Annotated in this window: 53 protein-coding genes (1 of these 53 only partly in view); 29 read left to right on the forward strand and 24 right to left on the reverse strand. The window is 53.8% G+C overall.

What is annotated here, in order from left to right:
* A protein-coding gene (locus tag Q8W22_RS01615; protein WP_303431321.1) for a TonB family protein crosses the window boundary here: on the forward strand, positions 1-822 show its 3' portion. The gene continues 117 nt to the left of window position 1, outside the view; only the last 822 of its 939 coding nucleotides appear in the window; the start codon falls outside the window, past its left edge; its stop codon occupies positions 820-822.
* 134 nt (positions 823-956) lie between these two features.
* On the opposite strand, the gene parE is transcribed toward Q8W22_RS01615, so the two are convergent.
* The 5 genes from parE to Q8W22_RS01640 form a co-directional block, all read right to left on the reverse strand.
* A complete protein-coding gene (gene parE, locus Q8W22_RS01620) occupies positions 957-2,891 on the reverse strand; it encodes a DNA topoisomerase IV subunit B (protein WP_303431319.1) in 1,935 nt (644 codons plus the stop codon).
* A 68-nt stretch (positions 2,892-2,959) separates the two neighbouring features.
* Positions 2,960-3,568 (reverse strand): YqiA/YcfP family alpha/beta fold hydrolase, encoded by a 609-nt coding sequence (locus tag Q8W22_RS01625; RefSeq protein ID WP_305451510.1) that lies wholly within the window; start codon positions 3,566-3,568, stop codon positions 2,960-2,962.
* A gap of 31 nt (positions 3,569-3,599) precedes the next feature.
* Entirely contained in the window at positions 3,600-4,406 is an 807-nt protein-coding gene (gene cpdA, locus Q8W22_RS01630; protein ID WP_305451420.1) for a 3',5'-cyclic-AMP phosphodiesterase, read from the reverse strand.
* A 45-nt stretch (positions 4,407-4,451) separates the two neighbouring features.
* A complete protein-coding gene (locus tag Q8W22_RS01635) occupies positions 4,452-4,937 on the reverse strand; it encodes a DUF1249 domain-containing protein (protein WP_303431317.1) in 486 nt (161 codons plus the stop codon).
* Positions 4,938-4,979: 42 nt separating this feature from the next.
* Positions 4,980-5,594, reverse strand: coding sequence for an NUDIX domain-containing protein (locus Q8W22_RS01640; protein WP_303431316.1), 615 nt, complete (start codon positions 5,592-5,594; stop codon positions 4,980-4,982).
* Between the two features lie 154 nt (positions 5,595-5,748).
* Here Q8W22_RS01640 and Q8W22_RS01645 point away from each other — a divergent pair, with 154 nt between their 5' ends.
* Positions 5,749-7,095, forward strand: coding sequence for a TolC family outer membrane protein (locus Q8W22_RS01645; protein WP_303431315.1), 1,347 nt, complete (start codon positions 5,749-5,751; stop codon positions 7,093-7,095).
* A 122-nt stretch (positions 7,096-7,217) separates the two neighbouring features.
* Here Q8W22_RS01645 and glmU read toward each other — a convergent pair whose 3' ends face one another.
* Positions 7,218-8,621, reverse strand: coding sequence for a bifunctional UDP-N-acetylglucosamine diphosphorylase/glucosamine-1-phosphate N-acetyltransferase GlmU (gene glmU / locus Q8W22_RS01650; protein WP_305451421.1), 1,404 nt, complete (start codon positions 8,619-8,621; stop codon positions 7,218-7,220).
* 187 nt (positions 8,622-8,808) lie between these two features.
* On the reverse strand, positions 8,809-9,783 hold the full coding sequence (locus tag Q8W22_RS01655) for a metal ABC transporter solute-binding protein, Zn/Mn family (protein ID WP_305451422.1): 975 nt from the start codon (positions 9,781-9,783) through the stop codon (positions 8,809-8,811).
* 57 nt (positions 9,784-9,840) lie between these two features.
* On the opposite strand from Q8W22_RS01655, the gene Q8W22_RS01660 reads away from it, so the two are divergent.
* The 3 genes from Q8W22_RS01660 to znuB are packed head-to-tail and all read left to right on the forward strand — an operon-like array spanning position 9,841 to position 11,898.
* Positions 9,841-10,344: a Fur family transcriptional regulator gene (locus Q8W22_RS01660; protein ID WP_303431312.1), complete on the forward strand. Its 504-nt coding sequence runs from the start codon at positions 9,841-9,843 to the stop codon at positions 10,342-10,344.
* The gene (locus Q8W22_RS01665) at positions 10,337-11,104 is read left to right on the forward strand and encodes an ATP-binding cassette domain-containing protein (RefSeq protein ID WP_305413650.1); all 768 of its coding nucleotides are present in this window, start codon (positions 10,337-10,339) and stop codon (positions 11,102-11,104) included. Before Q8W22_RS01660 ends, Q8W22_RS01665 begins: the two co-directional genes overlap by 8 nt.
* Positions 11,101-11,898 (forward strand): zinc ABC transporter permease subunit ZnuB, encoded by a 798-nt coding sequence (znuB, locus tag Q8W22_RS01670; protein ID WP_305451423.1) that lies wholly within the window; start codon positions 11,101-11,103, stop codon positions 11,896-11,898. The genes Q8W22_RS01665 and znuB overlap by 4 nt, the downstream gene beginning before the upstream one ends.
* Before the next feature lie 56 nt (positions 11,899-11,954).
* Here znuB and Q8W22_RS01675 read toward each other — a convergent pair whose 3' ends face one another.
* On the reverse strand, positions 11,955-12,593 hold the full coding sequence (locus tag Q8W22_RS01675) for an SCO family protein (RefSeq protein ID WP_303431309.1): 639 nt from the start codon (positions 12,591-12,593) through the stop codon (positions 11,955-11,957).
* A 38-nt stretch (positions 12,594-12,631) separates the two neighbouring features.
* Between Q8W22_RS01675 and Q8W22_RS01680 the strand changes: the two genes are divergently transcribed.
* Positions 12,632-14,050 (forward strand): MATE family efflux transporter, encoded by a 1,419-nt coding sequence (locus Q8W22_RS01680; protein WP_305451424.1) that lies wholly within the window; start codon positions 12,632-12,634, stop codon positions 14,048-14,050.
* Between the two features lie 97 nt (positions 14,051-14,147).
* Positions 14,148-14,738, forward strand: coding sequence for a hypothetical protein (locus Q8W22_RS01685; RefSeq protein WP_305451425.1), 591 nt, complete (start codon positions 14,148-14,150; stop codon positions 14,736-14,738).
* Here Q8W22_RS01685 and Q8W22_RS01690 read toward each other — a convergent pair.
* Positions 14,735-15,652: a LysR family transcriptional regulator gene (locus tag Q8W22_RS01690; protein ID WP_305451426.1), complete on the reverse strand. Its 918-nt coding sequence runs from the start codon at positions 15,650-15,652 to the stop codon at positions 14,735-14,737. The two genes, Q8W22_RS01685 and Q8W22_RS01690, sit on opposite strands and share 4 nt — an antisense overlap.
* Before the next feature lie 180 nt (positions 15,653-15,832).
* Here Q8W22_RS01690 and Q8W22_RS01695 point away from each other — a divergent pair, with 180 nt between their 5' ends.
* Complete coding sequence (locus Q8W22_RS01695) at positions 15,833-16,372, forward strand: cytochrome b (RefSeq protein WP_303431305.1); 540 nt, start codon at positions 15,833-15,835, stop codon at positions 16,370-16,372.
* Between the two features lie 77 nt (positions 16,373-16,449).
* Positions 16,450-17,019: a YceI family protein gene (locus tag Q8W22_RS01700; RefSeq protein ID WP_303431304.1), complete on the forward strand. Its 570-nt coding sequence runs from the start codon at positions 16,450-16,452 to the stop codon at positions 17,017-17,019.
* Between the two features lie 43 nt (positions 17,020-17,062).
* Here Q8W22_RS01700 and Q8W22_RS01705 read toward each other — a convergent pair whose 3' ends face one another.
* From Q8W22_RS01705 to Q8W22_RS01730, 6 genes are all read right to left on the reverse strand, one after another.
* A complete protein-coding gene (locus Q8W22_RS01705; protein ID WP_305451427.1) occupies positions 17,063-18,136 on the reverse strand; it encodes a hypothetical protein in 1,074 nt (357 codons plus the stop codon).
* A gap of 3 nt (positions 18,137-18,139) precedes the next feature.
* A complete protein-coding gene (locus tag Q8W22_RS01710) occupies positions 18,140-18,772 on the reverse strand; it encodes a penicillin-binding protein activator LpoB (protein WP_303431301.1) in 633 nt (210 codons plus the stop codon).
* Between the two features lie 79 nt (positions 18,773-18,851).
* Positions 18,852-20,537, reverse strand: a complete 1,686-nt coding sequence (locus Q8W22_RS01715) for a hypothetical protein (RefSeq protein ID WP_303431299.1) — start codon at positions 20,535-20,537, stop codon at positions 18,852-18,854.
* A 140-nt stretch (positions 20,538-20,677) separates the two neighbouring features.
* On the reverse strand, positions 20,678-20,959 hold the full coding sequence (locus Q8W22_RS01720; protein ID WP_303431298.1) for a YheV family putative zinc ribbon protein: 282 nt from the start codon (positions 20,957-20,959) through the stop codon (positions 20,678-20,680).
* A complete protein-coding gene (gene prlC / locus Q8W22_RS01725; RefSeq protein ID WP_305451428.1) occupies positions 20,959-23,034 on the reverse strand; it encodes an oligopeptidase A in 2,076 nt (691 codons plus the stop codon). The genes Q8W22_RS01720 and prlC overlap by 1 nt, the downstream gene beginning before the upstream one ends.
* Positions 23,035-23,185: 151 nt before the next feature.
* The gene (locus Q8W22_RS01730) at positions 23,186-24,259 is read right to left on the reverse strand and encodes an alkene reductase (RefSeq protein WP_305451429.1); all 1,074 of its coding nucleotides are present in this window, start codon (positions 24,257-24,259) and stop codon (positions 23,186-23,188) included.
* A 146-nt stretch (positions 24,260-24,405) separates the two neighbouring features.
* On the opposite strand from Q8W22_RS01730, the gene Q8W22_RS01735 reads away from it, so the two are divergent.
* From Q8W22_RS01735 to Q8W22_RS01775, 9 genes are all read left to right on the forward strand, one after another.
* Positions 24,406-24,993 carry a gamma carbonic anhydrase family protein gene (locus tag Q8W22_RS01735; RefSeq protein WP_305451430.1) on the forward strand — a complete coding sequence of 196 codons (588 nt, stop codon included), beginning with the start codon at positions 24,406-24,408 and terminating at the stop codon, positions 24,991-24,993.
* A gap of 127 nt (positions 24,994-25,120) precedes the next feature.
* Complete coding sequence (locus Q8W22_RS01740) at positions 25,121-25,762, forward strand: LON peptidase substrate-binding domain-containing protein (protein ID WP_305451431.1); 642 nt, start codon at positions 25,121-25,123, stop codon at positions 25,760-25,762.
* Between the two features lie 459 nt (positions 25,763-26,221).
* Entirely contained in the window at positions 26,222-27,175 is a 954-nt protein-coding gene (arsS, locus tag Q8W22_RS01745; protein WP_303431293.1) for an arsenosugar biosynthesis radical SAM (seleno)protein ArsS, read from the forward strand.
* Positions 27,176-27,193: 18 nt separating this feature from the next.
* Entirely contained in the window at positions 27,194-29,416 is a 2,223-nt protein-coding gene (locus tag Q8W22_RS01750; protein WP_305451432.1) for an FAD-dependent oxidoreductase, read from the forward strand.
* Positions 29,409-30,416, forward strand: coding sequence for a DUF547 domain-containing protein (locus Q8W22_RS01755; RefSeq protein WP_305451433.1), 1,008 nt, complete (start codon positions 29,409-29,411; stop codon positions 30,414-30,416). Before Q8W22_RS01750 ends, Q8W22_RS01755 begins: the two co-directional genes overlap by 8 nt.
* Positions 30,385-31,134 carry a TIGR04283 family arsenosugar biosynthesis glycosyltransferase gene (locus tag Q8W22_RS01760; RefSeq protein WP_305451434.1) on the forward strand — a complete coding sequence of 250 codons (750 nt, stop codon included), beginning with the start codon at positions 30,385-30,387 and terminating at the stop codon, positions 31,132-31,134. Before Q8W22_RS01755 ends, Q8W22_RS01760 begins: the two co-directional genes overlap by 32 nt.
* The gene (locus tag Q8W22_RS01765) at positions 31,131-31,775 is read left to right on the forward strand and encodes a TIGR04282 family arsenosugar biosynthesis glycosyltransferase (RefSeq protein ID WP_305451435.1); all 645 of its coding nucleotides are present in this window, start codon (positions 31,131-31,133) and stop codon (positions 31,773-31,775) included. The genes Q8W22_RS01760 and Q8W22_RS01765 overlap by 4 nt, the downstream gene beginning before the upstream one ends.
* A gap of 44 nt (positions 31,776-31,819) precedes the next feature.
* Complete coding sequence (locus tag Q8W22_RS01770) at positions 31,820-32,848, forward strand: methyltransferase domain-containing protein (protein WP_303431286.1); 1,029 nt, start codon at positions 31,820-31,822, stop codon at positions 32,846-32,848.
* A gap of 41 nt (positions 32,849-32,889) precedes the next feature.
* A complete protein-coding gene (locus Q8W22_RS01775) occupies positions 32,890-33,696 on the forward strand; it encodes a sterol desaturase family protein (protein ID WP_305451436.1) in 807 nt (268 codons plus the stop codon).
* Positions 33,697-33,875: 179 nt separating this feature from the next.
* Here the strand turns inward: Q8W22_RS01775 and Q8W22_RS01780 are convergent, their stop codons facing one another.
* Complete coding sequence (locus Q8W22_RS01780; RefSeq protein ID WP_305451437.1) at positions 33,876-37,046, reverse strand: DUF3427 domain-containing protein; 3,171 nt, start codon at positions 37,044-37,046, stop codon at positions 33,876-33,878.
* A 63-nt stretch (positions 37,047-37,109) separates the two neighbouring features.
* Positions 37,110-37,388, reverse strand: a complete 279-nt coding sequence (locus Q8W22_RS01785; protein ID WP_305451438.1) for a hypothetical protein — start codon at positions 37,386-37,388, stop codon at positions 37,110-37,112.
* Positions 37,389-37,788: 400 nt separating this feature from the next.
* On the opposite strand from Q8W22_RS01785, the gene Q8W22_RS01790 reads away from it, so the two are divergent.
* The 5 genes from Q8W22_RS01790 to Q8W22_RS01810 all read left to right on the forward strand — a co-directional run bounded on the left by Q8W22_RS01790 (position 37,789) and on the right by Q8W22_RS01810 (position 43,486).
* Positions 37,789-38,496: a tRNA-uridine aminocarboxypropyltransferase gene (locus Q8W22_RS01790; RefSeq protein WP_305451439.1), complete on the forward strand. Its 708-nt coding sequence runs from the start codon at positions 37,789-37,791 to the stop codon at positions 38,494-38,496.
* 202 nt (positions 38,497-38,698) lie between these two features.
* Positions 38,699-39,421: a YebC/PmpR family DNA-binding transcriptional regulator gene (locus Q8W22_RS01795; protein WP_303431273.1), complete on the forward strand. Its 723-nt coding sequence runs from the start codon at positions 38,699-38,701 to the stop codon at positions 39,419-39,421.
* Positions 39,422-39,732: 311 nt separating this feature from the next.
* Entirely contained in the window at positions 39,733-41,496 is a 1,764-nt protein-coding gene (locus Q8W22_RS01800) for a choice-of-anchor I family protein (RefSeq protein ID WP_305451440.1), read from the forward strand.
* 219 nt (positions 41,497-41,715) lie between these two features.
* Positions 41,716-42,708 (forward strand): hypothetical protein, encoded by a 993-nt coding sequence (locus Q8W22_RS01805; RefSeq protein WP_303431271.1) that lies wholly within the window; start codon positions 41,716-41,718, stop codon positions 42,706-42,708.
* Position 42,709: 1 nt separating this feature from the next.
* On the forward strand, positions 42,710-43,486 hold the full coding sequence (locus Q8W22_RS01810) for an HIRAN domain-containing protein (RefSeq protein ID WP_305451441.1): 777 nt from the start codon (positions 42,710-42,712) through the stop codon (positions 43,484-43,486).
* A gap of 73 nt (positions 43,487-43,559) precedes the next feature.
* Here the strand turns inward: Q8W22_RS01810 and aroE are convergent, their stop codons facing one another.
* The 6 genes from aroE to Q8W22_RS01840 form a co-directional block, all read right to left on the reverse strand.
* Complete coding sequence (aroE, locus tag Q8W22_RS01815) at positions 43,560-44,384, reverse strand: shikimate dehydrogenase (protein WP_305451442.1); 825 nt, start codon at positions 44,382-44,384, stop codon at positions 43,560-43,562.
* Positions 44,385-44,427: 43 nt separating this feature from the next.
* Complete coding sequence (gene hemF, locus Q8W22_RS01820) at positions 44,428-45,378, reverse strand: oxygen-dependent coproporphyrinogen oxidase (RefSeq protein WP_305451443.1); 951 nt, start codon at positions 45,376-45,378, stop codon at positions 44,428-44,430.
* Positions 45,379-45,407: 29 nt separating this feature from the next.
* Positions 45,408-45,965 (reverse strand): L-threonylcarbamoyladenylate synthase, encoded by a 558-nt coding sequence (locus Q8W22_RS01825; RefSeq protein WP_303431267.1) that lies wholly within the window; start codon positions 45,963-45,965, stop codon positions 45,408-45,410.
* Positions 45,966-46,513: 548 nt separating this feature from the next.
* The gene (locus Q8W22_RS01830; protein ID WP_305451444.1) at positions 46,514-46,924 is read right to left on the reverse strand and encodes a DUF2513 domain-containing protein; all 411 of its coding nucleotides are present in this window, start codon (positions 46,922-46,924) and stop codon (positions 46,514-46,516) included.
* Positions 46,925-47,403: 479 nt separating this feature from the next.
* Positions 47,404-48,513, reverse strand: a complete 1,110-nt coding sequence (dprA, locus tag Q8W22_RS01835; protein ID WP_305451445.1) for a DNA-processing protein DprA — start codon at positions 48,511-48,513, stop codon at positions 47,404-47,406.
* A gap of 65 nt (positions 48,514-48,578) precedes the next feature.
* Positions 48,579-49,637 carry a LysM peptidoglycan-binding domain-containing protein gene (locus Q8W22_RS01840; protein ID WP_303431260.1) on the reverse strand — a complete coding sequence of 353 codons (1,059 nt, stop codon included), beginning with the start codon at positions 49,635-49,637 and terminating at the stop codon, positions 48,579-48,581.
* 159 nt (positions 49,638-49,796) lie between these two features.
* Between Q8W22_RS01840 and def the strand changes: the two genes are divergently transcribed.
* Genes def through Q8W22_RS01865 form a run of 5 tightly spaced genes read left to right on the forward strand, consistent with a single transcriptional unit; the run spans position 49,797 to position 55,523 of the window.
* Positions 49,797-50,318 (forward strand): peptide deformylase, encoded by a 522-nt coding sequence (def, locus tag Q8W22_RS01845; protein WP_303431259.1) that lies wholly within the window; start codon positions 49,797-49,799, stop codon positions 50,316-50,318.
* On the forward strand, positions 50,318-51,295 hold the full coding sequence (gene fmt / locus Q8W22_RS01850) for a methionyl-tRNA formyltransferase (protein ID WP_305451446.1): 978 nt from the start codon (positions 50,318-50,320) through the stop codon (positions 51,293-51,295). The genes def and fmt overlap by 1 nt, the downstream gene beginning before the upstream one ends.
* Complete coding sequence (gene rsmB / locus Q8W22_RS01855; RefSeq protein ID WP_305451447.1) at positions 51,292-52,668, forward strand: 16S rRNA (cytosine(967)-C(5))-methyltransferase RsmB; 1,377 nt, start codon at positions 51,292-51,294, stop codon at positions 52,666-52,668. The genes fmt and rsmB overlap by 4 nt, the downstream gene beginning before the upstream one ends.
* Positions 52,669-52,670: 2 nt before the next feature.
* Positions 52,671-54,044, forward strand: a complete 1,374-nt coding sequence (trkA, locus tag Q8W22_RS01860) for a Trk system potassium transporter TrkA (protein ID WP_303431256.1) — start codon at positions 52,671-52,673, stop codon at positions 54,042-54,044.
* Positions 54,045-54,074: 30 nt separating this feature from the next.
* Positions 54,075-55,523 carry a TrkH family potassium uptake protein gene (locus Q8W22_RS01865; RefSeq protein WP_305451448.1) on the forward strand — a complete coding sequence of 483 codons (1,449 nt, stop codon included), beginning with the start codon at positions 54,075-54,077 and terminating at the stop codon, positions 55,521-55,523.
* 26 nt (positions 55,524-55,549) lie between these two features.
* Here the strand turns inward: Q8W22_RS01865 and Q8W22_RS01870 are convergent, their stop codons facing one another.
* Positions 55,550-56,431, reverse strand: a complete 882-nt coding sequence (locus Q8W22_RS01870) for a lysophospholipid acyltransferase family protein (RefSeq protein WP_305451449.1) — start codon at positions 56,429-56,431, stop codon at positions 55,550-55,552.
* Positions 56,432-56,858: 427 nt separating this feature from the next.
* Here Q8W22_RS01870 and Q8W22_RS01875 point away from each other — a divergent pair, with 427 nt between their 5' ends.
* Positions 56,859-57,512 carry a sensor histidine kinase KdpD gene (locus Q8W22_RS01875; RefSeq protein ID WP_303431253.1) on the forward strand — a complete coding sequence of 218 codons (654 nt, stop codon included), beginning with the start codon at positions 56,859-56,861 and terminating at the stop codon, positions 57,510-57,512.
* Positions 57,513-57,671: the final 159 nt, after the last annotated feature.

Genomic DNA, 57,671 nt, shown 5'->3' on the forward strand with positions numbered 1-57,671 from the left:
CTGATCCCGATGATGGATGTACCGGAACCGGATCGGAGTGAGTTGGAAAAGATCCCACCTGCACTGGCAAAATTGCTGGAACAGAGGAAACCAACGCCGCCACCGCCACCGCCGCCACCGCCGGAAGAGAAAGTAGAAGAACCAAAACCGGAGGTGCCTAAACCTGAAGTTGCCGACGTACCGAAGCCTAGGCCCAAGCCTGTACCCAAGGTAGAAGCCAAGCCAGAAGAACGTAAAAAAGCTCAGGAGAAGGTAAAAGAAGCACTGGGTAGTGATGCTCTGAACTCGTTGGCTGCTTTGGCAGCTGCCATTCCGAACGTCAAGCTGGATACCAGCAGTGCGGCTTTGAGCAACGTTGGTAGCACCGCAGTCAGTGCTGGTAGTGTTGTTGATCCGAATGCTGTCATTGCCTTAAGCGGTATTGATGAGTCAACCCTGACAGCAGCTACCAGTGGCGAGCAGCTTGGTGAACGTACGACAACGGCTGTTGCAGTTTCCAGCGAAGAAATTCGCAAGACAGAGGAAGCCGGCAGCAATCGGACTCAGGAAGAAATGCGTTTGGTGTTTGAAACCAGCAAACAAAGCTTCTTCAATGCCTATCGCCGAGCTCAGCAGAAAGACCCTACGCTGGCAGGTACCGTGGTATTGGCTCTGAAAATTACCCCTTCGGGTACAGTTCAGTCGTGTGAAATTGGTCGCAGCGAGCTGAACGATGAAGCTCTGCATAAACGTCTGCTGTCACAATGCCGTCGTATGCGATTCAAGGATCGTCCGGAAGTCGAGGTGACCAGTGTTGAGTTCCCCATCAACTTTGTCCCGTAATAACCGGATACTGTACGTTGCATAAGAATAAGGGCTGCATTTGCAGCCCTTATTTGTTTTTGTTGTTTGCCGTATTCAACCCGACCTATCCATACCCGGACTGCCATTACTCCTCTATGACAGCCTCAGGATTGTTATGCCAGCTCAGCCTCGTTACCACGGCGTTCAAGCCAGATCTTGCGATCACCGGCTCGTTTTTTGGCTAGCAGCATATCCATCAATTCCAGTGTCTCGGAGGTTTGCTGTACTTCTTCTTCTGGATCATCTTCTTCCAGCACCAATTGCACCAATCGACGGGTATCCGGATCCATGGTCGTTTCTCGCAGCTGCATCGGATTCATTTCACCCAATCCCTTGAATCGTTGCACGTTGATCTTGCCACGCTTTTTCTCTGCGCCGATACGCTCGAGAATGCCACTGCGCTCGGCTTCATCCAGCGCATAATAGACATCCTTGCCAATGTCGATCCGATACAGAGGAGGCATTGCCACATACACATGACCTTCGGATACCAGTGCCGGGAAATGGCGTAAAAATAGCGCACACAACAAGGTCGCAATATGCAAACCATCCGAGTCAGCATCAGCCAGAATGCAGACCTTGCCATATCGCAAGCCGGAAAGATCATTCGAGCCAGGGTCAATACCCAAAGCAATAGCAATATGATGGACTTCCTGTGAGGCCAGAATCTGATCCGAATCGACCTCCCAGGTATTAAGAATTTTGCCGCGTAGCGGCATGATCGCCTGAAATTCCCGATCCCGGGCCTGCTTGGCAGAACCACCGGCGGAGTCACCCTCGACCAGAAACAACTCCGTCCGCTCCCCATCCTGTCCGGTACAGTCCGCCAGCTTGCCAGGAAGTGCAGGGCCTTGGGTAATCTTTTTGCGAGCTACTTTTTTCGATTTGCGTAATCGGCTTTGAGCGCTACTGATCGCCAGCTCTGCCAACTGCTCCGCAGCAGGAATGTGGTCATTCAGCCATAAGGCAAACGCATCTTTCACCACACCAGAAATAAAGGCCGAGGCTTCCCGTGAAGACAGTCGCTCCTTGGTCTGTCCAGCAAACTGGGGATCGGTCAACTTGGCTGAGACAACATAGGAGCAGCGTTCCCACAAATCATCCGGCGTCAGTTTGATGCCTCTTGGCAGCAGATTGCGGTACTCACAAAACTCCCGCAAGGCATCCAACAATCCTGAACGGAAGCCGTTGACGTGTGTGCCACCCTGAGCTGTAGGAATCAGATTGACGTAGCTCTCTTGCAATAACTCACCTCCCTCCGGCAACCAGTGTACCGCCCAATCAACTCCTTCACTGGGGCCTGACATAACACCAGTAAAAGGGGTTGTGGGTAACACCTCATAACCACTGGCGGCACTTACCAGATAATCCTTGAGGCCATCTTCGTAATACCATTCCGCATTATCGGCACTGTCAGGAGCCACAAAGACAATACGCAAGCCCGGGCATAACACCGCTTTCGCCCGTAATACATGCTTCAGCCGTACAATAGAAAAGCGAGGGCTATCAAAATACGATTCATCCGGCATAAAGCGCACGCTGGTACCGGTTTTTTTCTTGCCGCAACGGTCAACCACCTGCAAGTCGGTTACCTTATAACCATCCTTGAAGCCGATGCGGTGCACCTGGCCATCTCGCCAGATTGTCACCTCCAATGCCTTGGACAAGGCATTGACAACCGAAACCCCAACACCGTGCAACCCACCAGAAAACTGGTAACTGTCGTTAGAGAACTTCCCTCCGGCATGCAGCTGGCCAAGGATTAACTCAACACCAGAAACGCCATGTTCCGGATGGATATCTGTTGGCATACCTCGGCCGTCATCCTGTACTGTCATGGAGCCATCAGCATGCAATGTGACATCAATACGCGAGGCATGGCCAGCCAGAGCCTCATCCACCGAATTATCAATCACTTCCTGAGCCAGATGATTAGGACGCGTGGTATCCGTATACATGCCCGGACGTTTGCGCACCGGATCCAGTCCACTCAGAACTTCAATGGATGCGGCGGTGTATTGACCAGATGTTTTGCGGGTGTCAGACATGTTGACCTCTGTTAACGGTACGGCAGGCACGGAGTATACCCAGCCATCGGGTATCATTCACCCGCCGCTCAACGCAACCGGAAACGGTGGCTGACAAATGCCATAATGCGTGGCAAGAACTGTTGATAACTATCAAATCCATGAGAACCACCGGCCTGGTTCCATCCCGGACAAGCCCGATACAAATCAGCCGCGTAGCGATAATCCAGCGTCTCATCGGCCGTTTGCAACAGCAGCAACATATCCTCAGGATAGGTAATCTCAGTTACTTCCAATGCAACCAGCTGCTGGAGATATGACTCTGTCACTTCAAACGTCTCACCACTATGGTAGTGCTGATGAGGGCCAAGATAATGTCGGAACAACTGATGAGGCCTAACCGCAGGGTTAACCAGAATGGCTGGAATTTGATAGTTCTGTGCCAACCAGGTCGCATAGAATCCACCCAGAGAACTGCCAATAACAAACACATGTTCATGGCGCTGCTGCAGTTGCTGCAGTTGATCGGCGGCCTGTGCGATGGCTTCTGCCGGGGCAAAGTGCAATTCAGGTAATCGTAATGATGCTTCCAGGCCTTGCTGCCGAAAATAGGCCAGAGTTTCTTGCGCCTTCAACGACTGTGGTGAACTAAGAAAACCATGTAAGTACAAGCATCCAATGCTATCGAGGGTAATCACGGTCAAGAACGTTCCTGAACAAGAAGGGGCGTCAGTATCCCTTAACCGAATAATCGACTTCAAACTCTATATGCTCAACCCGCTTGATATTGCTCTCGATACGGCCATCAGGCAACAGATCCAGCCAGCGAAACCCCGGACTCAATCGATCGATGGTAAATTCATCCGTCCCGGGGGCAAACTGGACACACGTCGAGGGTGTCGATAACAAGCGTAAATCACCCTCTATCTGATCACTTTCCTGATGCACATGCCCCCAGAGCAACCCCCGTACATTGGAGAAACGCGAGACAATCGCCATCAGATCCCCTGCGTTACGCAGACCGATGCTGTCAATCCAGCGACAATCCATAAAGACAGGGTGATGGTGAAAGCACACCAGCGTATGCAAATCAGGGGATTGCGTCAGGATCGCTTCCAACCGGGCCAACTCGCTGTCAGCCAGCTCACCGTACACCTGCCCGGATACGCTACTGTCGAGCATAATCACTTGCCAGTGCGGTGTGCGCAGTATGCGATCTTGCAGTGTTGTACCAACTGTGACAGTCGCCATTGCCGTGAGGTCGTCATGATTGCCGGGAATCCAGAAACTGGGTATTGCCAAAGGCGCGAGTTCAGCCTGTAAGCAGCGATAGGATTCAATGCTGCCATCCTGGGAAATATCCCCTGTGACTAGCATGGCATCAGCGTTCAGGTGTCCAGCACGAATAATGTCCAGAACACAGCGCAAGCTGTCCAGCGTATTCATGCCCAACAAGTGGCCGCTTCTCAGAGCACACAAATGGGTATCTGTAATCTGGATCAACCGGAAAGTTGATGCTCTATCAAAAAAGACCAAACGCCACTCCCATCAAATAACAGGCGATCCAACAACCGAGATTCCCTACACGCCGTCAGCTGGAGAATGACTTCCAGAACTTAAAGCCACTGACTGGTCAATATGTCCGAATTTCATACAATGTTCCAGCCAGTCAGCCAGAAAGCGGTTTAACTGCGTTTTTTCATCAGGCAGCCGCATCTGGTCATTCGGATAATCATATCGCCCTTCACCAACCCGCTCGTTCTGATAACCAATCACTTCCGCCATGCACACATCATGATACATACGAACCGTCATGACTGGCGGAGCAACCCAGCGCTTGGCCTCATCCATCTGAGACACTTTCAACATCGTGGTGTAGCGGTGATTTTCCTCGATTTTAACGGATATTCTGCTGGCAGGCTGCGAGCCATTACTCATGCTGTACGCATGTTCCACTCCTACAGTGTGATCTGTCACTAGTTTTTGCAGCCGGGCATAGTTCGCTTGCCCCAAAGAAGACAAGACCGTGAGGTCAGGAATATAACGCTGTCGTATACGGTTGTTCATAATCACAATCAAGGTGATACAGTCGATAAATCCAATACCCGGTTAGTACTGACTTAGCTCACTGTGATGAATTTTCATCCATTGCAGCGCGATAATAGTGGCCGCGTTGTCAATTTCTCCAGCTTCGAACGCCTGCCAGGCGTCCTCAAAACTCATGGGCCGCAGCCGGATATCTTCATGTTCTTCTGGCAGTCCATGAATCCCTTCAACACCCCGACTGTCCAGTAATCCGCAAAAGAGATGCACCCGCTCACTGGTACCACCAGGAGAAGACCAGTAGCTGCAGATAGGCAACAATCGCTCAAACCGACAGCCGGCCTCTTCCATCGTCTCACGGGCAGCGACATCTTCCACCGACTCACCGGCTTCTACCATGCCCGCCACCAATTCGGTCAGCCAGGGCGTATTATCTGCACCGATGGCCCCTACGCGAAACTGCTCCGTGAAAACCAACACATCCCGTTGCGGGTCATATAACAGCACGCACACCACTTCGCCGCGTTCAAACAACTCCCGACTGAAGGTGTCGGTCCAGCCACCGGCGAATGTTTTGTGCCGCAACCACAACCGCTCAATACGGAAAAAGCCCTGATACGCCACTTCTTTATGCGTTAATTCCCAGTCCTTATGGCCAGGAGTCGATTTGTTATTATCCATGCTTGACCTGACTATATTACTCAACAAGAATACTTAAGCTTCGCGGGAGGCACGCACTGTTCTGAACGCATGCACAATGCCAAGACAGCCCATCAGTTTTTTTCTGATAGACTCAATGGCAGTCTATTTTCCAGGATTCAGCAAAGGTTTTGTCATGAAAAAACTGCTTTCCATCTCAACCCTGGTACTTGTATCCAGTATCGCTACCGCGAGTGACCTTAGCACCATTTACCGCCAAGCGGCCAGCAACGACGCTGAAATCGCCGCTGCCAGAACAGAGCGGGAAGCAAATGGCTACAATGTGACGATTGCTCGTGGTGCCATTTTGCCACAAGCCCAGGCCAGCTATAGCTATACCCATTATGATGTCGAAGCTGAGAGTGCCAGCATCATCAGTATCATTAATAACAATGACTACTCGGTATCAACCAGCACCGCCGATTATGAACTGGGCGCGCTGCAGCTATCCGCCTCCCAAACCCTGTTCAATCTCAACAGCTGGTACACCTATCAAGCTGCCAAAACCATAGACAGTAGCTACGAATCCCAACTGCAACTGGCGGAACAACAGTTGCTGCTCCGTACGGCACAGGCCTATTTCAATATATTGCGGGCAGCAGATAATCTCGAAACAGCCAAAGCAGAAGAACGTGCCGTCAAACGCTCACTGGAACAAACCCAGCAACGCTTTGATGTTGGCCTGATTGCCATTACCGATGTCCATGAAGCACAGGCGATTTATGACCTCACCTATGTCAACTTGCTGAGCCTGCAAGCCGCCCTGGATATCAGTTATGAGGCATTGGAAGTCCTGACCGGCCAACGCTACGATCAGGTTGCCAGCCTGCAGGATGACATCAGCATGCAAATGCCAGCCCCGGCAGATGTTTCCAGCTGGGTTGAATCCGGCCTGGAAAAATACGCGGGCATCCGTATGGCGATTGCGCAAAAAGAAGGGGTTCGCCTGCAACGTAACGCAACCCGCTCCAACCGTTTGCCAACCGTCGACCTCAGTGCCAGTTACACCATCTCGGACGTGGCACCCACTTACACCACCGATCCAACCGACTCAACCGTTGGCACCATTGGCCTGACCGTATCCATGCCGCTGTTTACCGGTGGTTCTCTGTACGCACAAAGCAAACAGTCGGCCAGCAATCTGGCAACCGCTGATTATCAGCTCGAGCAGCAACGTCGCGGTGTAAAACAGAATATCCGCAGCCTGTTTCGTCAGCTGCAGACCAGCGTGCAAAATATCGATGCCCGCAAACAATCCATTACCTCGGCTGAAAGTGCTCTGAAAGCCACAGAAACTGGCTACCAGGTAGGAACCCGTAATATCGTTGAAGTGCTGGATGCCCAAAAGAACCTGTTCAGCGCCCAACGTGACTACGCCAATGCCCGCTACGACTACATTATCAACCTGCTTAACCTGAAATTTTATGCCGGTACTCTGAGCGAACAGGATATCGATGTATTAAACAGCTGGCTGGAAAGCTAGCTCTGACAGGGCAAACGGGTCATACCGGTTCCTGTCATCCATATCCATAGCAGACAGACAATAAAAAGCCGGAACAACTTTCCGGCTTTTTATTGTCTGTCTTTTTTATCATCGCACAGTAATCAGGACTTTTTCTGCGGCCGCTGCCAACCATCGATATTGCGCTGCTTGCCCCGTGCAATCGCCAATTGCTGATCAGTCACTTCCCTGACAATCACAGACCCGGCACCAATCGTGGTGTTGGCACCGATCTCGACCGGTGCCACCAGGGCTGAATTGGAACCGATAAAGGCATTATCCCCGATACGCGTCGTTGCCTTGTTCACCCCATCGTAATTACAGGTAATGGTACCAGCACCGATATTCACACCGACACCAACATCGGCATTACCGATATAACTGAGATGGTTGACCTTGGAGCCGGCTCCGATACGTGATTTTTTTACTTCGCAAAAATTGCCAACCTTGGCACCGTCGGCCAGCTCCGCCCCCGGCCGTAACCGGGCATAAGGACCAATGGCACATGTCTGCGCCACGGCCGCGTCATCGAGATGACAATAGGCCTCAACCTGGGTTGAGGCCGCCAACTGGCTGTTTCGTATCACACAATAAGGACCAATACTGACGCCGTCTCCCAGCACGACATCACCTTCAAAAATACACCCCACATCAATCGACACATCCTGGCCCACCGTCAGTGAACCCCGAATATCCAACCGTGCCGGGTCGGCCAGCGCCACCCCGAGCCGCATCAGCTCATCCGCTTGCTGTCGCTGAAACACCCGTTCGAGACCGGCCAGCTGCAAGCGATCATTCACCCCCTGCACCTCGTGCCCATACTGGGGATGAATCGCCCGTACCGCCGTACCTTCCGCCACCGCCAGCGCAACAATATCCGTTAGATAATACTCACCCTGCACATTGCTATCTGACAAGAGCGGCAACCAACGCTTCAGATGACTGGCTGCCACCGCCAGAATACCGGTATTCACTTCCCGGATAGTCCGTTGCTCTTGCGTCGCATCCTTGTGTTCGACAATCGCCTGAATATTGCCACTGTCATCCCGTACGATACGGCCATAACCCGTCGCATCCGCCAGCTCGATCGTCAGCAATGCCAACCCGCCGGTTTGTTCGGCCGATGCATGAGTCTCCGCCAACAGAGCAGACAAGGTTGATGTGCTAATCAGCGGCACATCGCCATACAGCACCAGTACGATAGCGTCATCCGGCACTTCAGGCATCGCCTGGGCAACCGCATGGCCGGTACCTTGCTGCTGTGATTGCATGACCCAGCAAACATCTTGTGTCATCGCGGCCTGTACCTGTTCTGCCCCATGACCAATCACCACATACTGACGCGCACCGGCCAGTTGACTGGCACTGTCGAGCACATGCTGCAACATCGGCTTGCCAGCCAGCGGGTGTAACACTTTGGGTAAATCGGATTTCATCCGAGAACCCTTGCCTGCGGCCAGGGTAACAATTGCTAGCGGGAGATCGATCGAAGAAGAGGGCTGAGACATGATGAGTGCTCGCTTACCGGGTGGCTACCTGAATTAAGCATCATTCTAGCAGGTTGTTGCAGCGCGCTTCCAAAACGCAGTTGGCTGAATATCAAACCCGCCGCCTCAAGCAAGGGTCATCCACGCAGGGAATTGCCGGGTCTGCGCCATAAGCCCAAACCCGGGGTAAAACAACGATCAGCCATGATTATTCATGGTGGTGATCGGATTCATGATGATGGTGGTGATCACTCGCTTCGTCTTCCGGATCATCCGGGCCCGGCGACGCTTTGTCGATCTCGGTTTCCCACTCCAGAACACCGGCCTTATCCATTGCGACCGCTTCCAGACAAGTCCTGGCGCGGTGTGCCATATCCATCAAGAGTGAAGGATAGGCATCGCTGGCAATCTCGACTTGCAGTCCCATCGGATCCAGTTCACCACGACCGACCGTAATGCCTTCAACAATACGATCCACCAAGGCCGGTGAGAATTCCGGTTCACTGAAGACGCAGACCACCTCACCACTCATTAACTGTGAACGCATGGTCTGCAAGGTGCGGATACCCGGCTTCTGTTCCGGGCTAAGGGTGAAATAACCCACCTGGTTCAAGCCCAGTGCCGCGACCCAATGGTCGTAGGCGCGGTGAAAAACAAAAAAGCCACGCTGCCGCACAGGGGCCAACAGGGTTCGGCTTTCGGCTACCGCCAGATCGACGGCTGCCGCAAAAGTTGCCGAATCTCGCCCGACCTGCTCTGCCAGCTGCTGCTGCGCCAACTTCATAACGCTGGGCGACAGCCACCAGTGAGGGTCCTGGATCGGGCTGTCTTGCCCCAGTTCCGCCACATTGATCCATATTTTGTCGGGCCAGCGGTTGGCAAAGCCTTTCAGGTACGGCTCAGTCACCGGCCCGGCCCACAGAATAATGTCAGCATTCTGGATCAGGTCGATATCCGAAGGGCGCAGGGCAAAATCATGAGGTGTCATCCCCGGAGGCACCAGCACATTCAGCCGCTCTGCCGGAACGACAGAAGCCGCGACCAGCGCCAGCGGGTGCACACTGGCCAACACGGATGGCATCCGGCTTTCGGATGTAAGGGCATCGTCCATATCTGCAGCGGCAAACGCTGGTGTGGAGGCGCCAAGAAGTACCAATAACAGTAAAAATATCACTTTGTTCATTGTGTCTCGTTCAGTCTTTCGTAATATTGCAACATTATAACCTAAGGTTGACCTTCCATGAGTCAGAATGTGTACCAACCCCACAATCATTCGCATTGTGTCGCCAATGCGCTGAGCCAGGCCCAATCCTTGTGCCATGACAAGGGAGCACGCCTGACCAAAGTCCGCCAACGGGTGCTGGAACTGATCTGGCAAAGCCATAAGCCGGTTGGTGCCTATGAACTGCTGCCAGCCCTCGCCAATGATGGCTTCAACTCTGCACCTCCGACGGTGTACCGGGCACTGGATTTCTTGCTCGATCTGGGACTGGTACACCGGCTGCACTCATTAAATGCGTATGTAGGCTGTAATCATCCGGGAGCCAATCACCCAGTGTGTTTTTTTATCTGTGAACACTGTGGCCAGGCCCAGGAGCTGCCCAACGACAAGCTGAATGCATTAACCCGACAAGTCGAACAGGTGCTGGGAGTGCAGGTGCACCACCAGTTGACCGAACTGACCGGCTTATGCCCGAGCTGTCAGCCAGCGTCTGGGGAAACCACGGCCAATGATCATGCCTGATCGTCCTCTGCTATTAAAAGCGACTGGTTTGAATCTCAAGCGTCGTCATAAACAGGTGCTGACGGATATTTCCCTGGAGCTGCACGCCGGCGAGATTCTGACCCTGATCGGCCCTAATGGCTGTGGTAAATCGACCCTGATCCGTATTTTACTGGGGCTGGAGAAAGTCGACTCCGGCTCCGTTTGGCGTCGCAAGCCGCTGACGATTGGTTATATGCCACAGCATCTGCAACTGGAACCAAGGTTGCCTCTCACCGTACTCGGTTTTCTGCGTCTGGCTCGCAGTGCCCAGGACAGTGCCATTCATGGCTGGCTCAATCGCCTGGGTATTCAGCTCCTGGTCAATCAGGATATCCAGGACTTGTCCGGTGGCGAATGGCAGCGCGTCTTGCTGGCCCGGGCCCTGCTGCTGAAACCCGACCTGTTGGTACTGGATGAGCCTGTGCAAGGGGTAGACGTCCAGGGGCAGCATGAGCTCTACCGGCTGATCCCAACATTGCGTGACGAACTCGGCTGTGGGGTGCTGATGATTTCCCACGATTTGCATCTGGTCATGGCAGCGACGGATGAAGTGATCTGTATGAATGGCCATATTTGTTGTTCCGGCCATCCCGACCTGGTCTCCGTCAGTGATGCTTACCAACAACTGTTTGGCCAACGTACTGCGCCAATCGCTCACTACACCCATCACCATGACCACCAGCATTGCCTCGTTGGCCATACCGATGACGACCCAACAGCGGAAACCCGCCAGCCATGAATGCACTGATGATATCTTACTGGTGGTTAATGCCATTACTCAGCGGCTTGTTGCTCTCCTGCGTCACCGGGCCTCTGGGCAGCTTTGTTGTATGGCGACGCATGGCGTTTTTCGGCGACACCCTGGCCCATGGCGCGCTGCTGGGCATTACCCTGGGTGTGATTTCCGATATCAACCCGACCCTGGCCTTGCTGCTCAGCTCGGTGGTACTGGCCTTGTTACTGTATCCGATGCAACGTATTGCCTCTCTGTCTTCGGATACGTTACTGGGGATTATTTCGCACAGCATGCTGGCCGTTGGACTCGTCGTTCTGAGTCTGGCCCAGGATGTGCGAGTGGATCTGATGGGTTATTTGTTTGGTGATCTACTGGCTGTCACCAGCACCGATACACTGATGGTAGCGATAGCGGCTGTAATCTGTATCGGCCTGATTATCTGGCAATGGCGCGGCTTGCTGGCAACGACTGTCAGCCCGGAGCTGGCCGCTATTGATGGCTACCCGGTGGCTCGACTGCAATTATTACTGATTCTGATGCTGGCGCTGGTGATTGCCCTGGCCATGAAAATTGTTGGCATTCTGCTGGTCAGCGCCATGCTGATTATCCCGCCAGCAGCAGCTCGCAGTTTATCCCGCACCCCTGAGCAGATGGCCCTGTTCGCCAGTCTGATCGGGTTGGTATCGGTACTGATGGGCATGTCGGCCTCGTTCTGGTGGGACACCCCCGCTGGCCCCAGTGTTGTCGTCGCGGCCACCCTGCTGTTTGTTGCCAGCACCGCCGTTAACCGGCGGTGAGGTTCTTTTCGTATCGTACTGTAACGTACTGTACCGGGCCAATATCCGCCATTTTGTTATCTATCAACAATAGCCGTCAAAATCGGGATTAAGCGGTCAGGCCGGAATGGCGGTTCGATATAACCACGAAACTGCCAATCCGCATCGACCAGCATCAGGTTGGCCGAATGATCCATCAGATACGGTGCATCACCACGATCAACCCTGGCATAAAATCCGTTGATTTCCTGCGCCAGCAATGACAAGGCCTGGGGATTACCCGTCAGCCCTACAAACGCTGGATTAAAATATTGCAGGTAAGGTGCCAGACTGGCCGGCCGGTCGCGCTGAGGATCTACCGACACGAAGACCACTTCCAGATGCTGAAGCGTCTCGTCAGGCAATGCCTTCCACACCCGATTCAGGTCCGCCAATGTGGTCGGGCAAATATCCGGACAGAACGTATAGCCAAAAAACACCAGCTTCCAGCCAGAAGAGAAACTGCGTTGATCACGCCGCTCACCATGCTGGTCAATAAATTCGAAGTCTGAAACTGGACTGCCGCTCTGAAATAACATCATGCCACTGGTAGAACCCAATCGAGTAGCAGGGTCGGTCAGACGAGCTGCCAATGTGCCCACTACAGCCGATACAGCCAACACCACGAAGAGTAAGATAGCGCCGAGACGAGACGCTGAAGACACCCGGTTGTTCATTGTCATTCTCCTGTTTCTGAGTATTGAGTATATCAGTCATGTCATTGACACCTGCTGCCCCTGCGACTGGCTGGGCCGCGACACAAGGTCGCATTCTGACCATTGCCTGGCCAGTTATGTTAAGCAATATCACCGTCCCGTTACTGGGACTGGTCGACAGTGCCATTCTGGGGCATCTACCTGATGCAGCGTATCTTGGTGCGGTGTCGATTGGCGCTCAACTTTTTACACTGCTGTGCTGGAGCTTCGGTTTTCTGCGCATGGGCACAACAGCCCTGACAGCTCGCAGTCGCTCGGCCACAGAGCAGGTTGATGTGTTGGGGCATGCATTCTGGCTGGCCATCCCTCTGAGTGCCATTATTGGCCTGTGTGGCTGGTTGCTGTTACCTCTGGTGATTCCCTGGATGGGAGCCACTCCTGCCGTATCAGATGGCGCCCAGCTGTACCTCAGTATTCGGGTGATCTCGGTACCGGCTGTTTTTGCTCAATACGCTCTGCTGGGCTGGTTTATTGGTCGAGGCCAGACCCGCGTACCACTGATCATCATGACCATCACCAATCTGGCCAACGGCAGTCTCGACGCCCTGTTTGTCTATGGTATGGATATGACCACCGACGGCGTGGCTCTCGGTAGCGTGATGGCTGATTATATCGGTCTTGCCACCGGTCTCTGGTTTGTTTTGCGACAAACAAACAGTGCCGATCAACCCCTGCTCCTCCGGGCCAAACAGTATTGGCTCCAGCGGCCTTCCTGGCAGCAACTGCAACCCATGATCCGCATCAACCACCAGCTGTTTGTCCGTACCTTGACCCTATTATTGCTGTTTGCATTTTTTAACGCCCAGGGGGCACGTCAGGGAGAGCTGATTCTGGCGGCCAACAGCCTGATCATCACCTTACTGATGCTGATTTCCAATGCCCTCGATGGCATCGCTCACGCCGCAGAAAGCCTGACAGGGCAAACCCTGGCACAAGCGTCTGCCAGCCAAACCACACACAAGTCGCCCCCACCCAATCAGTCGCAGCAGGATCAGTCTGCCAATGTTCGTCGTATCATTCTGATTACCGGCGTCAATTCCGTATTACTCGCCGTATTGCTGAGCCTGCTTTTTGCCGCAGCAGGCAGCTGGTTATGGCCACTGCTCACTGATAATACGGCACTGCTGCCTCTGCTGGACGAGTATCAAATCTGGCTGGTCGGATTACCCCTGGCAGGCTTCTGGAGTTATTGGCTGGATGGTTTGTGTATCGGTGCCGGGGCCACTCATACCATGCGTAATGCCATGTTGGCTGCAGCCTTGCTGGTCTTTATGCCGCTCTGGTGGCTGACCACGGATCTGGGTAATACCGGCTTGTGGCTAAGTTTTTACGCCTTTCTGTTGGCCCGGGCGGTATTTGTGACCCGGTTCGCAATTCAGCTCTATCGCCAACCTGTCTCTTTCGCACCGGCCCACTAATCGACTGGCCAGTTTGCCAATCTTGGCTATACTTTTTTTATCAGCTCAATTTGAAATCAGTAAGTAATTGATTTTATTGATATAAAAAGAATCAGAGGTGAAAATGACACCCATGGCCCACCGCCTGCGAGAACAGCACAACCACCTGCCTGCATCGGAACTGGAAATGCGTATTACTGCCAACCTCAATAATCTGAGCCGTATTGTCCACCTCGCCAGCGAGGCCGCTGTCAGCCAACTATCCCAATACAGTATGGCTTACTGTGTTTACCAGCGCCTGATCCAGGACCAGCTTGAGCAACGGGCGCCACGTCTGTATCAGCGTATCGAACACAACTTGCCCTACCTGGATCACTCGCTCCCGGCAAACACCTCTGCCAATATGGTCTCACTATGCCACGCCTATTTTACCCTGAGGATGCTGGAAGCCTGCAGCGATGCGTTTATTCATCACCATGGCCGGCCCTTGCTGGATCATGACCCGTCAACCGCCAATATTGTGATTCATACGCTACTGGGGGACGATGCGCTCCGTATTGACGCACAAGTCGATGCCTTGACCTACTGCCCGGATCAGTTGGTGCGCCAATATCCTGCGATCGCCACAACCCGCTCAACCGTCACCCGCATCTGCCAACCCTGGCCTTGTCTGTCGGCCAAACTAGGTACCCCGAGCCAGTTACTCTAGCGCGGGTGGCTGATCGCACGGGCTGCCATGAGCTGTAATCGCTCAACAATAAATTTCTGTAACGCCTGAATTCTGCCACTCCCACGCATATCCTTGTGGTACACGAACCACATATACGACGGCTCCATTACAACGCCAAAGTCGACCTGCTGCAGTGACGCATCACGGCTGCCTATCCGTTGCAAAGCCCCTACCGGGCCAATGCCCATCCCTGCCGACACCGCAGAGTGAATATCGGTAAAGCTGTTGCTCTCAAACACAATTTGCCGACTATCCAGGGCTGCCAACAATTGCCGAATACCGGGAATATGCCGCTTGTTACCCGATGGCAACACCCATTGATGACGATTCACATCAGCCAGCGAGGCCGGCATGCCATAACGCTGGATATAACGGTCGGCGGCGTAGAATTCCATCTCAACCGGTAACAGTTTCCGTGCAATCAAATCCGGCTCTTGTGGCTGCTGCCCCATCCGGATCGCCACATGCACATCACCACTGGCCAGCGACATCTTATCGTCCGTTGCCACCAGCTGAACCCGGGTTTGTGGATACTGCTCGCGAAAGTCATGCAACAAGGGGGCAAAAAACAACGAAAAATCCGACACCGTTGAAATCCGCAACGTCCCTGGTGGCGATGCGTCAAATGCTGTCAGACTCGTCTGCAGTCGCAGCATTTCATCAGCAACCGGTTGCATACGTTCCCGCATCAGTTGCCCGGCATCGGTGAGTCGATAACCTCGCTGATGGCGGATAAACAGCTTTACCCCTAACTGCTGTTCCAGGCGTGAGAGGCGGCGCAGCACGGTCGAGTGATTCACCCCCAGTTGCTCCGCGGTTTGACTCAACGTCCCGACTTCCGCCACTCGATACGCAACGTATAAATCGTCCCAACTGAAGCTATCTTTTTGCACAGCTTATTACTCCCATCCCTTTAGTTCTGTGCATTTTTGCACAATAGTTGTCGAGTAATCGCTCTGTTTGGCGTATTCAATTGTACGTAATGTATAGCGTTATCATTTACCTTGAAAATGGCGACATCAGCACTCCCTGATGCAGTGCCGAATCAACCCGAGCTGAACAGAGAACCTGCCATGATCCTAAATACCCCGAATCGCTACGGACTGGTTGCCATTGCCCTGCACTGGCTGATGGCGCTGGGAGTGATTGGCATGTTCGGGCTTGGCCTTTATATGGTTGAGCTGACCTATTACGACAACTGGTATCACGGCTCGCTGGAATTTCATAAAGCCGTGGGCGTGCTGTTGGCGCTGGTCTTTCTTGCCCGACTGATCTGGCGTCAGCTCAACACCGTCCCCACCGGTCTGGCGGACAAGGCCATTGCAAACAAAGCCGCCCATTGGATGCACTTGGGTTTGTATCTGGTGATGGCGGCGCTGTTTGTCAGCGGCTACCTGATTTCGACCGCCGATGGCCGGGCGGTGGACGTTTTTGGTCTGTTTTCTGTGCCCGCCACCCTCACAGACCGCGGCAGCCAGGAAGAAATTGCCGGACAGATTCATGAGCTGCTGGCGTGGTCACTGGCCGGTATGGTGGCGCTGCATGCCCTTGCAGCCCTGAAACATCATGTCATCAACAAGGACAACACCCTGAAACGCATGCTGCGGCCATAAGACCGGCAGCATCCATACACGCGATTGAATACACCATTTAATGAACGACTGACGATCCCCGGATCAAGGACCCCACTATGAAAAAACTGCTTATTGCTCTGTCCGTATCTGCCGCAGCCATGACCGCTACCGTCGCCAACGCGGCGGAGTACATTGTGGATACCAAGGGTGCCCATGCCTCCATCCAGTTCAAGGTCAAACACCTGGGTTACAGCTGGCTGACCGGCCGCTTTAATACCTTTGAAGGCAACTTCGACTGGGACAAAACCAAACCGGCGAATACCGAGATCGAAATCAAGATTGATACCGCTTCAATCGACTCCAACCATGCCGAGCGTGACAAACACCTGCGCAGCAAAGACTTCCTGTCTACCGACCAGTACCCCACAGCGTCGTTCAAAAGCACCGGTTATAAACCAACAGGGGCTGGCACTGGTGAACTGAGCGGTGATTTTAATTTCCATGGCGTCACCAAAAGCATTACCTTTCCAGTCAGCCAGGTTGGTGAAGGTGATGATCCATGGGGTGGCTACCGTGCCGGTTTCAGTGGCTCAACCACGATCATGCTGAAGGACTACAAAATGGATGGCCCGCTGGGGAATCTGCCCGTCGATCTGGAGCTGTATATCGAAGGTATTCGTCAGTAAGACAACGGGATACCGGCTCCTGTTGCAGGAGCCGGTATCTGTTTTAGCGCAACCGCTCCGCCAGGGTTTTGGCCAATTCCTGTTGCAACTGGTCGGCCACAGCACTCGCAGCCCCCTGCCAGGCCTTGGTTTCCAGCCCGGATACACCTCGCGCTGTGTCACTGAATGACGACAACACCCGGCTCTGACTATCCGCAATGGTGATACGCGCCTGCACAAAGGCATAAAAACGGCCGCCCTGCTGCCGCGAACTGCGTTCAGCACTGACCGCAAAAACCAGATCGGTATTACCCTGGGTCTGTACCCGCAAGCCCTGTGATGCCAGCGTTTCGATCAGTTCGCCCTGCATCAGGCGGGCATCGTCATTGTCAAAGGATATCCGTACCGTCAACTGATCCAACAAGCTATAAACCCGTTGCTGCAAGGCTTGATGCTCTGCAGACAGTGCCGGGATCTGATGCTGGACACTGACCAGCCCGAGTTTGTCAGCAAAGGCCTGGCGCTCGGCTATCAGCTCCAATACCGGCAACATCACACGCAGCTGCTGCAAGGTATCGCCTTGCGGCGCAACATCGGTGTACTGGTCCAGCTGCTGTTCTATTTCCGACATCTGCTGGCGCAAGCGGGCTGCTGCCGCGGTGCGATCCAGTTCTGCCAACGCGTAAGCATAACCACCCGCGACGGAGGCATCGGTAATCGTTACCTCGTCCAGCTGTACCTCGGCCACCTGACTGCGGGCGTATTGACTGACATTACGCTGCACCCGGGTTTCCTTGTCGCTGCCTGATGTTTCTGTCACCGTCGACGAAAAATCACCGCTGATTGTCACCCGTAACTGGCTGACCAGATCAACCCGCGCCAGCTCGCTGGCACGCTTGATGGCACTGACCGGGTCACCATACACCTCGATACTGCCAACCCCGTACGCCATCCCGGCAGCAGAAGGTGGCGTCAGTGCCCAGTCCGGCATGCCGTCTGGTCGCTGGCCGGTGCTGGTGCTGGTCTCCGCCAGGCTGTCTGTTGTTTGCCTGGGCGTGGAGGCACACGCCACCAGCAGCAGACAACAGCTTGCCGCCGCCAGGTTTTTGAACATCGAGAGGCGTGTTTGATTAGTCATGAATTACAGCCCGAATGACGACTTTTTCTGATATTTCTGAATCTTCTTCTGACCATTCCAGACCTCGATATTGGACTCCATATCGATCAGTTTCAGATCCACCTGATAAAAAGTGACACGCTCTTTATCGGCCTGGTCCACGATCGAATTCAGCGTCCCGGACAGCGCATAATCCGCGGCTTTTTCTTGCCCTTGCGACTTGGCGTCCTTGGCATTCAGCTCCTGATCCGAACGTTCATCCCGTACCGATTCACGCTCTTCGCCACTCGCCACAAAACTGGCTTTACCGGAGCGGATAATGCTGCGCTTGATGTCGTTGATAAAGGTATCGACGGCAATATGCTCGTGGGATTTATTGCTGATACGCTGGATAATCACCGTCGGGTTGCGACCATGATCCATTTCAAATTCGGTCGCCCAGGGGAACGACACCATGTCGGTCACCATTTCTTCGGCCACCAGGCGAGAGTCGGTCGCATTCCAGCGATCACTCAAGGCGATCTCTTCGTTGCTGTCGACCCGCTTGACTTCGGTACTGCCACAACCACTCACTGTAGCCGTGGCAAGTACCACACAACCGAGTAACACCGTCCGTGGTGATGTGATCAACGGGGACGTGCGAAATCTACTAAACATGGTCATCCTCTCCCTTTTCGACAACTATTTGCCGGTCTGAATTGATCATCGGCGCACTGCCAACCATAACAGGCGCCGATTATTTGCTTGTTGATATATTCCCCAGCGACCGTACCTGCCACAAGGCAATCTCGCCCGCCTGTAATGTCATCCGGGTTTGATGACGGTCGACCACTCCAGGTTCCAGTGTCGACGTCAGTGTCAGTTCATTATCGCCAGCGGGCAGCATCACCCGGCGGATACGAATATCGTTGGGCAACAGCAACCAGCTGCGGGTTTCCGCGGCTTCGGTTAATTGCGCGGCCATTTTGCCAATAAACGACACCAGCCCCTGTGAATCCACACTGTCACCCACCGCCTGGGCCGAGACGGCTTTCAAGGCTGAGCGCGCCAGTGCTTGCTGGATGTCTGCCGAAGAGTGCAGCAAGCGTTGCTGCAGTGCCAGCTGGGCTGGACTGGCCGCCTTGTCCATCACCAACGACTGCTCCTGACCGGAAGTGTTCACCGTCAAGGTAGAGCCTCCCAATGGCGTGATACGTCGATAGTAAGGCACAGTTACCCGTAACGAAGAACCAATCGCCTTGTCGAGACCGAGGCTTTCCAGCTGTTGCCAGGCCGGCCCGAGCAATATGGTCTTGGTAAACGGGCTAAAGCTGAAACCATACTGCGTGCCATCCAGATACGCCGTCAGGATGTTGTAAACACCCTTGTCGGAGTAGAGCAAATAGAACCAGGCCCAGGCATCCGAGTCATTGGCCAACAAATAGGGCTGCAGCTTGAGTGAACGGGTATACGGGTCGGCCCACATATTGACGTTGAGTTCTTCCAGCTCCGGGGCCAGCCCTTTGTGTTCAATCACAACCACCTGCGCCTGCTGCGGATCAAATTGCTCCAGCTGCTGACGCTGGGCCGAGGTCAGCTTGTCCTGTTTCAGGCGCGCCAGTTCAGAATCGTAGCCACCAGCCAGGGCCATCATCCGGGCACTATCCAGCCAGGCTTGCTGAGCCATGCCGTTACCCAGCCGATATTGTTTGGCGTAGCCCTGCTCATAGGTTTCCGCGGCGCGCTGGTAGCTGATACGGGCGTCATCGTACTCGCGATTCATTTCAAAACTGAGGCCGGTGAGGTAATGCGCCAACGCATCATCTCGATACGTGAGGTTATCTTCGTTGATCACACTGCCGGATAACGCACTGAATACGTCGTTCAGCAGCGCGAGCGTACCGCTGTCCTGTTCGGCTTGCTCGGCGTAACTGCCCTGCTGGTCTCGCATATCATTCAGTTTGAGAATCAAGCGCCGCGCTTCAACCCGGGCACCATCCAGAGCATCCAGGCGTTCATTACGACCTTCCTGCCCAGCGGCCAACGCCAGATAGTTCAGTGCCTTGAAATAATTGATCAACAGTTTTTCGTGGGGTTGGCCAGCGTAGTCCGCCTGCCGGGCATTACTGAACATTGCCAGTGTGCTGTTTACCAGGCTGGTGGTTTCCAGCTGTTCACTGATACGTTCAGCCTGTTCGAAGGCCTGATTGCTGCCGCGATAATCGGCATTCAGGTGGCGGATCACGCCAAGTTCGAGGTAATAGAGCAAGCGGTCGCTGCCGCCAGGAGAAAGCGCCTGCTTGAGCTGCGCTTCTGACGCAGCAAAATTGCCTTGCTTGACGTCTTCCAATACTGCGCCCAGACCGGCCCCATACGTGGCGCAGCCTTGCAGCAACAGCAAGAATAATATCGGCAATATATTGCGCACCTGCCACTTGATCACAACAAACGACTCCGTGTTGGAAGATGGCCAGTCTAACCATCCCGATCGCCGTGACCAAGTTTAAAATGCGTTTCCTTACGTATACACACAGACCCGAGGCTCATTGCCAGCTCCCGGGTACAGAACTCAGAACTCAGAACTCAGGGGTCAGGGGTCAGACCGATAATTTTGAGCGGCTGCTCTTCATCATCCAGCAGTGCCTTGCCATCCAGCGGCGAGACCCGGGTGGTCAGCTCGGTCGCCAGGTTGTTCTGTTCATCTTCCAGCACCTGTTCCGAAGTGGTTTGGGTATAGCCACAACTGACACATTCGCGGACTTCTTCACCGGCTTCATTGGTGAACATCACCAGCCGGTCCATTTCAGCACATTTGGGGCATACCGCCCCGGCAATAAAGCGGCGTGGACGTCGAATTGCAGTCATCAGGCAATCTCTTCTTCAGTAGCGGATTGTGACAGGTCGATACCACAGTGACGCAGCAAGGGTTCAACCGATGGCGCCCGGCCCCGGAAGTTCTCGAACAACTGCGCCGCTGTGCGGCTGCCGCCCTGGCTGAGAATTTCATCAAGAAAACTCAAGCCGGTGTGTTTATTAAAGATCCCTTCTTCTTCGAAGCGGGAAAAGGCGTCGGCACTTAATACTTCCGCCCATTTGTAGGAGTAATACCCGGCAGCATAACCACCGGCAAAAATATGGGTAAAGCCATGCTGGAAACGACTGAACGGCACGGTTGGTACCACGGTAACCTGGCGACGCACATCGTCCAGTAACGCCTGGACATCGGCACCCTGCTCACGAAATTCGTGGTGCAAACGGAAATCAAACAAGGCAAATTCAATTTGCCGCATGGTGCCCATGGCGCTCTGGAAGTTTTTGGCAGCCAATAATTTATCGAGCAATGCTTTTGGCAACGGCTCACCGGTTTGATAGTGTCCGGAAATAAACGCCAGCGCCTCTGGCTCGTAACACCAGTTCTCCAGAAACTGGCTCGGCAGCTCCACGGCATCCCAGGCAACCCCGGAAATACCACTCACCGCCGCCACATCCATACGCGTCAGCATATGGTGCAAGCCATGACCAAATTCGTGGAACAGCGTGGTCAGTTCATCATGGGTCAACAACGCCGGTTGCTCGCCCACTGGCGGAGTGAAGTTACACACCAGATACGCCACCGGCAATTGCAGCCCGGTACTGGTATGACGCCGGGTGCGGCAGACATCCATCCAGGCACCGCCGCGTTTTTTCGCCCGGGCGTACAGATCCAGATAAAAAGACGCCAGATGCTGGCCGTCTTTGTGAATCTCAAAAAAGCGGACATCCGGGTGGTAACAGTCAAACCTCTGCTGTTCCACAAACTCCAGCTCGAACAGCCGTGAGACGGTTTCAAACATGCCTTTGATGACAGTATCAACCGGCAGATAAGGACGAATATCTTCCTGCGACAAGGCATAACGCTGCTGCCGCAGTTTCTCGGCGTAGTAGCCAACATCCCAGGGTTGCAAGTCATCGGCGCCGTATTCTTCCAGCGCAAACTGCTTCAGCTCGGCAATTTCACGCTCCGCCTGAGGCTTGGCTTTTTGCGCCAGATCGTTCAGGAATTCCAGCACCTGATCCGGAGTGTCAGCCATTTTGCTGGCCAGCGACAACGCCGCGTAACTTTCATAACCCAATAATTGGGCCTGCTCATAACGCAGTTGCAGGATTTCCAGCATCAGGGCGGAGTTATCAAACTCACCTGCATTTGGGCCCACATCGGATGCCCGCGTGACGTTGGCGGTGTACACCTCACGGCGCAACTCACGATTGTCGGCGTAGGTCAGCACCGGGTAAAACGAAGGAAAATCCAGTGTGATCAGATAACCTTCCAGTTCTTTCTGCTGCGCCAGTTGCGCCAGCAATGACTTGGCACTATCCGGCAGCCCGGCCAGCTCGGCCTCATCCGTAATCTGTTTATGCCAGGCGTGGGTGGCATCCAGAACGTTCTCGCTGAACTTGCTGGTGATTTCCGACAAGCGCTGGCTGATAGCACCAAAACGCTGTTTTTTCTCGGCGGGCAAATCGACACCCGCCAGGTGAAAATCCCGCAATTCGTTATTGATGGTGGTTTGCTGCTGGACACTCAAGGTGGCAAATTCGTCCGACGCTTGCAGCGCTTTGTAGGCATTACACAGTTCTGCATTCTGGCCGACTTCAGTGCTGTACTGACTCAATAACGGCAGGCAGGCGTTATAGGCTTCCCGCAGTTCATCCGAATTATTCACGCCATTCAAATGACCCACCGGCGACCAGGCCTTGCTCAGTTCGTCATCCCACTGCTCCAGTGGTGCCACCAGGGTGTCCCAACCGGGGGTTTCACCCGATGTCTTGAGGTCGGCCAGCAATTGCGCCATGCGCTCACGATTGCGGTTCAGCAGGAATTCAATAGCAGGCTGTACATGCTCAGGCTGAATCGCCGAAAACGCAGGCAACAGCGAATCTTCAAGCAAAGGATTGGTCATGAATAGTCATCCGTAATCGAGAGGGCAATACACAGAGTATTTGGGGCAAGTAGCCACAATTCAAGCAGAATCCTGTAACGATATATTTTGGCTATGAATACAATCGCCCCGCAACCACGTCAAGCGACGCTGGCCGCAGGGCAATGACCGCTCAGGCACCCATTGATGGATAGTCGGTATAACCCTCTGCCCCTGAGGTGTAAAAAGTGTCCGGATTCGGTGTATTCAGTTCCGCACCGGCTTTGACCCGGGCTGGTAAATCCGGGTTGGCCAGCAAACCGGTACCAAAGGCCACGGCATCAGCGTGACGGGCACTGAGGGCTGCCGCCGCTTCTTCCGGGCTGTAGCCCATATTGACGATCAAAGAGCCGTTGTAATACTCACGAGCCACGGGCACGACGTCAGCGCTTTGAATACCAAAAAAATCCGCCCGCATAACGTGTAAATACGCCAGCTGGTACCGGTTCAGCCCAGTCGCCAGATATTGCATCCAGCCCAGCGGGTCACTGTCACGCATGCTGTTAAAGCTGTTTAGTGGCGACAAGCGCAACCCCACTCGACCACTGCCGATTTCTGCGGTGACAGCATCCAGAACGTCGAACAACAGCCGAGCCCGGTTTGCCAATGAGCCGCCATACGCATCCGTTCTCTGGTTCGAACTGTCCCGCAGAAACTGATCTATCAGATAGCCATTGGCACCGTGTACCTCCACACCATCAAAACCCGCACGGATGGCATTGGCTGCCGCCCGCCGGAAGTCTTGCACAATATCGGCAATCTCAGTGGTGGTTAATGCTCGGGGCACGGTATAGGGTTGCTTGCCTTCCGGGGTATGCACCTCGTCTTCGATTGCAATGGCACTCGCCGACACGGCTTCTTTACCATGATTGAGCAAAGGATGAGCAGCACGACCCGCGTGCCAGATCTGCATAAACACCTTGCCGCCACGGGCATGTACGGCATCAGCCGTTTGCTTCCAGGCATCCACTTGCTCGGCAGCATACACGCCGGGGTCATTTCCAAACGCCGACGTTCCTTCCGTGACCATCGTGCATTCTGTAATCACCAGACCAGCACTGGCCCGTTGTCCATAATATTCCGCCATTAATGCATTCGGCAGATGACCTACAGCCCGGCAACGGGTCAGTGGTGCCATCACAAAACGGTTAGCCAACTCAATGTCACCCAGTGACACTGGCGTAAACAACACATCCAGATTCGACATAAACAAGACCTCTAGAGAATGGTGGGGAAGCGCTAATATAAGTACAGTAAAGACGTGTTTCACCCACCCGACCCGAGACACATTGTTGCACCAGAAGACCAACAGACCACTACAAAGCTATTATTGTTTCCGCCTGGCAACACCGCATGCATAACAGACAAGCCACCACACAGGAGTACACCACGATGAACAGCGTCCGCCGTTTTCAGGGCCAAACCCCAGACTTGGGCCAACGGGTTTTTGTTGACCGCAGCGCCGTCGTTATTGGCGACGTGCAACTGGGCGACGATAGCTCGGTCTGGCCACTGGCGGTGATTCGTGGCGATATGCACCATATTCGCATCGGCGCCCGCACCAGTGTGCAGGATGGCTCAGTGCTCCACATCACCCACGCCAGCGATTACAACCCCGGCGGCTACCCGCTGATCATTGGTGACGACGTCACCATCGGCCACCAGGCCATGCTGCACGGCTGTACCATCGGCAATCGCGTGCTGGTCGGTATGAAAGCCATGATCATGGACGGCGCCATTGTCGAAGACGACGTGATTGTCGGCGCTGGCGCGACCGTCACTCCGGGCAAGGTCCTCAAAAGCGGCTGGGTTTATATGGGAACACCGGCCAAACCGGTACGGGAAATCACCGCCAAGGAACGCAGCTTCTTTACCTACGGTGCCGGTAACTACGTCAAACTGAAAGACAAACACCTGGCTGAGGGGTACGACCAGCCTTGAACCTCGCGGCGGGTGCCTGCTGCCCGCCGTAACAATCTTTCATCGTCCAACCGCAGTCATCAGGGTATAACAGACCAATCTGACCAGCGTTATACGGGCACACGCCCGTCCGTTCCGGAGACCATTTATGACCGATATCTGTATCTTCCCCATCCCGGACTGCGTGACCTTCCCTGGCACCGTCTTCCCCTTACATGTGTTCGAACCCCGTTATCGCAAGATGATCCAGCATTGTCTTGATACCCAGACACCGGTTGCTATCTGCCATACCCAAAAGCTGCTCAGCCCGGCCAAGCCCAATCAGGATCCGCACACTGCGCTGCATTCCAACCAGGCGACTTACAAGCCTTACCCGATATTTTCGGCAGGTCAGCCAGAGTTGCTCAAGGCCCTCGACGATGGCCGTTTGCTGCTTAATATTCATATTCGCCAACGCTACCGGGCTATCGCGGAAAAACAGACGCTGCCTTATATGGTCTACGACTGCGAACCCTTCCTGGACCGCGAGGCCGACCCGGACGATCACGACTACCACGAGGAACTCAAGCAGCGGATTCTCAAACGGCTGGATATCCTGGCTTTCCGCCAACCGGAATTCCAGGCGGTGTACCAGACCCACGACTGGCAAACCAAACCGGTCAACGAGTTCAGTTTCCAACTGTTTGGACTGATTGCTTTTGATGCGGACACCCAGCAACAACTGCTGGCAATGGATACCATTACCGACCGGCTCGAGCGCGCATTGGAACTGCTGCTAGGCATTGACTGATTTGGCGATTGGCAGCGTCGCCCAATCGCTCTTTGATTGGGCCGCCAGGGAATTATTTTCTGCTCCCACCCCTCTATCCACACAGACTGCTTACACCGCCTATTCACATCACCTGAGTCATTGCCTTGTCCATAAAGCGGTTATTTGGCTGGGCAGTGTCCTGAGGACATCTATTTAATCCGGAGCTCACTCTGGGCCACCGGATGGTTTCGAATCACGAAGCCGACTTGCACCATACTCATCCCTCTTACCCCACAAAGGCGCCAACCTGAACCGTAACACCCTGTGGCACCCCAGGCTGCAGGCCGATATTCTGCTCCCGGGGCTTGTCCGTCGTTTGGTTGCGCATAAACAATCGCAAAAAAATCTCTTTATTTGTAAGCAATCGCGCCGAGCAGCGACCACACTTATAAATAACAACCGATTAACGCCGCTTGATTACCCAAAACCGGAGCCTTTATGCACGCGACACTCCCCTTGCTGGAAGTGACTGACTTCCCTGCCCTGCAACGCCAACCGCTGGAAATATTGCAGGTCAATCTGGGCTATCGCTGCAATCTCAGCTGCCTGCACTGTCACGTTAACGCCGGGCCAAACCGCACCGAAATGATGGACCGAGAGACCATCGACCTGATCGTACCGATACTAAAAGCCCGTCAGATTCACACCCTCGACCTGACTGGTGGCGCACCGGAATTACACGATGATTTCCGTTATCTGGTCAGCCAGGCCACTGCCGCTGGCGTCAAGGTCATCGACCGCTGCAACCTCACCGTATTATGCGAACCCGGGCAAGAACAACTGGCTCAATTTCTCGCCGAACACCGCGTCGAGATTGTCGCCTCCATGCCCTGCTACTCGGTGAAAAATGTCGACCAGCAACGGGGGAATGGCGTCTTCGATAAAAGCATCACCGGACTACGACTGTTGAACGAACTGGGCTACGGCAAAGCCAACAGTGGCCTGACCCTGAACCTGGTATTTAACCCTCAGGGCCCAGTATTGCCGCCCAATCAACAAGCCCTCGAAGCCGACTATCGCCGCGAGCTGAAACAACACTTTGATATCGAATTCAACCAACTGTTTGTGCTCGCCAATATGCCCATCAAACGCTTTGGTTCCACGCTGATTTCCAAGGGTCAGTTTGCCGACTATATGCAGCTGCTGAAAAGCCACCATCAGGACGACAACCTCGCTGGCGTGATGTGCCGCACGACCGTCAGCGTCGACTGGCAGGGCAATCTGTTCGACTGCGACTTTAACCAACAACTTGAAATGCCGTTAGCCGACCATGCCACCCGACACCTGCGTGATTTGTTGACCCACGACCTGAACAACCAGCCGGTCGCCGTGGCCGACCATTGTTACGGTTGTACCGCAGGCCAAGGCAGCAGCTGTGGCGGCGCACTTTAGTCCAACCTGGAGAACCCGATGAAGAAGCTTTCCCTGATACTGTTGGCGCTGGCACTGGTTGGCAGTTTTTTTTACTTCGACCTGAACCAGCTACTGACACTCGACGGCCTGAAAAACGGCTTGAGTGATTTTGAACAGCAGCGTCAGGCGGAGCCTCTACTCAGCGGCGGTTTGTTCCTGCTGGCCTATATCGTGATGGCAGCCCTGTCACTACCCGGCGCGGCGATCATGACCCTTGCCGCAGGAGCCCTGTTCGGATTAGGCTGGGGGACGCTGATTGCATCGTTCGCCAGCTCCATCGGTGCCACGCTGGCATTCCTCGCCTCACGCTATCTATTGCAAGACACCGTACAAAAACGTTTTGGCGAGCGCCTGCAAGCCATTAACGATGGTGTCCGCCAAGACGGCGCTTTTTATCTGTTTACCTTGCGTCTGGTACCGGTCTTTCCCTTCTTTCTGATCAACCTGTTGATGGGACTAACCCCTGTCCGGGCCGCCACATTTTACGGCGTCAGTCAGCTCGGCATGCTGGCCGGCACGGCGGTATACGTTAACGCAGGCACCCAGTTATCGCAGCTGCAAAGCCTGTCTGGCATCTTGTCACCATCGCTGATTTTATCCTTTGCCCTGCTGGGCTTGTTCCCGTTGCTAGCCAAAAAACTGCTGGCCGTCATCAAAGCCAGACGTGTCTACGATGGCTACAAAAAACCCCGTCATTTTGACCGTAACCTGATAGTGATTGGAGCCGGTGCCGGTGGTTTGGTATCGGCGTATATCGCCGCCGCCGTCAAAGCCAAAGTGACCCTGATAGAAGCCAACAAGATGGGGGGTGACTGCCTCAACTATGGCTGTGTCCCCAGCAAGGCCCTGATCAAAAGCGCCAAGGTCGCGCATCAGATTCGCCATGCCGAACACTATGGCCTGACAGCAGAGACACCAGCAACCGACGTCCCCCGCTTCTCGTTCCGTACCATCATGGCACGAGTGCATCAGGTGATTCAGGCCATCGAACCCCACGACAGCGTCGAACGTTACACCAAACTCGGTGTTGAGGTCATGCAGGGTTACGCCAAACTGATTGACCCCTGGACCGTTGAAATTCGTCGCCCGTCGTCCACCGGTGGGGAAGACGAGGTTCAGCATCTGACCAGCCGTTCAGTCATTATTGCCACTGGCGCTCGCCCGACGATCCCGGATATTCCTGGCCTGAATGAAGTTGGTTACGTCACCAGCGATACATTATGGGACACCTTTGCCCAGCTGGATCAGGCCCCAAAACGCTTGATGGTACTGGGAGGCGGCCCGATCGGCTGCGAGCTGGCCCAAAGCTTTGCCCGTCTCGGCTCTCAGGTTACGCAAATTGAACGTGGCCCACGCATTCTGGCACGGGAAGACGAAGACGTGTCCACCCTGGCTGCCGATTCATTACAACAAGATGGCGTCACGCTGCTGACCCATCATCGCGTCGTGCGTTGCGAACAGGTCGAGACTGAAACAGGCGTTAGCAAGCGTATTGTTCTGGTCGCCCATGACCCGGCCAAGCCGTCTCAGGAGACGACAGAAATCACCCTGGAATTTGACCAGCTACTGTGTGCCATCGGCCGCAGTGCCCGACTGAACGGCTATGGCCTCGAAAATCTTAATATCGAAACCAACCGCACCCTGGTCACCAACGAATATCTGGAAACGCTCTACCCCAATATCTTTGCCGCCGGGGATGTGGCTGGGCCGTATCAGTTTACCCACGTTGCCGCCCACCAGGCCTGGTACGCTGCGGTGAATGCACTGTTTGGCTCATTCAAGAAATTCCGCGTCGATTATCGCGTCATCCCGGCCACGACCTTTCTTGACCCTGAAATTGCCCGGGTTGGCCTCAACGAGCAAGAAGCCAAAGTCCAAGGCATCGATTACGAAATCAGCCAATACAACCTCGACGACCTCGACCGGGCCATCACCGACGGTGCCGCCCATGGCTTTGTCAAAGTACTGACCGTGCCGGGTAAAGATCGCATTCTCGGCGTCACCATTGTCGGTGAACATGGCGGCGATCTACTGGCCGAATTTGTACTGGCCATGAAACACAACCTGGGACTCAACAAGGTGCTTGGCACCATCCACGCTTACCCAACCTGGGCCGAAGCCAATAAATACGTCGCTGGCGAATGGAAGCGGGCACATGCACCAGAGCGCGTACTGGCCTGGCTGGAACGCTACCATAACTGGAGACGCGGCAATGCCTGATACTCACGAGATTCACCGTCAAGTTCATCCTCCAATGGCAGAACCAGGAATGCGAGGCGCTCGTCAACGCCGGCCCAAACGGGTTATGGCCAGTGGCCTGGCCCTACTGTTTTCGCTGCTGGGTTCACTGCCTGTCCAGGCTGACACCGCGGCACCTGACCAGCCTGGCGCCAGCGATCAGGTTATCGACGCAGGGCAAACGGTTAATGCCGGACAAGCCGTACATACCGAACAAGCAATGGACAACAGTGAAGCTGGACCAGCCTTCGACCATACCCAATGGAATCAGCTGCTCAGCCGTTATGTACACACCACTGCCGATGGCCAATCCACCCAGGTGGATTATCAAGGCATCAATGCCGAACGACCGTTACTGACGCAGTATCTGGAAGCGCTCGCGACCGTATCAGAAGCCGATTTCCAGCAATGGCACAAAGACGAACAACTGGCCTTCCTGATCAATGCCTATAACGCCTGGACGGTCGAACGCATTCTGACCTCCTGGCCCAACCTGGACTCCATCAAAGACCTGGGTAATTTTTTCAGCTCACCCTGGAGCAAGAAAATTATCCCTTTATTGGGCCAAACCCGCTCGCTGGATGATATTGAACACACGCTGATTCGACAGCCCGGACGCTACAACAACCCGTTGATTCACTTTGCCGTGAACTGCGCCAGCATAGGCTGTCCGCCCTTACGGGCAGAAGCCTACAGCGGCGCCCAGCTCGACATTCAGCTGAATGAACAGACGCGCCAGTTCCTCAGCAACCGTCAGCAAAACCGCCTCGATGGCGACGTTCTGGCAGTCTCCTCGATTTTCAAATGGTATCGCGAGGATTTTGAACAGGGCTGGAAAGGCTACCAACGGCTGGAAGATTTCTTCCTTCACTATCATGCCGCCCTGGCATTACCAGACGACGCCATTCAACGCTTGCAAGCAGGCCAACAAGACATCGAGTATCTGGACTATGACTGGCGACTTAACCGCACCCTGCCCTGAGCACCGGATACCGGAGCACAGCCCGGTGCTGTCCATCATCGTCCCGATGCTGAACGAAGCCGGCTCCCTGCCCGACTTGCTGGCCCATCTGACTCGCGTTAGAGGACAGATAGGCAGCCACCGCTGCGACGTTTTGCTGGTCGATGGCGGCAGCCGGGACGATTCGGTCGCCATTGCCACCCAAGCCGGGTTCCGGGTAGTACCGTCAGCCCGTGGCCGGGCCAGACAAATGAACACCGGCGCTCAGCATACCCAAGGGCACTTGCTGCTGTTCCTGCATGCCGATACCCGGCTACCGGAACAGCCGCACCAGGTGATCGAGCCACTGCTTCAACATCATTTATCACCACTTTGGGGACGTTTTGATGTAACGATCAGCGGTGACGCCCTGATGCTGACGGTGATTGCCACCCTGATCAATCTGCGCTCTCGCCTGAGTGGTATTGCTACCGGAGATCAGGCCATGTTCGTCAGCCGTACCTTGTTCGACCACGTTGGCCAGTTTCCCGACCAGCCACTGATGGAAGATATCGAGCTGTCCAAGCGCCTGAAGCGCCAACAACGCCCACACTGCCTGCGCGCCCAGGTACACACCTCAGGCCGCCGCTGGCTGCAACATGGCGTGTGGCGCACCATTTTCCTGATGTGGCGGTTACGCTGGGCTTACTGGCGCGGCGCGCCGGCAGAACAACTGGCAAAGGAATACAACAAAACATGAGCAAACCTAACACCCGTACACGACTGGTAATCATGGCCAAAGCGCCACTGCCGGGTTACGCCAAAACCCGGCTGATTCCGGCCCTGGGAGAACAGGGGTCTGCCCAACTGGCCCAGCGCCTGCTGCAACACACTCTCACAGAAGCACTGGCCGCCGGGATTGGCCCGGTTGAACTGTGTGTCAGCCCTTCGGTACACCATCCGATCTGGCCGACTCTGGCGCTGCCAGCTCTCGTCACCCTCAGTGAACAAGGCGGTGGCGATCTTGGCCAGCGCCTCAACCGGGTCGTACACCGTGCGACCGCCGCCGGTGAAGCCATACTGTTGATAGGCACCGATTGCCCCGGCCTGAACCGTGACCATTTACAAGCAGCCGCACATGCTCTCGATAGCCATGACACCTGCCTCACGCCCGTTAGTGATGGCGGCTATGCCTTGCTCGGATTACGGCAACCGCTGGACAGCCTGTTTACCAATATGCCCTGGAGTACCGCCGCCGTGGCACAACTCAGCCGTGAACGCATTCTGGCTGACCAGCGCACCCTGGCCGAACAACCCATGCTGCACGATATCGACGAACCCGACGACCTGCGACATCTGCCCAGCCACTGGCTGGTGACAGAAGCGCTCAACGCCTGCTGATTACCCATCGACCTCACAACCAGCCCCGCTCCGGAGCCACTGATATGCATGACATCGTTCAAGACTACTACGGCAAACAGCTACAAAGCTCCGCCGACCTGAAAACCACCGCCTGCTGTGACCCAACCGCCATGCCGGGCTGGCTCAAACCCCTGCTGGCCGCCATTCACCCGGAAGTATTAACCCGCTACTACGGCTGCGGACTGGTATGCCCAACCCAATTACGCGGCTGCCGGATTCTCGACCTCGGTTGTGGTGCCGGTCGTGATGTTTACGCCCTGGCTCAGCTGGCCGGGCCTGAAGGTGAAGTGATTGGTGTCGATATGACCGACGAACAGCTGGCCGTTGCACGCCAACATCAAGACTGGCACGCCGATGCATTTGGTTTTTCCAACGTTCGTTTTATTCAAGGCTTTATCGAAAAACTCGACGAACTCGGTCTGGAACCTGAGTCATTCGACGTCATTGTTTCCAACTGCGTGATCAACCTCTCCCCCGACAAAGCCGCCGTACTGAAAGGCGTCCATCAACTGCTGAAACCCGGTGGTGAATTTTTCTTCTCCGATGTGTATTCCGACCGCCGCGTCCCCGCTGCCGTACGTAACGACCCGGTGTTATATGGCGAATGCCTGGGCGGTGCCTTGTATACCCAGGATTTCCTGCGGCTCTCAAAAGCCAATGGCTTTGCTGACCCGCGTTTAGTCGAGGCTCACCCGCTGGAAATCACCGACGATGCCCTGGCCTTGTCGACCGGCAATTTACGCTTCTCTTCCGCCACCTATCGACTGTTCAAACTCGAAGGGCTGGAAAGTGAATGCGAAGACTATGGCCAGGCTGTTATCTATAACGGCACCCAGACCCTGTCGCCTCACTGTTTTGAACTGGACAGCCATCACCGCATCGAAGCCGGACGCCTGTTTCCTGTGTGCGGCAACACCTGGAAAATGCTGCACGATACCCGCTTTGCAGAACATTTCCGTTTTATCGGTGACTTCAGCCAGCACTTCGGGTTATTTGAAGGCTGTGGCAATGCGCTACCGGAAACCGACACCAATACCCAGGCCTGCTGCTGACAGACGGCCAACACAGACCTCAAGGACACACAGGACAGACCATGACCGACTGGCAGACATATGAACCGATCATCCGTACCAGCGTCTTTTTTGGGGTCTTGTTATTGATGGCGTTGCTGGAAATATTCCAGCCGCGCCGACCGCTCCACGCCAGCAAACCACAACGCTGGCTCAACAACCTCGGCCTCGTCGTTCTCAACAGCCTGATACTGCGACTGCTGTTTCCTGCCGCTGCCGTCGGCATCGCCCTGCTGGCCGAACAACACCATTGGGGACTACTGCATACCCCACTGCTTGAACAGCTGCCCAGCCCCCTGCTGCTGGTTGCGACCATCCTGCTATTGGACTACCTGATTTGGGCGCAACACCGGGTTTTTCACGCCGTGCCGTTATTATGGCGATTACACCGTATGCATCACGCCGATCTTGATATCGACGTCACCACCGCCCTGCGTTTTCATCCGCTGGAAATACTGCTGTCGATGCTGATCAAAACCGCCGTTATCACCCTGCTTGGCTTACCGGCACTGGCCGTCCTGCTGTTTGAAATCCTGCTGAACGCCTCTGCCATGTTTAACCACGCCAACATCAGGTTGCCCAACCGCCTCGACCGCCACCTGCGACGGATCATCGTTACCCCCGATATGCACCGCGTGCATCATTCCTGGCACCCGGCTGAAACCCACTCCAACTTCGGCTTCTTCCTGAGTGTATGGGATCAGCTGTTTGGCACCTACGTCCCCCAACCCAAGGATGGCCACCTCAATATGACCATTGGCCTGAAGCAATATCGACAGCCTCAGGATTCAAGGATTGATCAGTTATTAATACAACCATTCAGGGAGTGAGAGGAGAGAGAAGAGCGGATCAATTCCAGCGATTATGCAGATTGGGGATAGTTGCTGCTGACACCGGGGAAAGACAGAGCCCACACTAAATTAGTGCCGACAGGCATAATTTAATAACAAGCTTACTGGTATCAGATCATCATTTAAAATAATTACAGCAGCCCTGTAAAAAAATGATATCAACCTAAGGAAAGCTTCGCAGCAGCATGCCAAATAAATGCAGGCATTGGCTTTTCAAGCTCCCAAGTAATATTCATGGGTTTAGAGCCAGAATGGCTTACGTAATTAACACATCCCAAGTTAACAAAGGCCATAGTTCTACCATCCAAATCTTTGGTTTTTTCGCGTACAAATAATATTATTTTTCGACCATTTATAGCTTGTTGAATATAATCTTTTCCCCTGCCACGATCAGGCCTAGCACTATTTTGTGTTTGCCAATGAAAAAGAGTTTCTGTTACTGCATAATCATGATACATCACGGTAGGAGAGAAATGTTTTTCTGTCTTATCTAATGTTACGAATAATAGTTCGGTATTTGTATTCTTAACAGAAATAACGCCCTCAAAGGCAACCGTCTCACTTTCAAAATCATTTAATCCATAAGCCGTGAATATTTGCTCTCTTGAATATCTACTATGCAAAAACAGTGGGACATCAAAAATATTATCAGGAGCAATCTCTACATGTTCAATCCGGCCAATAGAAATATCAATAACATCTACAAGCTCTGCTTGTAATTTTTCATTCTTCAAAGCCCTAAGGCTTTCCTCTAGACAGGAAAATCCGAGACTAAGACCAGGCTTACCCCAAAATGCGTAATGCGTCATAATTCCATATATTTTTTCTTTTTTGGAAATCAATGGCATATCGAAATTACTGCAACATAACGTTTTAAGAAATTTAAGATAGTCCATGCTATTACAAGACATAATATGTCGATATATGGCCCGTCCATAAGGGTTTGTCAAATCCATTCCTACTTCAGGTTCTTGTATTTCTCCAGAAAGTACAGAATCAACCAATTGATTCCACCCTCGCTTGTTGTTAGTTTGAACTTTATAGATATCTTCAATAGTGACTTGAGGATTTATTTTCAAAAAATTTGACAAAGTAAGCGGTAAATCAGTCTGGTGTTTGAAATTAACTAGCATCCTCTTTAGTCGTGTTAAGTTAAAAACTGCTGCTCGTATATTATTTAAAATTTGAGCTTTTGCTTTTTCTTCTACCACTAAGTTACAGCCAGATGGAAGATGAGGAAAGCCATTTTCAACTTCTTCCTTAATGGATTTTTTAGTTTTTCCAATCAATGCCCGCAAGCGCGAAGAAAAATCATACTCCGAGCGTGAATTTCCAACAAAATCCAGAACCGTACAACTATCCTTATCCATTGTAAGTCGTAATCCACGTCCGAGTTGCTGCAAAAAAACAGTTAATGATTCTGTAGGCCTCAAAAACAATAATGTATCGATCTCTGGAATATCGACACCTTCATTAAACATATCAACAACACATAATATATTAATTTCTGCCATTCTAATCTGTCGACGTAAAAAATCTCTCTCATGACTATTATTTGAGGTCAAACACCCCGCCTTTAATCCTACCTTTAAAAACTCATTCACCATAAATTCAGCATGCTCTCGATCGACGCAAAAAGCTAATGCTCTACATTCAGAGACATCTGTTAAGATATCTGTCATTGCCTGTAAGATGTGTTTGGTTCTCACAGGATCTTGTCTATAAAGACGGCTCAATTCTGCCTGGTCATATCGCCCATTATTCCAATTAACTGATGCTAAATTGGTATCATCATAAATCATAAAATAATGGAATGGTGTCAAAATTCGCTGGTTAATAGCTTCTGGCAATCGAATTTCTGCAGCAATAACACCATAAAAATCATCAAGTATATCTAAGCCATCATGACGCTCAGGAGTAGCTGTCAAACCAAGTAATATTTTTGGTTTAAAATAAGACAATATTTCACGATATGAATTGGCTGCTATGTGGTGGACCTCATCAACAACAATAAAGTCATAGAAGTCACCGGTCAGCGACAACTTTCCATTTGACAAATTATTTTTCAAGCTTTGAACTGAAGCAAAGAGAGAATCATAACTTGTTGGACTTTCGCCACTAAACCATAATGCCCCCCAATTTTTATCACGCAAAATTGATCGATAACTGGACAGCGCTTGTTGTAAAATCTCCTGTCGATGAGCAACAAATAAAAATTTCGCCTGTGGATGTGCACGATAATAGCGTGAAAAATCAAATGCTGATATTAAAGTTTTTCCAGTACCTGTTGCAGCGACGATAAGATTACGGAAACGACCATGTAGTTGCCTTTCTACAGTTAATCGCTCCAACACTTCTTTCTGGTGAGGATAAGGGTTTATATCAAAATCCACACCTGAGAATTCATATTTCGAACCACCTTCATTACTTAAAGATATTCGTAGTTTTTTCTCACTACATTCAGATCCATCGTATATTTCAAAGTCACTCGAATTCCAATATACTTCAAACATATCCAAAGATTTTTTCAAAATATGTGGAATCTCTTGCGATGTAATCTTTAAATTCCATTCGAGCCCGTTTGTCAATGCCGAATGAGATAGATTCGACGAGCCAATATATCCGGTATCAAAACCAGTTTTACGTTTAAACAAATATGATTTAGCATGCAGCCTCTCAGAGCTGGTATTGTAACTGAGCTTTACTTCCGTATTCGGCAGACCAGCCAGAAACTGTACCGCTTTAAAATCTGTTGCTCCCATATAAGAAGTTGTAATGACTTTTAATTTTCGACCAGATTTAGTAAAACTTTCTAATTCATCTTTGAAAATACGAATACCAGTCCACTTTATAAACGATACTAATAAATAAATTTCGTCTGCCGATAAAATCTCTCGCTTAATCTCACTCTCAAGTGACAATCCAGAATTATTACCGCAGAACAATTCACTTTCAGACAGTCCTGTCAGCGGCATTATTCTCTCTGCGTAGGCTTCTAAGTCTGCGGCAATGGGGTTTTCTTTCTGCAGCAAGGCTGTAAGAATTCGGCCTTTAGTGTCGAGTAAATTCTCACTTAATAAATTTTTTTCCAGTAAATTATCATCAACCCATTGCATCAATTGGTTAGTGAATTCTAGTTTATCTTTTAATGAATTACCTGATCTTGGTAGGTTTTCTAATGCTATTGATAAAATCTTTGCTAAAAAATTTGCCAACCATAATGCGGCCTCATTCGGCTCAATTTTTCGTTCTGCTATATAGTATTTATCACTATTCAACTGCAGCTTGAGTGACTCAGTGATTAGTTGTTCGTAAATACCCTGTTCCATCAGAAAAACCTCATCATTAAGGACAAATCTAACAAATATTTTTTAGAAATTTCAGTAATTATACTACCCCACAACCTCGATAAAGATGTCCGCTGGCTCGCGGGTAATCACGTAGCCCAGGCTTTTAAGGGAGGTAAAGCCGCTGCTTAATACCGGTGTTTCACTGCCGCTATCGGCATAGGTCCAAACGTTTTCGGGGGACTCTTGCATGATTTCGAGCACTCGGGCGTACTCCAGTCCGCTACGCCCCATCAGGCAGCCATCCAGTCCGGCCTGTTCGTTATGGGGGTTACGTATGGGGCGATATTCTTCAAAAAATTCCTGGGTGGTGATGGTGCGCATGCTGATCTCCGCTGGTTTGCTGCGATGTGCCTGAATCTGGTGTGGATGTACCAGGGTGGAGTGTACTTGGCTGTCATCCATTTGGGTGCAGGTATTTGCTGGAGTGTCCTGGTTTGGTCATAAAATCAGGAGTAGTGGTGGTTTTTGTCGTTATTCTGTCTCTCGGGGCTATTGTTTAACCGCGCCAGGCCTGTCAATACCGGTTCATACTCCGAACCTATCCCCTATCCCCTATCGCCCGGCATCGTTGTTCAACCACCCAACGCCGCTGTTTAACCGTTGTTCTGTCCCGGTTTTCTGACGACGGTCTGGCCCGCTTCTGCCCGATAAGGCAACCACAATTTGCCGCTGCGGTCACTTTGCCTCACTATGCGCTCCCTTTTCTCCCCGTGTACTGATCATGTCTGATGTTCCTCCTGTGCTCGAAAATGCGGTTACTCGTCTGCGTCAGCGCGAGTTGGCGCAGTCCCGACGGGCATTTATTGCCCGTGGCGGGCGGATGGTTCGTTGTCCGCATTGTTTGCTGTCGGTGCCCTTGTGTTTGTGTTCAGAACGGCCAGCGCCGTCGGATGAAGCGGCCGTTTGTCTGATTTTTTATAAGGGTGAGGTCTACAAACCCAGTAACAGCGGCCGTCTGGCGGCGGATGTATTAAGCGATAATCACGCTTTTCTGTGGAATCGCACCGAGCCGGATCCGGCCTTGCTGGCGTTGCTGACCAATCCGGCTTATGCCCCTGTACTGGTGTTTCCGTTCCAGTACGCCGACAGTCACCGTCGCCTCGATACTCCCGCGGCGTTGCAGCAATACCGTACACAGGCCGCGGAGTCCCGGCGCAAACCGCTGCTGGTATTGCTGGATGGCAGCTGGCGGGAAGCGCGCAAGATGTTCCGTAGCCCCTGTCTGGCTAATCTACCGGTGTTGGGTATTCAGCCACAGGCTCCGGGCAACTATCAGTTACGGGAAGCGGCGCACGATTATCAATTGGGTACTGCTGAGGTGACGATCGAGATCCTGCAGCAGTTGCAGGCACCGGTTGCCAGCGCTCGTCTGGCGGTATATTTCAACCTGTTCCGTGAACGTTATCTGGCCGGCAAGCCCAGTCACTGAGCGGCAATGTGGCCAGCCGCGGATTTAATCAGCGGGCAGAAGGCTGTTTTCTGGCGCTCAGAATGATTCAGCAACGACTGACAGACGTCGGCTTTGCGGTGGAAATCCATGGCCTGCGGCCGGATCGACAAGACAGCTTCCGTTGCAATGGGTACAATTCGGGCGTTTTTTGACTTATTCACCCAAGAAAAGACTGATTCCCATGGGCAGAGCGTATCAAAACCGGAAAGAATCCATGGCCAAAACGGCCGCGGCAAAAACCAAGGTCTACTCCAAGTATGGCCGTGAAATTTATGTAGCCGCCAAGGCGGGCGGTACCGACCCATCGGCAAACCTGTCGTTGCGTTCCCTGATCGATCGGGCCAAGAAAGACCAGGTACCGACCCACGTGATCGAGAAGGCCATCGACAAAGCCAACGGTGGCACGGGCGAAGACTTCCAGCCCGCGTTGTACGAAGGCATTGCTCCGGGTGGGGCCATGGTGTTGATCAGCGCCCTGACCGATAACCCCAACCGTACTTTCGGTGAAATCCGCGGTGTGTTCTCCAAATGCAAGGCCAAACTGGGCAGCCAGGGCTCGGTCTCACACATGTTCGATCATCGCGCCATGTTTGTATTTGCCGATGACAGCGAAGATGACGCGCTGGAGATGCTGATGGAAGCGGATATCGATGTCTCGGATATCGACTGCGAAGACGGCATGGTAACGGTGCTGGTGCCACCTACTGAGTTTTTCAAAACCAAAACCGCTCTGACCAGCTGGCGTCCTGATATTGATTTCGAAATGGAAGAAATCACCTATCTGCCGCAGATGCCGCACCCGATTGCCGCCGACGATGTTGAGCACTTTGAGCGTTTTGCCAATCTGATGAACGATCTGGAAGATGTGCAGGAAATCTACCATAACGGTGAATTTGAAAGCTGATTCCCAGCGATTGCAGGTCTTGAACAGCCGCCAGCTCTGGCGGTTGTTCCGCTGTTGGCCGCACCACACCGGCTACCGTTTTCTTGCCCGGTTATGATCCACTTCTCGCTTGTATTGATTCTTTAATGGATCAGTAACACCCGCTCCAACACCCGCTCCCTAGCCTCTCTGCAACTCTTTATGGCGTCAGCATTCTGCCATTTGAGTGTCATCCAACTGTCATACCCGAGTCAAAGCACTGTCATTAAACAGTCATACGCTAACGCACCATATATGACCTTAAAAAACATTGGCTTACAAAGGATATCGCAATGACTCTTGAGATGATGAAGAAGACGGCACTGGCTGTAGCAATGGCATCACTGCTGGCTGCGTGTGGCTCTGATGGCGATGACGGCACCAATGGTGTTGACGGTACTAATGGCGTTGATGGCACCAATGGCGTTGATGGCACCAATGGTGTTGACGGCACCGATGGCGTTGACGGCACCGATGGCGTTGACGGCACCGATGGCGTTGACGGTACCGATGGTGTTGATGGCTTCAGTGGTCAGCTGGTTCAGGTCGGCCGTTATGAGTCGGGTATTTATGACGATGGCGGTGCTGAAATCGTTGCCTTCGACAGCACCACCAACAAACTGTTTGTGATCAACTCAGGGAATGCCGCGGTTGACGTACTCGACCTGAATGATCCATCCGCCCCAACGCTGCTGGGCACTATTTCTGCCGAAGACGCCGGTGTAGCCGGCTTCGAAGTCGGTGGTGTTAACAGCGTTGCCGTCAGTAACGGCATTCTGGCCCTCGCCGTCGAAGCAGATACCAAACAGGACAACGGTCGTGCTTACTTCTACAACAGCGACTCGCTGACGTTCCTTGCTTCTGTTGAAGTGGGTGCCTTGCCAGATATGATCACCTTCTCACCCGACGGTAACACCGTACTGGTCGCCAACGAAGGCGAGCCCAACGATGATTACACCGTTGACCCAGAGGGTTCAGTCTCCATCATCCGCCTCGTCAACGGCGTACCAACCGTCAGCACCGCGGGCTTCTCTGCGTTCAATACTGATGGCGCCACCCCGATTGATGACGACGTCCGTATCTTTGGCCCTGGTGCCACCGTCGCCCAGGATCTGGAGCCAGAATATATTGCAGTGTCTGCCGACAACAGCACGGCCTTTGTATCGCTGCAAGAAAACAACGCCATGGCAATCGTCGACATCGCTACCGCTACGGTAACAGACGTAGTAGCGCTGGGCTTCAAGGACCACAGTGTTCAAGGCAACGGCCTGGATGCCAACAAGGAAGACGAGGTTGCCAATATCGAACAGCAACCACTGCTTGGCATGTACATGCCAGACTCCATCGCTTCTTACTCGTTTAACGGCAACACCTATATCGTTACCGCCAACGAAGGTGATGCACGGGACTATGATGGCTTCGCTGAAGAATCCGATCTGGAAGACCTGAACCTGGATACCACAGCCTTCACTTCCGACCAGATTGCCGTACTGCAAGACGGCGACGCTGGCCTGGGTGGCCTGACCGTATCCGGCGTTGATGGCGATACCGACAACGACGGCGATATCGATGAAATCTACGTCTACGGCGCGCGCTCGTTCTCTATCTGGAATGCAGAAGGCGACCTGGTGTTTGATTCTGGCGATCAGTTCGAGCAAACCGTTGCCGATACCACGCCTTATTACTTCAACGCCTCCAACGACAACAACAAGATCGACAACCGTTCCGACAACAAAGGGCCAGAGCCAGAAGGCCTGACTCTGGGTGAAGTGAACGGCGAAACCTACGCGTTTATTGGTCTCGAACGTCAGGGTGGCATCATGGTGTTTAACGTCAGCAACCCGTTCGCACCACAGTTTGTAACCTACGAACTGAACCGTGACTTCTCTGTTGATATCGACGAAATCGACGATGGCAACCTGGCCGCTGGCGCAGCTGGCGATCTGGCTCCAGAAGGTCTGGCCTTTGTCTCTGCCGACAACAGCCCAAGCGGTAACGCCCTGGTTATTGTGGGTAACGAAGTGTCCGGTACTACTACCGTGTACGAATTCAAGTAAGTCGCACCACGCTCGAAAAAAACCGGCTGAATAGCCGGTTTTTTTATGTCTGTCTCCCATAACCGTCTGTAGTCCCCCTGGCTATCTGCTGGGCAAACCGACAAGTTGTTAGAGCCTCGATTCATGGATACTATTTCTTTGCCATACAGAGATCGTCTGTCGATCGTATGCCGTATTACACCAGTTAGGAATTTTGTCTTTTAATGGAGTAACAACGCCATGATTGATCGGCAAGAGGTTTATCAGAAGCCTGATCAGATCATCGATATTGCAAACTGGAATATCCATCAGGACTACGAAGTCTTTCCCGTTGGGGCGCGCGAGAAATCATTGCGCGTGTGCCCGATGAAAGCTCCATTTGATTTCTGTCTTCCTGGTCATCGCTACCTGTTTAAAGAATCCATCAAAAGTGCCAGAAATCCGGAACAATCACGTTATCCAGATCAGTACTGGGCCGAAGTGATCGCTTTTCGTATCGGGCGCCTGATGAAACTCAGGCTTCCCCCTGTGTTTGTAGCGATCGATTCAACCCGTAACGAGCCAGGAACGCTAAATGAGTGGTTTCTGGGTTATCCCAACTCCCCTGAAGAACGCTTCTTTGCCGGCGGGGAATATATGCAGCGCCTTATTCCTGGCTATGACCGGGAAAAGGGCCGACAGCACAACCTGACGACTATAATCAAACTGAGCAAGGTATTGGAGCGCAAGAAATACCTCGCATCCGACTGGCAATATTATTGGGGATTGTGCCTGTGTTTTGATGCCTTGATCGGCAATACCGATCGTCATCAAGAGAATTGGGGATTGATTTGGTCAGAAACAGATCCCCCTGTACGGTTTGCTCCTTATTTTGATAACGGCACCAGTCTCGGGCACGAGTTGCAGCGGGACAAAATGCAGAACATGATGCGCGACCATCATCAGCTAGACTGTTACATTCGCAGAGGCCGACACCAAATGCGTTGGCACTCCGAGGATACCCAGCGCCTATCATTAACCGAAGGTGTTGTCCGCTATTGTGAGTATTTCCCCAGAATCAAACCAATACTGATAGAGCGCCTGACAGGGCTGTGCGAAGATGAAATCAGACAGCCGTTGCATGATATGACTCTTTTTGATATGCCACATCCATTGACTCAGCAACGGGCTGATTTTATTACCTTGCTGACCCTGACAAGGAGAGATGGCCTGCTACAGGCACTGGAGAACTGACATGAACCGTTTCATCGAACACTTGGTTGAGCCACAACGATTACTGCTGTACTGGCAGGCGCGCGAGAGCCAACAACGCTCGCGATTTCGTGTGGGCCAAATAGTAAAACGAGGTGAAAAGGTAGTGTTGCAGTACAGTGCTGAACACGACATGACACAAGCCAAACAAATGGGGTTTCAGGGTCATCCTGCTTTTCCGCTACAACAAGAAAGGCATGAACATCAGGTAATGGAGGCATTTACCCGGCGTCTGCCACCACGTAGTCGGCGTGATTTTACTCGCTACATGGCCCTTCGAGCCATTCCGGAAGGTGCACAACTAAGTGATTTTGCTTTACTCGGTTATAGCGGTGCCAAATTGCCAGATGATGGTTTTGAGCTGGTTCATCCTTTTGACGAACCTCCGGAAGTATTTGAAATACTGATTGAAATTGCCGGTTTTCGGCACGAGACAGAAGTTAAAGCAGAAACATTAAAAGCGGGTGATTCAATCCGCTTTGTGATCGAGCCAGATAATTCAGTGGACAACGATGCAATACTCATTGAGCACGCAGGCCACAAACTTGGCTATGTCCCCAGAGGGCATCTTGATATGTTCCATCGCATGCTTTCTCAAGGAGCAAACATATCCGGAGAAGTTTTTCGTATCAACGGCAGCCTGGAGCGACCTCTGATTTATGTACTCACCCAAATTGCACAAAGCCCTCTGCAAAAACCTGCATTGATGTGCGCAAGCACTTCTGGTGGTCAGCATGAGATGGCCAATACAAAGACATAAAAAAACGTCTGTGTACCAGCTATGCCAGTACTCTCTTGAGGAGCAGAATCCACGCTGAAGAAGAACCATGCCGCTAGCGACGGCGGTCGTTCCGCAACATCGACAACACCGGAGCCACATCCGGGCGCTTGCCACGCCAGACGTAAAACGCTTCTGCGGCCTGCCCGACCAGCATCCCTAAACCGTCGATCGTCTGTGCTGCCCCGAGGGCACCGGCCCAGGCGTTGAATACCGTGGCCTGATCTCCGTACATCATGTCGTAGGTGATGGTGTGATGTGCTACCAGCTCATCGGCCAGCGGTGGCAAGTCGCCTCCCAGGCTGGCAGAGGTGCCGTTGATAATCAGATCAAATGGCCCACTCAACCCAGCAAAACCGCTGGCGCAGATGTTGCCCAGATCACTGAAATCTGCCGCCAGTTGCTCCGCCTTGCTCACCGTGCGGTTGGCGATCACCAGCTCTGCCGGGTGTTCTTCCAGCAGGGGCTGCAGCACACCTTTAACGGCACCACCGGCTCCCAACAGCAAGATACGTTGCCCGGCCAATGGCACCTGGTGTCGTTTCAGATCCAGCACCAGTCCGGCACCGTCGGTGTTATCTCCCAGCAACGAGCCATCCGGCTGTTTTTTCAGGGTGTTGACGGCACCGGCTCGCCGGGCCCGGTCGGTATAGGCATCGGCGAGCTGATAGGCCTCTTCCTTGAACGGTACGGTGATATTCATGCCACAACCGCCACCATGTTCAAAAAACAGCCGGGCGTCGCGCTCAAAACCATCACGCGGGAATAACAGCGCGGTGTAGAGAATGTCTTCGCCGGTTTGCGCCGCAAACTCGGTGTGTATCAGCGGTGACTTGCTGTGCCCAATGGGATTGCCCACAACGGCGTAACGATCGGTCATACAGAAACTCCTGCGTATCCTGACGATGGTGTCAACCCGGTGCTCAGACCCAGTCTTTATGAGGCAAAAAGTCGGTGTATAAACGTGCTTCGGCCGATCCCGGTTCTGGCTGCCAGTCGTAATCCCAGTGCACCACCGGCGGCAAGGACATCAGAATGGATTCGGTACGGCCACCGGTTTGCAAACCAAAAATCGTTCCACGATCAAATACCAGATTAAACTCGACATAGCGGCCACGGCGATAACACTGGAACTTGCGCTCACGCTCCCCCCAGGGCTGGTCTTTGCGACGCGCCACAATCGGGACATAGGCATCAATATAGGCATTACCCACCGCTTGCATAAAGGCAAAGCTTTTGTCGAAATTACGCTCGCCATCCCATTCGTTGAGGTCATCAAAAAACAGGCCGCCAACGCCTCGGGTTTCGTTGCGGTGCTTGAGGAAAAAGTACTCGTCACACCACTGTTTGTATCTTGGGAAGATTTCATCACCAAAGGGGGCACAGGCATCCTTGGCGGTCTGGTGCCAGTGCACCACATCCTCTTCGTATGGATAAAACGGCGTCAGATCCAGACCACCACCAAACCACCACACCGGCGCTTCGCCGGGTTTTTCGGCCACAAACAGCCGTACATTGGCGTGTGATGTCGGCACATAGGGGTTTTCCGGGTGTATCACCAGCGAGACGCCCAATGCCTGAAAACTGCGTCCAGCCAACTCCGGCCGGTTGGCCGTCGCCGATGCGGGCAAGGTTTGCCCACGCACATGAGAGAAATTCACCCCACCTTTTTCAATCACCGCCCCGTTGGCAATCACACGGGTACGGCCACCACCAAGCAACTGCAGGCTGCCCTCGGCTTCGTCCCGCTCCCAGGTGTCTTCACTGAAGCGGGCCTGGCCATCCTGCTGCTCCAGTGCAGCGCAGATACGATCCTGTAAATCGAGTAAAAAAGCTTTGACTGCGTCGACGTCGCAGTGGCTGTGATCGGTCATTAAAAGAGGCTCCTGAGGGTCGACGGGCATCAGCGCAAGCGCGTGCCGTCCAGAGTTCGAATTTCGGAAGGTTGACGACGGCCACCCAGTACACCAGGCAGTAAATAATCCAGATCGTCGGCAAAATACTGCCGCACCTTCAGCGCCGTGCGGGCAGGCTCGGCTCCGGCCGGATTGGCAGAGGTCGAGACCAGTGGCCCGACCTGTTGGCACAAGGCCGACACCAGTGGATGATCGGCAATACGCACCGCCAGCGATGCATGTTCGCCCCGTAACAACGGACTGACGTCATCCCTGCAAGGCAACACCCAGGACACCGGCCCTGGCCAGCTGGCACGCACCTGAGCTTCATCACTGCTGCTCAACGGCAAGAGCCAGTCATCCAGCTGTGATAACGAGGCAGCCACCACCACCAGACCTTTTTGCCACGGCCGCTGTTTTAACGCCAGTATCCGCTCGATCGCACGTTCATCCGCCGGGTGACAACCCAGCCCCCAGACGGCTTCGGTCGGATAGGCAATCACGCCACCGCTGTTCACGGCACGGCACGCCTGCTGCAAATGCCAGGCATTAAGGTAAAAAGACAAGGTGCTGTTCCTGCAAGATAATTGGCCGAACCCTACCCCATCACCGGAAGCTCGACAAGCATCCGCCAGCGCAACGTGCTGGCTGGCTGATTGAGAGCAGATTGTTTGGCTGTTGGGTATCCTTGCGCTTTCGTCGGTGTGGGGGACATATATTTAATCCTGCACGGCTCTGCGCGAGTATTGCCGTTGTTCAGGGCAAGGCGACGAATGCAGCGAAATAACGAGTCCTTTTCAAATTTGTCAACACCGCACTGGACGGCTGCTCATTATCCCCGACATTTCAATGATCGTTTCCTACGAGGTTGAACACTACCAAGGGATCAGCTGCTCCATCTTGTTGGGAAAGACTTCACGGCGAGTTTTGCGCTTTTTGTTTTGGTGTTCGAGTTCGGCCAAGGTCATCTGGGTCATGGTCAGTCGTCCTGCTAATGAGTCAGGTGATTATTGCTGATTTTGGAGAGTTTTTCAGAGTGTCCTAGCGCCCAAAGCGGCGACGCGCGTTAGCACGTTCAGCCTGCAGGGCGATGCCGCCTTTGTTTGTTATGTGCTTATTCATCGCGACCCAGCAATGACGTGACTTTTTTCTTGGTATAACCTTCAAAAAGATCTTTTGACACCCGACAAAGAGTACCTATTGATGCGTCTTTAAATTCAGATTTAATAGTATCCCAGACTTCACTGTTTCTAAGTGCCTCAAGAAATTCATGGCCAGCTGCAGTTAAACGCAACGGAACCTCAGACCATGAAATATTGCCATCAGCACCCTTTAGATAGCCAAGACCATGACCCTGCTCACGCTCGACAAAATTTTGGTCTGCCAGAATACTTAAATGAAATATAAATTTGTCTTCTTGATAGCTAAAACCAGCGTGTTCTAATTTTTTAATATCCGTGGTCGGGGTATTTGAAGCTTCGAATGCCTCAAGCAACCCTTTCAAATATTCCTGATCAATTTTCACAAGTTACTCCTTAACTCTGATGGGTAAATAACAGTTTTATTTCTGAGCATGCGCGTTTTTCTGTTGGCACGATTTGTTGCTAGAGGAGGGCAGGTATTTGAATTGATTGATGATTTCCGCTTTCACCAAACTCTCCTCCCTGGAAAAACACGCATGCTCGTTTTTCTGTTTTAACGTGCGCATTAATTTTGAGTTAAAAACGCAAAATCATTGAACTTCATGAGGTTACGCTAACACCGACCGAAAAAACACGCAAGCTCTCTGGAAATACGCGCATGGATTTTCTCTTCGACTTGATAAAACTGTTCATATATACAGTTTTATCGAGAAAGGCAGCAGCATGAGCACAAGCCCTTTCATCAATCACATCTCCAGATTCATGCGGCTGAATGGATACAGCCTCAGAACAGAGAGGTCATGATGACTGGGCAGCAGGCTCTGGTAACCCTCTGTATCTTAGACTCCAATCAGGCCAGCCCTCAGCGCAAACGCCGATAGCCGCCCGGCTCCTGTACCAGCCAGCCTTCGAGTTCCAGCTCCAGCAGATTCGCCATCAACGAGGAGACCGATTCGCCAGTACGAATGGCCAGTACATCAAGGCTGGTGGTCGAGGCAAAATCCAGTTCCGTTACCAATGCGGGGGCCGCCGGGCTGGCTGTGGTCGGAGTCGCTGTGGCTGTTGACGATGCAGATACCGGGGCTGGCGGTGCCGTCAGGTCAAATAACGCCAGCTCTTGCAGAATGTCTTCGGCGTCCCGCACCAGCAGTGCGCCATCACGAATCAGCTGATGACAACCGGCGGCCAGTGGGTTGGTGACTGCACCGGGCAAGGCCATGACTTCCCGCCCTTGCTGGGCCGCCAGCCGGGCGGTAATCAGCGAACCGCTTTTGATCGCGGCTTCAACCACGACAACCGCCTGACACAAGCCACTCACGATCCGATTACGGCCAGGAAAGAAGGATGCCTGGGGCTGGGTACCTGCTGGCAGTTCCGACAAGACCAGGCCTTGCTGGCGTATCCGGTTGTACAGTTGCCGATGACGTTTGGGATAAACCACATCGGCACCACAACCCAGCACCGCTACCGTGCTGCCTCCACTATCCAGCGCCCCCTGATGCGCTGCCGCGTCAATGCCCAGTGCCATACCACTCACGACGCACACACCGGCCTGGGCCAGGTCAGCAGCACACTGTCTGGCCCAGTCACGGGCATAAGGGGTGGGATTACGACTGCCGACCATGGCCACCAGCGGTTGTTGCAGCAGCGCCGGATTACCGCGCCAATAAAGCCACAATGGGGCATCACTGAGGCTTGCCAGGGCTGTTGGGTAGCGGGAATCGTCGCAGGTCAGTACGCCCTGGCCCGGCTCTGCTTGCCAATCCAGTAAGGCATAAAATACATCGGTGAGGGGTTGTTGCTGATATTGCTGTACCGCGGCCGGTTGCAGCCCCAGTGCCAACAACTCATCAGGGGTGCAGGCAAGCAGCGCATCGAGGCTGCCCAGCTGTTCGCGCAGTTGATAGAGAGTGGTAACGCCCACCCCACGTACCTGGCGCAGACGCCACCAGGCTGCTAACCGCTCATCCATGAGCATGGCTCCTACTGTTTTCTGTTCGTTAACACGCCTGTCTGACGGTCTGGCCTGCAGCGCTGTTATTCAGGGCTGGTGAATTTATCGCCAACTTTTAATGGCCGTGTTGCCCGCATGATCAAGGCATAGGACAGTTTTTCGAAGGTACGGAAGACCATCATGCTGCCTGCGCGCTCTTCTGGCAGCACGACTTTTTCGTCGGCAGCCCGGTCAAACACCACCGCACCGGCTTTTTTCAATATCAGCACATCGCCGGGTTCCAGGTAATCCCGTTCGCCCCGGTTCAAGACCACAACATCATACTGTCCGACCTGGGAAACGCCGTCCGAAACCGCCAGGATCTGACCAGCGACCTTGCCGTTAGGGCTTTTGGGGAAATACTGGGTGATCAGTTCGCGGTCTTCGGTGGGCAACAAGACGTCACCTACAGCGACTTGCTGGTTGGTACGATCCAGTTCTACTGTGCCAATCTCGCCATTACGGGCAATGACGCGGGCAAGGCCGATATCAATCGCTTCCAGACCCAGAATCTCTTCGGTTTCCGGGTCGGTATACAACTGACCCTGACGGAAGATGCCAAAGGCATCGGCGCTGTGGAGTTTGAAATCACCGCGGGCATACACCCGGCTGCCGGCTCCCATCAGCAGGTGGTCATCCACCCCTGACAGAATGCGTGGTGCATTGGTCAGAGTATCACCGTCGACTACCCGGTGTTCACGCAGGAAACCCCGGATGGCACCAACCGGAATCGCCGGAATCGCCGACTCAATTGATTCGATCCGCGCCGTTGGCTGCAATTTAACCGTTCCCGGGCTGAGTTTGACGGTGCGGCTGGCATCACCACGGCTGACAATGCCCACTCGGGTTTCGCCGTTGATTGTCATCAGGCCAATCACATCGCCAGGAAAAATCAGGTGTGGATTGCTGATTTGCGAATTCTGGTACCAGATTTCCGGCCACATCCAAGGGTCATTGGTATAGCGGGCAGAGATATCCCACAGGGTATCGCCCTTAACAACCACGTACTCACGAGGGGCGTCTGGTAACAACTGCAACGCCGAGACATTCGCGGTTATACAAATCAGCGCGGCAAACAGCAGGCGCTTGATGGTTTTGCTCATCCTCTATTCCCTTTATCATTCCGATACTAACGTTAATCGTATTCACCGGGGTGGTGGCAGGCTAAGCTGGACAGGTTAACACCAGCCCGCGCTCGGCAATTGCAAGCCGGGCAAGTTTAACAAGCCACTACCCCCAAGTTCTATAAGCACAGTTGATCTATGGCCATTCTGGAAATACTTGAGTATCCCGACCCGCGTTTGCGCACTGTTGCCGCGCCGGTCACACAGGTTGACGATCGTATCCGCACGATCCTCAACGATATGTTTGACACCATGTATGACGCCCCGGGTATTGGTCTGGCGGCGACACAGGTCAACGTCCATGAACGCATCATTACGATTGATGTGAGCGAAGACAAGACCGAACCGCTGGTGTTTATCAATCCTGAGATCCAGGTCCTCGAAGGTGAGCTGGAAACCATGCAGGAAGGCTGTTTGTCGGTGCCCGGCTTTTATGAAGACGTGACCCGCATCGAGCACTGTCTGGTGAAAGCCCTCGACAAGGACGGCCAGCCATTCGAACTGGAATGCACCGGCCTGCTGGCGGTTTGCATCCAGCATGAAGTCGATCACCTCGAAGGCAAGCTGATGGTCGATTACCTTTCCTTGCTGAAGCGTAATCGGATCAAGGACAAGCTGGAGAAAAAACACAAGGCGGAAGCCCGTCAGGGGAAACGCTGATGGCCCTGCGCATTGTTTTTGCCGGTACACCAGACTTTGCCGCCAGCCACTTGCAGGGGTTGCTCGCAAGCGAACACGATATCGTCGGGGTTTATAGCCAACCGGACCGGCCAGCGGGACGGGGTAAAAAACCGCAACCCAGCCCGGTCAAGCAGTTGGCGCTGCAACACGAGATACCGGTATTCCAGCCGCTGAATTTCAAGACGCCAGACAGCGTCGAGCAACTCGCCAGCCTGAATGCCGATCTGATGGTTGTGGTCGCCTATGGCCTGATTCTGCCAGAGGTCGTGCTGAACACTCCCCGTTACGGTTGCCTCAATGTGCATGCCTCGCTGTTGCCTCGCTGGCGCGGCGCGGCACCGATCCAGCGTTGTATTGAAGCGGGCGACACGCTCACCGGTATTACCATCATGCAGATGGACGTCGGTCTGGATACCGGCGCCATGCTCAATATCGTCAGCACCGCTATTCTGCCCGATGACACCGGTGGCAGCCTGCACGATCGACTGGCCGAACTCGGGCCACCGGCCTTGCTCGCCACTCTGCAACAGGTAGAAGCCGGTACGCTGACGCCTGAAGCGCAAGACGATGCCCTGGCCAACTACGCCCACAAGCTGACCAAGCAAGAAGCCCTGATCGACTGGCAGCAGCCTGCCACTGAGCTGGCGTTACGCATACAGGCCTTTAATCCCTTTCCGATGGCCTACACCCTGTTAAACCAGGATCGTGTCCGGGTACTGGCGGCAGAGGCACTGGAGACATCCGATAGTGCCGCACCGAGTGCCATACAGGAGAGCCTGACACCGGGAACAATTGTTGCCGTCGGCAGCCAGGGGCTGGATATCGCCTGCGGCAGCGGCCTGTTACGCCTGACTCGGGTGCAGCTGGCCGGTAAAAAACCCATGAACGTGGCCGATCTGATCAATGGTCAACCACATCTGTTTCAACCCCACTACGTACTGGCATCCTCCCTTTGAGCCGAACACATCCGCTATTGTCGACATCCACCCATGACCCGCGCGCCCTCGCCGCCATTGGTTTGTATCTGGTCGAGGGCGGCCAGTCACTGAATACGCTGATGCCGGCGCTGGAGGGCCAGGTGGAAGACGTCGACCGGGGGTTCCTGCGCGACTTGCTGCTGGGCAGTTGTCGTTATTATTTCCGCCTCAATGCCATTGCCAAGATCTTGCTCAGCAATGCGTTCAACGACGAGCAGGAAGTGCTGCACTGTTTGCTGATTGTGGGTCTCTACCAGCTCGAAATCCAGCACAAGGCCGCCCACGCCGCCGTACACGCGACGGTAGAGGCCTGCGATGAGCTGGGCCATGGTCAGGCCCGAGGGGTAATCAATGCCTGCTTGCGCCGTTATCAGCGCGAGCAAACTGCTCTGGCTGCCCAACTGGCGGACAACCCGGTCACCGCCACCAGCCACCCCAAATGGCTGGTCAAGATGCTGACCAAAGCCTGGCCGGAGCAATGGCCCGAGATACTGCACAACAATAATCAGCTGCCGCCGTTGTGCTTGCGGGTCAATCGCCGTCAGGGTGAGCGTGATGCGTATTTACAGCAGCTGCAAGCAGTCGGAATCGAAGCCCGTCCGGCGCCGTTTGCGCCCCAGGGTATTTACCTCAATGAGCGCTGCGATGTCACCACGCTGCCCGGGTTTATGGAAGGTGCGGTCAGTGTCCAGGACGAAGCCGCTCAGCTGACCGCTGACTTGCTCGCGCCCCAGGCAGGGGAACGGATTCTTGATGCGTGCGCCGCTCCCGGTGGCAAAAGCTGCCATTTGCTGGAGCTGGCCGATATCGATCTGACGGCGGTCGACCTAGAACCCGGCCGAATGGCCCGGGTAGAAGAAAACCTCGCCCGCCTGCAGCTGTCAGCCACGCTGCACAGCGCTGATGTTGCCGAGACCGATCAATGGTGGGATGGCCAGTTGTTTGATGCCATTTTGCTCGATGCTCCCTGCTCTGCCACCGGCGTTATCCGCCGTCACCCGGATATCAAGCTGTTGCGGCGGCGTGAAGATATCGCCCGGTTGGCCGAAATTCAGGCTCTCTTGCTGGATGCCTGCTGGGCGATGCTCAAGCCCGGTGGCCGCTTGTTGTATGCCACCTGCTCGGTATTGCCGCAGGAAAACAGCCAGCAAATCGAAACCTTTGTCCAGCGCACCACTGCCGCTGGTCACTCTGACGTCACGCTTTTGTCACTGGACAAGCCGTGGGGAAGCGCCTGTAATGCCGGGCGTCAGCTGTTCCCTGCGGCCGACAGTACCGACGGCTTTTATATGGCCTTGTTACGCAAAGACATTGCCACTCCATCTGCCACTGACCATGGGGACTCCGTGTAGCCATGAAAATTATTATTCTCGGCGCTGGCCAGGTCGGCGGCACCTTGGCTGAAAACCTGGCCGTCGAACACAATGACATTACGGTGGTGGATACCGATCAGGTACGGCTGCGAGAGTTGCAGGACCGTATCGATATCAAGACGGTCTCCGGTCATGGCTCTTACCCTCATGTCTTGCGCGAAGCCGGAGCCGATGACGCCGATATGCTGGTGGCCGTCACCAATTCGGATGAAACCAATATGGTGGCCTGTCAGGTGGCTTATTCGTTATTCCGGACGCCAACCAAAATCAGCCGGATTCGCTCCAATGCCTACCTGAAGCAACCGGATTTGTTCCGGGTCGATGCCTTCCCGATCGATGTACTGATCTCCCCTGAGCAAGTAGTTACCAACTACGTACGCCGCTTGCTGGAGTATCCCGGTGCGCTGCAAGTGCTCGATTTTGCCGACAAACGCGTGCAGCTGGTGGCCGTTACCGCCTATTACGGCGGCCCGCTGGTGGGTCAGGCAATCCAGCAATTAAAGAGCCACTTGCCCGATGTCGACACCCGGGTGGCAGCGGTCTTCCGTCGCGGCAAGGCGATAGAGCCAACGGGTGACACCATTATCGAAGCCGATGACGAGGTGTTTTTTGTTGCTGCCAACGCGCACATCAAAAAGGTGATGTCCGAGTTACGCCGCACCGAAGACTCTTACAAACGCATTATCATTGCCGGGGGCGGTAATATTGGTTATCGCCTCGCCAAAGAGCTGGAAGCCACCTATCACATCAAGATCATGGAGCGTAACCGCGACCGCGCCCGCTTCCTCAGCGAGAACCTCAATCACGCCGTGGTACTGCTGGGCACCGCCACCGACAAGGCGCTGCTGGAAGAAGAAAATATCGAGAATACCGATGTGTTCTGCGCCCTGACCAACGATGACGAGGTCAATATCATGTCGTCGTTATTGGCCAAACGCTCCGGCGCCCGCAAGGTCATGACGCTGATCAACAAGGCCGCCTATGTCGACCTGGTGCAGGGTGGCTCCATCGATGTTGCCATCTCCCCCCAGCAGGCCACCATTGGCAGCCTGCTTACCCACGTACGCCGCGGCGACGTGGTGAATGTGCACTCGTTGCGACGTGGTGCCGCAGAAGCCATTGAGGCCATCGCCCATGGTGACAGCCACTCTTCCAAGGTGGTCGGCAAGGCCATCCGTGAAATCCAGCTGCCACCCGGCACGACCATTGGTGCCATCGTCCGCGGTGAAGAGGTCATCATGGCGACCTCGGAAGTGGTGGTGGAATCGGATGATCACGTCATCCTGTTTGTGATGGATAAACGTCATATTGCTGATGTGGAACGGCTGTTCCAGGTTGGGCTTGGTTTCTTCTAATACAAATACAGACGTAAGGCGAACCGGATTATGCATATCTCCGTGATTGCACGGGTATTGGGTATCTTCCTGATGTTGTTCAGCTTGACCATGCTGCCCCCTATTCTGGTCTCTTTGTGGTTTAACGATGATGCCCTGCCTGCGTTTATCAGTGCGCTGGCGATTACCTTTGGCCTCGGCTTTTTATGCTGGCTGCCGGTGCGCCATGAACATCACGACCTGCGCACCCGGGACGGTTTTGTGATCACCGTGCTGTTCTGGATTGTGCTGGCGTTGTCGGGGTCGTTTCCCTTTATGCTGTCGGACAACCCGGGGCTGAGTTTTACCGACGCCTTTTTTGAATCGCTGTCTGGCTGGACCACTACCGGGGCGACCATTATGACCGGCCTCGACCAGCTGCCCGAGAGTATTCTCTGGTATCGCCAGCAGCTGCAATGGCTCGGCGGTATGGGGATTATTGTGCTTGCCGTTGCGGTACTGCCGATGCTGGGCATTGGTGGCATGCAGCTGTTCCGGGCCGAAACACCCGGGCCGCTGAAAGACTCCAAACTGACACCCCGTATTACCGAGACCGCCAAGGCGCTCTGGTATATTTATCTGAGCCTGACCATTGCCTGTGCGCTGGGTTATTGGCTGGCGGGGATGACGCCGTTTGATGCCGTCAGCCACAGTTTTTCCACCGTGGCGATTGGCGGATTTTCAACCCACGATGCCTCCATGGGTTACTTCGACAGCGCCACCATTGAGATGATTGCGGTCTTTTTCATGCTGACCTCATCACTCAATTTTGCGCTGCACTTTTACGCCTGGCGCTACCACTCCCTGTCGCATTTTATTCGCGACTCCGAGCTCAAGTTCTTCTTTGCCGTGATGGCCGGAGGCATCGCCCTGACCATTCCGGCCTTGTGGCTGACCAACACCTACGAGCTGCCCGAGGCAGTACGTTACGGTATTTTTGAAACCGTTACCGTGGCCACCACGACGGGGTTCAGTACCGCTGACTTTTCTGCCTGGCCGATTTTCCTGCCCGTATTGCTGTTTATGATGGCCTTTATCGGGGGCTGTGCCGGTTCAACCGGCGGCGGTATGAAGGTGATTCGGGTGCTGCTGATTTTCAAACAGGGAAATCGTGAGATTAATCGGCTGGTGCACCCCAATGCCGTGATTCCTGTGAAAATCGGCCGTCAGCCGGTATCCGAACGGGTACTGGAAGCCGTGTGGGGATTTTTTGCCCTGTATGTTCTCACCTACATGGTGATGATGCTGCTGCTACTGGCCACCGGGCTCGACCACGTAACGGCCTTTTCCGCCGTCGGTGCCTGCCTCAACAACCTCGGCCCGGGCCTTGGCGAAGTGGCCACTCACTACGGTGATATCAGTGATGCTGCCAAGTGGATTTGCGCTCTCACCATGCTGCTGGGGCGGCTGGAAATTTTTACCTTGCTGGTGCTGATCAGCCCATCGTTCTGGCGCGGCTGAGTGCGCCCGCAACACGGGCGCTTGTCTCAGGGTACCCCGGCTGCTTTATACGGGCTGGGGGCGCCATCGGGCTGACGCTTGAAGCGTTTGTACGTCCACTGGTATTGCTCCGGTGCCATGGCGACCACTTGCTCGACACTGCGGTTCAGTGCGGTGCAGGCAACGTCGGCATCCTTGCTGTAGATATCGGCATCCGGTTCCAGAAAGTGCACATCAAACCCCTCGGCATCAGGGCGACGCAAGGCAAACGCCATTAACGCCCGTGCCCCGGTCCGCTGTAACAGCTCGTGGGGCATGCGCGGCGTCAGTGTTGGAACGCCCATAAAAGGGACGATCACGCCACTGCGGCGCTCGGGTTCCTGATCCGGCAAAAAGCCCGCCACGCTCCCTTGCTGCAGCGTTTTGAACAACGCCCGTACGCCTCCGGCCGTGGTCGGCACCAGTGTCGCACCGGTGTTCTGGCGACGCTGTCGCATCCAGCTATCAAACTGCGGATTCTTTGCCGGCTTGAACATGATGGTGATCTGGCAGCGGTTACTGAGGTAGGTATTCAGCTGCTCCCAGTTGCCAATATGAGGGGCCAGAATCAAGACACCCCGGCTGTCGGCCAAGGCATCATCCAACAGTTTGGCGTTATGCACCCGTCGTATCAGGCTCAGTACATCGATCGTATTCTTGCCCCAGAAAACACCCATCTCTGCACCGGTCATGCCGTTGTGCAGCAAGGTTTTTTTCAGTAACTGATCGCGCTCTGCGGTGTCCATATCCGGCGCCGTCAACGCCAGGTTCACCCGTGCCACTTCCCGTGACCGGGTGCGGCGTAACCACAGCAGCCAGCCCAGGCCACGTCCAATACGCTGGGTCAGCCCCAAGGGCAGCAGTCCCAGCAAGCGAACAAGGCCAATCATCCAATATCCGGTAATCTGTTTCACCGCTTCTCACTGTTCTGACTTGAAAAGCGCAGTGTACGACCTGTGTTTATTCAGGCAAGTGTTATAGCAGCTGGCTCAAAATGACACTGGCATGACGTTGACGATAAAGGTTCAATCCTGTCCAGACAGCGGCATCGTCTATACTGAGAAGCTGGACAGCCAATCCACGGAGGGACACCATCACGAATCCTGGCCGCACGAGGTGACAGAGACACGCCTCAACGCTAAAGTGCCTCTGAGCACTGCCCTGGCGGCAAACGGCAAAATCGCTAACGCCACAGATATCTGTCCCGGATATCCATAGTGGTCGCGGACGAGATGGTGTAACGCTTGTCCCTGAACCGTTTGTGCGCTCCCGGCGCTCGATGAACCACTTTACTCGCTTGCTCCAGGAGCTTGCTTCATGAAATTTGATTACATGATCGGTGCGGTCATCCACGACCTGAAAAACCAGCTGCAAACGCTGCTGGCGTGCGAACAGGAAGCGCTGACGCATATTCCTGAACGCTACCATGCCTATCTCAAGCCGATTTTGCAGAACACCAGCCGCCTGCAAAACGACGCCATCCAGATGATGACGCTGTTCCGGATGGAAAAAGAGCGTGATTTCCCCCTCGATGATGCCTGGCCCCACGACACCGTCCTCGATGCCATCGATTCAACCCAGTTGCAGTTTCCCAATATTCGTTTTGAAAACAACATCGACGAAGCCATTCAGGGTTTTTACAGCGAAGATCTGGTGCATATGGCACTGGTGACGCTGATCACCAACAGCGCCCAGGCCGGTGCCACGCGTATCCGTCTCAGTGCCGCCATCGAGAGCGGCAACAACACGCTGGTTTTCCGGGTCGAAGACAACGGCCACGGTTTTGATCAAAGCATCCTGAACGGCGAGCGTATCACCACCAAAAACGGTGGCAGTGGCCTCGGCCTTTACCTGATCGGTGAAATTGCCCGCCATCACAAGCAAGGCGAGCAGCAAGGCCGTGTCAGTTGTGGCAACCTGCCCAAAGGGGGCGCAGAAGTCTGTATTGTTCTGCCTCATATACAGCATTAACAGCGGCTCGATTTCGCCGACCGGTAGGATGATGGTTGGCCTGCATCCGCTGCGCCTGTTCCGTTGATCGCCGTACAGGCTGGCTATCCCTTGTTCCTCTGCCAGGGCCTGCAAGACCCTCATGACGGATTGCCTCTGTCTTCAACCTCCAGCGCTGCT

This window comes from Oceanobacter sp. 1_MG-2023 (genome assembly GCF_030689025.1).
Taxonomy (GTDB): domain Bacteria; phylum Pseudomonadota; class Gammaproteobacteria; order Pseudomonadales; family Oceanobacteraceae; genus Oceanobacter.

Coding starts and splice junctions, on each gene's coding strand:
- Q8W22_RS01765 (WP_305451435.1), top strand. CDS start 31,131: ATGAGCAAACCTAACACCCGTACACGACTGGTAATCATGGCCAAAGCG.
- Q8W22_RS01735 (WP_305451430.1), top strand. CDS start 24,406: ATGCATAACAGACAAGCCACCACACAGGAGTACACCACGATGAACAGC.
- Q8W22_RS01675 (WP_303431309.1), bottom strand. CDS start 12,593: ATGAACAACCGGGTGTCTTCAGCGTCTCGTCTCGGCGCTATCTTACTC.
- Q8W22_RS01750 (WP_305451432.1), top strand. CDS start 27,194: ATGAAGAAGCTTTCCCTGATACTGTTGGCGCTGGCACTGGTTGGCAGT.
- Q8W22_RS01700 (WP_303431304.1), top strand. CDS start 16,450: ATGAAAAAACTGCTTATTGCTCTGTCCGTATCTGCCGCAGCCATGACC.
- Q8W22_RS01780 (WP_305451437.1), bottom strand. CDS start 37,046: ATGGAACAGGGTATTTACGAACAACTAATCACTGAGTCACTCAAGCTG.
- dprA (WP_305451445.1), bottom strand. CDS start 48,513: ATGGATGAGCGGTTAGCAGCCTGGTGGCGTCTGCGCCAGGTACGTGGG.
- Q8W22_RS01660 (WP_303431312.1), top strand. CDS start 9,841: ATGAGTCAGAATGTGTACCAACCCCACAATCATTCGCATTGTGTCGCC.
- Q8W22_RS01740 (WP_305451431.1), top strand. CDS start 25,121: ATGACCGATATCTGTATCTTCCCCATCCCGGACTGCGTGACCTTCCCT.
- Q8W22_RS01680 (WP_305451424.1), top strand. CDS start 12,632: ATGTCATTGACACCTGCTGCCCCTGCGACTGGCTGGGCCGCGACACAA.
- Q8W22_RS01760 (WP_305451434.1), top strand. CDS start 30,385: ATGACTGGCGACTTAACCGCACCCTGCCCTGAGCACCGGATACCGGAG.
- Q8W22_RS01645 (WP_303431315.1), top strand. CDS start 5,749: ATGAAAAAACTGCTTTCCATCTCAACCCTGGTACTTGTATCCAGTATC.
- Q8W22_RS01805 (WP_303431271.1), top strand. CDS start 41,716: ATGATTGATCGGCAAGAGGTTTATCAGAAGCCTGATCAGATCATCGAT.
- prlC (WP_305451428.1), bottom strand. CDS start 23,034: ATGACCAATCCTTTGCTTGAAGATTCGCTGTTGCCTGCGTTTTCGGCG.
- Q8W22_RS01810 (WP_305451441.1), top strand. CDS start 42,710: ATGAACCGTTTCATCGAACACTTGGTTGAGCCACAACGATTACTGCTG.
- glmU (WP_305451421.1), bottom strand. CDS start 8,621: ATGTCTCAGCCCTCTTCTTCGATCGATCTCCCGCTAGCAATTGTTACC.
- fmt (WP_305451446.1), top strand. CDS start 50,318: ATGGCCCTGCGCATTGTTTTTGCCGGTACACCAGACTTTGCCGCCAGC.
- def (WP_303431259.1), top strand. CDS start 49,797: ATGGCCATTCTGGAAATACTTGAGTATCCCGACCCGCGTTTGCGCACT.
- Q8W22_RS01770 (WP_303431286.1), top strand. CDS start 31,820: ATGCATGACATCGTTCAAGACTACTACGGCAAACAGCTACAAAGCTCC.
- Q8W22_RS01730 (WP_305451429.1), bottom strand. CDS start 24,259: ATGTCGAATCTGGATGTGTTGTTTACGCCAGTGTCACTGGGTGACATT.
- Q8W22_RS01640 (WP_303431316.1), bottom strand. CDS start 5,594: ATGGATAATAACAAATCGACTCCTGGCCATAAGGACTGGGAATTAACG.
- Q8W22_RS01635 (WP_303431317.1), bottom strand. CDS start 4,937: ATGAACAACCGTATACGACAGCGTTATATTCCTGACCTCACGGTCTTG.
- Q8W22_RS01865 (WP_305451448.1), top strand. CDS start 54,075: ATGCATATCTCCGTGATTGCACGGGTATTGGGTATCTTCCTGATGTTG.
- Q8W22_RS01800 (WP_305451440.1), top strand. CDS start 39,733: ATGACTCTTGAGATGATGAAGAAGACGGCACTGGCTGTAGCAATGGCA.
- Q8W22_RS01710 (WP_303431301.1), bottom strand. CDS start 18,772: ATGTTTAGTAGATTTCGCACGTCCCCGTTGATCACATCACCACGGACG.
- Q8W22_RS01785 (WP_305451438.1), bottom strand. CDS start 37,388: ATGCGCACCATCACCACCCAGGAATTTTTTGAAGAATATCGCCCCATA.
- znuB (WP_305451423.1), top strand. CDS start 11,101: ATGAATGCACTGATGATATCTTACTGGTGGTTAATGCCATTACTCAGC.
- parE (WP_303431319.1), bottom strand. CDS start 2,891: ATGTCTGACACCCGCAAAACATCTGGTCAATACACCGCCGCATCCATT.
- Q8W22_RS01795 (WP_303431273.1), top strand. CDS start 38,699: ATGGGCAGAGCGTATCAAAACCGGAAAGAATCCATGGCCAAAACGGCC.
- Q8W22_RS01705 (WP_305451427.1), bottom strand. CDS start 18,136: ATGACTAATCAAACACGCCTCTCGATGTTCAAAAACCTGGCGGCGGCA.
- Q8W22_RS01790 (WP_305451439.1), top strand. CDS start 37,789: ATGTCTGATGTTCCTCCTGTGCTCGAAAATGCGGTTACTCGTCTGCGT.
- Q8W22_RS01840 (WP_303431260.1), bottom strand. CDS start 49,637: ATGAGCAAAACCATCAAGCGCCTGCTGTTTGCCGCGCTGATTTGTATA.
- aroE (WP_305451442.1), bottom strand. CDS start 44,384: ATGACCGATCGTTACGCCGTTGTGGGCAATCCCATTGGGCACAGCAAG.
- trkA (WP_303431256.1), top strand. CDS start 52,671: ATGAAAATTATTATTCTCGGCGCTGGCCAGGTCGGCGGCACCTTGGCT.
- Q8W22_RS01655 (WP_305451422.1), bottom strand. CDS start 9,783: ATGAACAAAGTGATATTTTTACTGTTATTGGTACTTCTTGGCGCCTCC.
- arsS (WP_303431293.1), top strand. CDS start 26,222: ATGCACGCGACACTCCCCTTGCTGGAAGTGACTGACTTCCCTGCCCTG.
- Q8W22_RS01665 (WP_305413650.1), top strand. CDS start 10,337: ATGCCTGATCGTCCTCTGCTATTAAAAGCGACTGGTTTGAATCTCAAG.
- Q8W22_RS01775 (WP_305451436.1), top strand. CDS start 32,890: ATGACCGACTGGCAGACATATGAACCGATCATCCGTACCAGCGTCTTT.
- Q8W22_RS01695 (WP_303431305.1), top strand. CDS start 15,833: ATGATCCTAAATACCCCGAATCGCTACGGACTGGTTGCCATTGCCCTG.
- Q8W22_RS01720 (WP_303431298.1), bottom strand. CDS start 20,959: ATGACTGCAATTCGACGTCCACGCCGCTTTATTGCCGGGGCGGTATGC.
- Q8W22_RS01875 (WP_303431253.1), top strand. CDS start 56,859: ATGAAATTTGATTACATGATCGGTGCGGTCATCCACGACCTGAAAAAC.
- Q8W22_RS01870 (WP_305451449.1), bottom strand. CDS start 56,431: ATGATTGGCCTTGTTCGCTTGCTGGGACTGCTGCCCTTGGGGCTGACC.
- Q8W22_RS01755 (WP_305451433.1), top strand. CDS start 29,409: ATGCCTGATACTCACGAGATTCACCGTCAAGTTCATCCTCCAATGGCA.
- hemF (WP_305451443.1), bottom strand. CDS start 45,378: ATGACCGATCACAGCCACTGCGACGTCGACGCAGTCAAAGCTTTTTTA.